Origin of the sequence: Halonotius terrestris, assembly GCF_006861665.1 — an archaeon.
GTDB classification, from domain to species: Archaea; Halobacteriota; Halobacteria; order Halobacteriales; family Haloferacaceae; genus Halonotius; species Halonotius terrestris.
The window spans coordinates 161923-217129 of sequence record NZ_RKLU01000004.1; the positions used below are offsets into that span (position 1 = coordinate 161923).

The 55207-nt window shown below is 63.4% G+C and carries 60 protein-coding genes, 2 tRNA genes and 2 pseudogenes (2 of these 64 running past the window's edge); 35 read left to right on the forward strand and 29 right to left on the reverse strand.

Translation table 11 applies throughout. From position 1 onward, the window contains the following. A pseudogene (gene uvrA, locus EGH24_RS10380) lies at positions 1-1402 on the reverse strand (excinuclease ABC subunit UvrA) (it extends 1547 nt beyond the left edge of the window). Between the two features lie 194 nt (positions 1403-1596). Here uvrA and EGH24_RS10385 point away from each other — a divergent pair. From EGH24_RS10385 to EGH24_RS10410, 6 genes are all read left to right on the forward strand, one after another. Continuing rightward, complete coding sequence (locus EGH24_RS10385) at positions 1597-1890, forward strand: DUF7562 family protein (protein ID WP_142980072.1); 294 nt, start codon at positions 1597-1599, stop codon at positions 1888-1890. An 80-nt stretch (positions 1891-1970) separates the two neighbouring features. Further along, positions 1971-3311, forward strand: coding sequence for a ribonuclease catalytic domain-containing protein (locus EGH24_RS10390; protein WP_142980073.1), 1341 nt, complete (start codon positions 1971-1973; stop codon positions 3309-3311). A 43-nt stretch (positions 3312-3354) separates the two neighbouring features. Further along, on the forward strand, positions 3355-3648 hold the full coding sequence (locus tag EGH24_RS10395) for a hypothetical protein (RefSeq protein ID WP_142980074.1): 294 nt from the start codon (positions 3355-3357) through the stop codon (positions 3646-3648). A 54-nt stretch (positions 3649-3702) separates the two neighbouring features. Further along, on the forward strand, positions 3703-4935 hold the full coding sequence (locus EGH24_RS10400) for an MBL fold metallo-hydrolase (RefSeq protein WP_142980075.1): 1233 nt from the start codon (positions 3703-3705) through the stop codon (positions 4933-4935). A 56-nt stretch (positions 4936-4991) separates the two neighbouring features. Then, positions 4992-5065, forward strand: a tRNA-Pro gene (locus EGH24_RS10405). Between the two features lie 162 nt (positions 5066-5227). Then, complete coding sequence (locus EGH24_RS10410) at positions 5228-6505, forward strand: hypothetical protein (protein WP_142980076.1); 1278 nt, start codon at positions 5228-5230, stop codon at positions 6503-6505. Positions 6506-6572: 67 nt separating this feature from the next. Here the strand turns inward: EGH24_RS10410 and EGH24_RS10415 are convergent, their stop codons facing one another. The 6 genes from EGH24_RS10415 to EGH24_RS10440 all read right to left on the reverse strand — a co-directional run bounded on the left by EGH24_RS10415 (position 6573) and on the right by EGH24_RS10440 (position 11406). Then, on the reverse strand, positions 6573-6791 hold the full coding sequence (locus tag EGH24_RS10415) for a TrmB family transcriptional regulator (RefSeq protein WP_142980077.1): 219 nt from the start codon (positions 6789-6791) through the stop codon (positions 6573-6575). A 199-nt stretch (positions 6792-6990) separates the two neighbouring features. After that, positions 6991-8835, reverse strand: coding sequence for an FAD-binding protein (locus EGH24_RS10420; RefSeq protein ID WP_142980078.1), 1845 nt, complete (start codon positions 8833-8835; stop codon positions 6991-6993). 42 nt (positions 8836-8877) lie between these two features. After that, a complete protein-coding gene (locus tag EGH24_RS10425; RefSeq protein ID WP_142980079.1) occupies positions 8878-9780 on the reverse strand; it encodes a succinate dehydrogenase/fumarate reductase iron-sulfur subunit in 903 nt (300 codons plus the stop codon). Between the two features lies 1 nt (position 9781). Continuing rightward, the gene (locus EGH24_RS10430; protein WP_142980080.1) at positions 9782-10153 is read right to left on the reverse strand and encodes a succinate dehydrogenase; all 372 of its coding nucleotides are present in this window, start codon (positions 10151-10153) and stop codon (positions 9782-9784) included. A gap of 2 nt (positions 10154-10155) precedes the next feature. Continuing rightward, positions 10156-10581 carry a succinate dehydrogenase, cytochrome b556 subunit gene (gene sdhC, locus EGH24_RS10435; protein WP_142980081.1) on the reverse strand — a complete coding sequence of 142 codons (426 nt, stop codon included), beginning with the start codon at positions 10579-10581 and terminating at the stop codon, positions 10156-10158. A gap of 207 nt (positions 10582-10788) precedes the next feature. Next, complete coding sequence (locus tag EGH24_RS10440; protein WP_142980082.1) at positions 10789-11406, reverse strand: histidine phosphatase family protein; 618 nt, start codon at positions 11404-11406, stop codon at positions 10789-10791. A gap of 373 nt (positions 11407-11779) precedes the next feature. Here EGH24_RS10440 and EGH24_RS10445 point away from each other — a divergent pair, with 373 nt between their 5' ends. The 4 genes and pseudogenes from EGH24_RS10445 to EGH24_RS10460 all read left to right on the forward strand — a co-directional run. Then, a complete protein-coding gene (locus EGH24_RS10445; RefSeq protein ID WP_142980083.1) occupies positions 11780-12565 on the forward strand; it encodes a helix-turn-helix transcriptional regulator in 786 nt (261 codons plus the stop codon). Between the two features lie 90 nt (positions 12566-12655). Then, a complete protein-coding gene (gene msrB, locus EGH24_RS10450) occupies positions 12656-13063 on the forward strand; it encodes a peptide-methionine (R)-S-oxide reductase MsrB (protein WP_142980084.1) in 408 nt (135 codons plus the stop codon). Positions 13064-13072: 9 nt separating this feature from the next. After that, positions 13073-13705, forward strand: coding sequence for a peptide-methionine (S)-S-oxide reductase MsrA (gene msrA, locus EGH24_RS10455; RefSeq protein ID WP_142980085.1), 633 nt, complete (start codon positions 13073-13075; stop codon positions 13703-13705). Positions 13706-13768: 63 nt separating this feature from the next. Next, positions 13769-14578, forward strand: a pseudogene (locus EGH24_RS10460) (enoyl-CoA hydratase/isomerase family protein); the annotation flags it as partial. A gap of 5 nt (positions 14579-14583) precedes the next feature. Here the strand turns inward: EGH24_RS10460 and bioB are convergent. The 3 genes from bioB to EGH24_RS10475 all read right to left on the reverse strand — a co-directional run bounded on the left by bioB (position 14584) and on the right by EGH24_RS10475 (position 17513). Next, positions 14584-15681, reverse strand: coding sequence for a biotin synthase BioB (gene bioB, locus EGH24_RS10465; protein ID WP_142980087.1), 1098 nt, complete (start codon positions 15679-15681; stop codon positions 14584-14586). A gap of 69 nt (positions 15682-15750) precedes the next feature. Further along, positions 15751-17016 carry a DHH family phosphoesterase gene (locus tag EGH24_RS10470; protein WP_142980088.1) on the reverse strand — a complete coding sequence of 422 codons (1266 nt, stop codon included), beginning with the start codon at positions 17014-17016 and terminating at the stop codon, positions 15751-15753. 59 nt (positions 17017-17075) lie between these two features. After that, complete coding sequence (locus EGH24_RS10475) at positions 17076-17513, reverse strand: universal stress protein (RefSeq protein WP_142980089.1); 438 nt, start codon at positions 17511-17513, stop codon at positions 17076-17078. 90 nt (positions 17514-17603) lie between these two features. On the opposite strand from EGH24_RS10475, the gene EGH24_RS10480 reads away from it, so the two are divergent. Continuing rightward, positions 17604-18053, forward strand: a complete 450-nt coding sequence (locus EGH24_RS10480; RefSeq protein WP_142980090.1) for a universal stress protein — start codon at positions 17604-17606, stop codon at positions 18051-18053. Between the two features lie 17 nt (positions 18054-18070). On the opposite strand, the gene EGH24_RS10485 is transcribed toward EGH24_RS10480, so the two are convergent. Both EGH24_RS10485 and EGH24_RS10490 read right to left on the reverse strand, forming a co-directional pair. After that, positions 18071-18622 carry a GNAT family N-acetyltransferase gene (locus tag EGH24_RS10485; protein ID WP_142980091.1) on the reverse strand — a complete coding sequence of 184 codons (552 nt, stop codon included), beginning with the start codon at positions 18620-18622 and terminating at the stop codon, positions 18071-18073. Then, positions 18619-18984 carry a universal stress protein gene (locus EGH24_RS10490; RefSeq protein WP_142980092.1) on the reverse strand — a complete coding sequence of 122 codons (366 nt, stop codon included), beginning with the start codon at positions 18982-18984 and terminating at the stop codon, positions 18619-18621. The genes EGH24_RS10485 and EGH24_RS10490 overlap by 4 nt, the downstream gene beginning before the upstream one ends. Positions 18985-19087: 103 nt before the next feature. Between EGH24_RS10490 and EGH24_RS10495 the strand changes: the two genes are divergently transcribed. Continuing rightward, the gene (locus EGH24_RS10495) at positions 19088-19813 is read left to right on the forward strand and encodes a DUF5806 family protein (RefSeq protein WP_142980093.1); all 726 of its coding nucleotides are present in this window, start codon (positions 19088-19090) and stop codon (positions 19811-19813) included. Positions 19814-19894: 81 nt separating this feature from the next. After that, on the forward strand, positions 19895-20251 hold the full coding sequence (locus tag EGH24_RS10500) for a hypothetical protein (RefSeq protein WP_142980094.1): 357 nt from the start codon (positions 19895-19897) through the stop codon (positions 20249-20251). 41 nt (positions 20252-20292) lie between these two features. On the opposite strand, the gene EGH24_RS10505 is transcribed toward EGH24_RS10500, so the two are convergent. Next, positions 20293-21444, reverse strand: a complete 1152-nt coding sequence (locus EGH24_RS10505; protein ID WP_142980095.1) for an aminopeptidase — start codon at positions 21442-21444, stop codon at positions 20293-20295. Between the two features lie 112 nt (positions 21445-21556). Here EGH24_RS10505 and EGH24_RS10510 point away from each other — a divergent pair, with 112 nt between their 5' ends. Continuing rightward, positions 21557-22453 (forward strand): decarboxylating 6-phosphogluconate dehydrogenase, encoded by an 897-nt coding sequence (locus EGH24_RS10510; RefSeq protein ID WP_142980096.1) that lies wholly within the window; start codon positions 21557-21559, stop codon positions 22451-22453. Between the two features lie 40 nt (positions 22454-22493). On the opposite strand, the gene EGH24_RS10515 is transcribed toward EGH24_RS10510, so the two are convergent. Next, complete coding sequence (locus EGH24_RS10515) at positions 22494-23147, reverse strand: helix-turn-helix domain-containing protein (protein ID WP_142980097.1); 654 nt, start codon at positions 23145-23147, stop codon at positions 22494-22496. A gap of 120 nt (positions 23148-23267) precedes the next feature. Here EGH24_RS10515 and EGH24_RS15780 point away from each other — a divergent pair, with 120 nt between their 5' ends. The 3 genes from EGH24_RS15780 to EGH24_RS10520 all read left to right on the forward strand — a co-directional run bounded on the left by EGH24_RS15780 (position 23268) and on the right by EGH24_RS10520 (position 24380). After that, complete coding sequence (locus tag EGH24_RS15780) at positions 23268-23396, forward strand: hypothetical protein (RefSeq protein WP_281284936.1); 129 nt, start codon at positions 23268-23270, stop codon at positions 23394-23396. After that, a complete protein-coding gene (locus EGH24_RS15395) occupies positions 23393-23566 on the forward strand; it encodes a hypothetical protein (protein ID WP_185903302.1) in 174 nt (57 codons plus the stop codon). Before EGH24_RS15780 ends, EGH24_RS15395 begins: the two co-directional genes overlap by 4 nt. 235 nt (positions 23567-23801) lie before the next feature. Beyond that, positions 23802-24380, forward strand: a complete 579-nt coding sequence (locus tag EGH24_RS10520) for a 2Fe-2S iron-sulfur cluster-binding protein (RefSeq protein WP_142980098.1) — start codon at positions 23802-23804, stop codon at positions 24378-24380. Between the two features lie 44 nt (positions 24381-24424). Here the strand turns inward: EGH24_RS10520 and EGH24_RS10525 are convergent, their stop codons facing one another. Continuing rightward, positions 24425-25453, reverse strand: a complete 1029-nt coding sequence (locus EGH24_RS10525; RefSeq protein WP_142980099.1) for a matrixin family metalloprotease — start codon at positions 25451-25453, stop codon at positions 24425-24427. A gap of 117 nt (positions 25454-25570) precedes the next feature. Between EGH24_RS10525 and EGH24_RS10530 the strand changes: the two genes are divergently transcribed. The 10 genes from EGH24_RS10530 (at position 25571) to EGH24_RS10570 (ending at position 33421) form a co-directional block, all read left to right on the forward strand. Beyond that, positions 25571-25852 (forward strand): helix-turn-helix domain-containing protein, encoded by a 282-nt coding sequence (locus tag EGH24_RS10530; RefSeq protein ID WP_142980100.1) that lies wholly within the window; start codon positions 25571-25573, stop codon positions 25850-25852. A 49-nt stretch (positions 25853-25901) separates the two neighbouring features. Continuing rightward, positions 25902-26387 carry a dihydrofolate reductase gene (locus EGH24_RS10535; protein ID WP_142980101.1) on the forward strand — a complete coding sequence of 162 codons (486 nt, stop codon included), beginning with the start codon at positions 25902-25904 and terminating at the stop codon, positions 26385-26387. Positions 26388-26469: 82 nt separating this feature from the next. Continuing rightward, the gene (gene folP / locus EGH24_RS10540; protein WP_142980102.1) at positions 26470-29001 is read left to right on the forward strand and encodes a dihydropteroate synthase; all 2532 of its coding nucleotides are present in this window, start codon (positions 26470-26472) and stop codon (positions 28999-29001) included. Between the two features lie 54 nt (positions 29002-29055). Next, a complete protein-coding gene (locus EGH24_RS10545; protein WP_142980103.1) occupies positions 29056-29745 on the forward strand; it encodes an RNase P subunit p30 family protein in 690 nt (229 codons plus the stop codon). Beyond that, positions 29742-30221: an Rpp14/Pop5 family protein gene (locus EGH24_RS10550; protein ID WP_142980104.1), complete on the forward strand. Its 480-nt coding sequence runs from the start codon at positions 29742-29744 to the stop codon at positions 30219-30221. Before EGH24_RS10545 ends, EGH24_RS10550 begins: the two co-directional genes overlap by 4 nt. Positions 30222-30223: 2 nt before the next feature. After that, positions 30224-30967, forward strand: a complete 744-nt coding sequence (gene psmA, locus EGH24_RS10555) for an archaeal proteasome endopeptidase complex subunit alpha (protein WP_142980105.1) — start codon at positions 30224-30226, stop codon at positions 30965-30967. 125 nt (positions 30968-31092) lie between these two features. Next, complete coding sequence (locus EGH24_RS15400) at positions 31093-31263, forward strand: hypothetical protein (RefSeq protein ID WP_185903303.1); 171 nt, start codon at positions 31093-31095, stop codon at positions 31261-31263. 29 nt (positions 31264-31292) lie between these two features. Further along, the gene (locus tag EGH24_RS10560; protein ID WP_142980106.1) at positions 31293-31517 is read left to right on the forward strand and encodes a DUF7543 family protein; all 225 of its coding nucleotides are present in this window, start codon (positions 31293-31295) and stop codon (positions 31515-31517) included. 40 nt (positions 31518-31557) lie between these two features. After that, a complete protein-coding gene (locus tag EGH24_RS10565; RefSeq protein WP_142980107.1) occupies positions 31558-31953 on the forward strand; it encodes a hypothetical protein in 396 nt (131 codons plus the stop codon). Between the two features lie 97 nt (positions 31954-32050). Then, the gene (locus EGH24_RS10570; protein ID WP_142980108.1) at positions 32051-33421 is read left to right on the forward strand and encodes a geranylgeranyl reductase family protein; all 1371 of its coding nucleotides are present in this window, start codon (positions 32051-32053) and stop codon (positions 33419-33421) included. A gap of 3 nt (positions 33422-33424) precedes the next feature. On the opposite strand, the gene EGH24_RS10575 is transcribed toward EGH24_RS10570, so the two are convergent. Then, a complete protein-coding gene (locus tag EGH24_RS10575) occupies positions 33425-34078 on the reverse strand; it encodes a histidine phosphatase family protein (RefSeq protein WP_142980109.1) in 654 nt (217 codons plus the stop codon). Between the two features lie 59 nt (positions 34079-34137). On the opposite strand from EGH24_RS10575, the gene EGH24_RS10580 reads away from it, so the two are divergent. Then, positions 34138-34395 (forward strand): glutaredoxin family protein, encoded by a 258-nt coding sequence (locus EGH24_RS10580; protein ID WP_142980110.1) that lies wholly within the window; start codon positions 34138-34140, stop codon positions 34393-34395. Here EGH24_RS10580 and tatC (EGH24_RS10585) read toward each other — a convergent pair whose 3' ends face one another. Further along, positions 34396-35439 (reverse strand): twin-arginine translocase subunit TatC, encoded by a 1044-nt coding sequence (gene tatC, locus EGH24_RS10585; RefSeq protein ID WP_142980111.1) that lies wholly within the window; start codon positions 35437-35439, stop codon positions 34396-34398. It lies immediately after the preceding gene. Positions 35440-35570: 131 nt separating this feature from the next. Here tatC (EGH24_RS10585) and tatC (EGH24_RS10590) point away from each other — a divergent pair, with 131 nt between their 5' ends. The 3 genes from tatC (EGH24_RS10590) (at position 35571) to EGH24_RS10600 (ending at position 38745) form a co-directional block, all read left to right on the forward strand. After that, complete coding sequence (tatC, locus tag EGH24_RS10590; RefSeq protein WP_142980112.1) at positions 35571-37763, forward strand: twin-arginine translocase subunit TatC; 2193 nt, start codon at positions 35571-35573, stop codon at positions 37761-37763. Positions 37764-37844: 81 nt separating this feature from the next. After that, entirely contained in the window at positions 37845-38018 is a 174-nt protein-coding gene (locus EGH24_RS10595; protein WP_142980113.1) for a CopG family ribbon-helix-helix protein, read from the forward strand. Beyond that, the gene (locus tag EGH24_RS10600; RefSeq protein WP_142980114.1) at positions 38011-38745 is read left to right on the forward strand and encodes a queuosine precursor transporter; all 735 of its coding nucleotides are present in this window, start codon (positions 38011-38013) and stop codon (positions 38743-38745) included. Before EGH24_RS10595 ends, EGH24_RS10600 begins: the two co-directional genes overlap by 8 nt. 14 nt (positions 38746-38759) lie before the next feature. Here the strand turns inward: EGH24_RS10600 and epsC are convergent, their stop codons facing one another. The 5 genes from epsC to EGH24_RS10625 all read right to left on the reverse strand — a co-directional run bounded on the left by epsC (position 38760) and on the right by EGH24_RS10625 (position 43980). Next, positions 38760-39632, reverse strand: coding sequence for a serine O-acetyltransferase EpsC (epsC, locus tag EGH24_RS10605; RefSeq protein WP_142980115.1), 873 nt, complete (start codon positions 39630-39632; stop codon positions 38760-38762). Positions 39633-39706: 74 nt separating this feature from the next. Next, positions 39707-41326 carry a serine/threonine protein kinase gene (locus EGH24_RS10610; protein WP_142980116.1) on the reverse strand — a complete coding sequence of 540 codons (1620 nt, stop codon included), beginning with the start codon at positions 41324-41326 and terminating at the stop codon, positions 39707-39709. 80 nt (positions 41327-41406) lie between these two features. Then, the gene (locus EGH24_RS10615; protein WP_142980117.1) at positions 41407-42123 is read right to left on the reverse strand and encodes a hypothetical protein; all 717 of its coding nucleotides are present in this window, start codon (positions 42121-42123) and stop codon (positions 41407-41409) included. Then, complete coding sequence (locus EGH24_RS10620; RefSeq protein WP_142980118.1) at positions 42120-43307, reverse strand: ATP-binding protein; 1188 nt, start codon at positions 43305-43307, stop codon at positions 42120-42122. The genes EGH24_RS10615 and EGH24_RS10620 overlap by 4 nt, the downstream gene beginning before the upstream one ends. 1 nt (position 43308) lies before the next feature. Next, a complete protein-coding gene (locus EGH24_RS10625; protein ID WP_142980119.1) occupies positions 43309-43980 on the reverse strand; it encodes a hypothetical protein in 672 nt (223 codons plus the stop codon). 300 nt (positions 43981-44280) lie between these two features. Here EGH24_RS10625 and EGH24_RS10630 point away from each other — a divergent pair, with 300 nt between their 5' ends. Continuing rightward, positions 44281-45846, forward strand: a complete 1566-nt coding sequence (locus EGH24_RS10630; protein ID WP_142980120.1) for a hypothetical protein — start codon at positions 44281-44283, stop codon at positions 45844-45846. A 26-nt stretch (positions 45847-45872) separates the two neighbouring features. Here EGH24_RS10630 and EGH24_RS10635 read toward each other — a convergent pair whose 3' ends face one another. From EGH24_RS10635 to EGH24_RS10660, 6 genes are all read right to left on the reverse strand, one after another. Next, a complete protein-coding gene (locus EGH24_RS10635; protein WP_142980121.1) occupies positions 45873-46274 on the reverse strand; it encodes a hypothetical protein in 402 nt (133 codons plus the stop codon). Positions 46275-46479: 205 nt separating this feature from the next. Beyond that, on the reverse strand, positions 46480-49329 hold the full coding sequence (locus tag EGH24_RS10640) for a tetratricopeptide repeat protein (protein ID WP_142980122.1): 2850 nt from the start codon (positions 49327-49329) through the stop codon (positions 46480-46482). 265 nt (positions 49330-49594) lie between these two features. Continuing rightward, a tRNA-Trp gene (locus EGH24_RS10645) sits at positions 49595-49774 on the reverse strand. Between the two features lie 100 nt (positions 49775-49874). Beyond that, entirely contained in the window at positions 49875-50099 is a 225-nt protein-coding gene (locus EGH24_RS10650) for a DUF5795 family protein (protein ID WP_142980123.1), read from the reverse strand. Positions 50100-50167: 68 nt separating this feature from the next. Next, positions 50168-50947, reverse strand: coding sequence for a sulfite exporter TauE/SafE family protein (locus EGH24_RS10655; protein WP_142980124.1), 780 nt, complete (start codon positions 50945-50947; stop codon positions 50168-50170). Positions 50948-51106: 159 nt separating this feature from the next. After that, complete coding sequence (locus tag EGH24_RS10660) at positions 51107-51763, reverse strand: alpha/beta hydrolase (RefSeq protein ID WP_142980125.1); 657 nt, start codon at positions 51761-51763, stop codon at positions 51107-51109. 119 nt (positions 51764-51882) lie between these two features. Between EGH24_RS10660 and EGH24_RS10665 the strand changes: the two genes are divergently transcribed. After that, positions 51883-52347 carry an Lrp/AsnC family transcriptional regulator gene (locus tag EGH24_RS10665; RefSeq protein ID WP_142980126.1) on the forward strand — a complete coding sequence of 155 codons (465 nt, stop codon included), beginning with the start codon at positions 51883-51885 and terminating at the stop codon, positions 52345-52347. Positions 52348-52384: 37 nt separating this feature from the next. Here EGH24_RS10665 and EGH24_RS10670 read toward each other — a convergent pair whose 3' ends face one another. After that, a complete protein-coding gene (locus tag EGH24_RS10670; protein ID WP_142980127.1) occupies positions 52385-53401 on the reverse strand; it encodes an amidohydrolase family protein in 1017 nt (338 codons plus the stop codon). A 311-nt stretch (positions 53402-53712) separates the two neighbouring features. Here EGH24_RS10670 and EGH24_RS10675 point away from each other — a divergent pair, with 311 nt between their 5' ends. Together EGH24_RS10675 and EGH24_RS10680 are read left to right on the forward strand one after the other, a co-directional pair. Next, on the forward strand, positions 53713-55206 hold the full coding sequence (locus EGH24_RS10675; protein ID WP_142980128.1) for a proton-conducting transporter transmembrane domain-containing protein: 1494 nt from the start codon (positions 53713-53715) through the stop codon (positions 55204-55206). Next, positions 55196-55207, forward strand: the 5' end (the start) of a protein-coding gene (locus EGH24_RS10680) for a DUF2309 domain-containing protein (protein WP_142980129.1). Its footprint extends 2400 nt past the window's final position; 12 of the gene's 2412 nt are visible here — the first part of the coding sequence; the start codon lies at positions 55196-55198; the stop codon falls past the right edge of the window. Before EGH24_RS10675 ends, EGH24_RS10680 begins: the two co-directional genes overlap by 11 nt.

Here is a 55207-nt window from a genome sequence, read left to right on the forward strand (position 1 = left end):
CCTCCANNCCCTCGAAGTGNNNCNNCGCCTCGCCGATCGACATTTGGTTGACCTCGGTGATCGACGTACCGTCGACGAGAACGTGGCGGGACTGCTCTTTGAGTCGTGTACCGTCGCACTCAGGGCATTCGGTGACGGCCATGTACTCCTCGATGTGCTCCCGGGTGCCGTCCGAGTCGGTTTCGACGTGCCGGCGACTCAAGTTCGGGATCACGCCCTCGAACCGCTTTTCCTTCCGGCGGGTGCCGTTGCGGGTCGACCGCTCGAAGACGACCTGTCGATCCGTCCCGTAGAGGAACTGCTGTTGGATGTCATCATCGAGTTCGTTCCACGGCGTATCGACGCTGACGCCGAAGTGGGCGGCGACCGCGTCGATCCGCGTGCGGTAATACGAGCGGTTGTAGCTCCACGCCTCGAAGACGTGCTTGAGGGGTTTACTCGGATCCTGAATGACGAGGCCCTCATCGACTTCCTTCGCTTGGCCGATGCCCTCACACTCCGGGCAGGCTCCATAGGGGCTGTTGAACGAGAACGACCGCGTTTCGATCTCGGAGAACTGGAAATCACTGTTCGGGTTACCGAGCGTTTCGGAAAACTCGACGGTCAGTCGGTCGTCGCCGTCGCCAGCGAGATCACCCGTCGAGCGTGTGTTCGACCCGATTGGCGGTTCCTCAGGGGGATCAGGAATAATCACCTTGAGGACGCCGTCGGCCTCCTCAAGTGCGGTTTCGACGCTGTCGGTGATCCGCGAGCGAGCATCCTCGGTGAGCTTCACGCGGTCAACGATCACGTCGATCGTGTGATCGTAGTTCTTGTCGAGGTCCGGCGTCTCCATTGTCAGATCGTACTGCTCGCCGTCGACTTCGACACGCGAGTAGCCCTTGCTGACGAGGTCCTCGAACAGGTCCTCGAAGGCACCCTTCTGGTCGCGGACAATCGGTGCGGCGATCATCGCTCGCGTTCCCTCGGGGAATTCGAGGAGTTGTCGCACCATCTCCTGTGCACTCTGCTCGCCGACTTCCTCGCCAGTGACTGGGTCGTACTGGGTGCCAGNNCGGGCGTANAGCAGNCGCAGNTAGTCGTGGAGTTCGGTGACCGTNCCGACCGTCGACCGCGGGTTGTTGGCGGCGTTCTTCTGATCGATNGAGATGGCCGGCGACAGCCCCTCGACGNNNTCNACNTNCGGNTTGTCCATCTGNCCGAGNAAGTTGCGGGCGTAGGCCGACAACGACTCGATGTAGCGTCGCTGTCCCTCGGCGTAGACCGTGTCGAACGCCAGCGAGGATTTGCCGGAGCCTGACAGGCCAGTGACGACAGTCAGTTCCTCGCGGGGAATCTCGACATCGAGTTCCTTCAGGTTGTGTTCCTCCGCGCCGCGGACCTCGATGACATCGCGGCTCATCGTGTGCGAATCACCCGGACGCGTCGAGAAATGATCGGTGTAGCGACGGAACAGTTCATACCACAGGCAGGGGTTCGACCGACTTAACGCGCCCGTTCCGTGGGGCTGGATGTCGTGGTCGAAGCGTCTCGGCTGCCGATATTTTCCGCAAACTGAAACAAACGCTAAGTGGGTCGCAGTTGTACCGATGTGGTATGCTGGGCTCCGGCGGTGATGAGTCGACGGTCGTCTGCATCGCCTGCGGTGAGTCGGTGCCGCGTACGGAGGCCCGCGAGTACGACAAGACCGGCAACCGCTGGGAGCGACACGACAAAGACTTCGAACATTTCTGCAAGGACTGTTTTCGAGAATTATCCCACCAACCGCGGTCGGGGCTAGAATCCATGCTGGCCGACATCGAGGACGACGGCCTCTCGGAAACGGAGTTCATTCGCCGCTATCTCGACCGCGTCGACGACGATAACGCGGTCGAAGAGCCCGATTCCTGAGTGACTGTCGCCGCGGCGAGTGACCCCCCTCGTCGCGGCCGCCCGACACGTCTTTCTACCGGCCACCCGTTGGCTTGGCCATGTCAGATGCTCAAGCCGACGCCGGCACTGCCGAGGGGCAGGGTCCGGTGCGGATCACCGAGGCCGTCGCCGACCGCCTCGCGGAGAAACGCGCCGATCTCTTCGAGGAGTTCGAGATCAACGACGAGTTCCCCAGCGACGTACTTGTCGAAGCGCGCAAGCGCACCGAGGACGTCTATGCGGAGATCGAAGCCGAACTCGACGAGCGACGCGACCTCCGCGAGCTGACGGCGTGGACAACCGACCCGGCCGATGCCCAAGACTTCGACGACGCGATCAGCATCGAGGAGGGCAAGGAGACCTACACGCTGTGGGTCCACATCGCCGACGTAAGCCACTACGTCCATCCCGGCTCCGAAATGTGGGCCGAGGCGGTCGAGCGCTGCAACACCGTCTATCTCCCTGCCTACACGGTGCACATGTTGCCACCGGTGTTGGCCGAGACCGTCTGCTCACTCGTCCCCGAGGAAGATCGCCTCGCTCACACTGTCGAGATGACCATCGACCGCGAGACGCTCTCCTTCGAGGAGGTCGACATCTACAAATCCGTCATCCACAGTGACGAGCGACTCACCTACACCGAGGCCGAAAACCGAATCGAGGAGGAGGGCGCGCCGCTCCACGAAGAGTGCAACCTCGTCTACGAGCTGGCCGACCAACTCCACGAACAACGGAAGGAAGACGGCTCGCTCGTGCTCAACCCCTCACGAGATCGCGCCCACACCATCGTCGAGGAGTGCATGCTCAAAGCGAACAAAGCCGTCACGCACGAACTGATGTGGGATCGCGGCGTCGAAGCGATGTACCGCGTCCACCCACAGCCGACGCCCGACCAGTGGAACGAGGCTCTCAAAGAGATTCAGGATCTCGACGGTGTCTCGATCCCCGGCGGCTCATGGGACGAACCGCGAAAAGCCGTCAACGCCGCGCTCGAAGAATCGCCGGGTCGGCAACTCAACAAGATCCAACGCGCCGTCCTCAAAGTGATGCCGCGCGCCAAGTACATGAACGACCCCTTCGGCGGGCATCACGCGCTGAACTTCGATATCTACGGCCACTTCACCAGCCCGATCCGCCGATTGTCGGACCTCATCAACCACTGGATCGTTGCCGAAAACGACGTACCCGAGGATCTGATCGAACTCTGTGATCGCGCCTCAGATAAGCAAAAAGACGGCGAAACGGTCGAACGGCTCTACAAGCAGTACATGGAGGAACTCCACCTCGAAGGCCACGCGATCAACGACCGCGGGCTGGAAGTCGTCGAGGACGCTGAACTTGCCGAGATGGACGACGAGGAACGCGAGAAAATCCACGAACTGCCGGAAACTCAGCGGTAGCGACTGCCGCGAGACTCAAATAGCGGGAGCCCAAAGAACAACCGTGGACGCTACCCGTCTCAACGACGCCCTCCAAGCCGAATTCGATAGCTCCGCCGCTGACCGCCGCGTCGTCGTCCGCCAAGCAACCGATCTCGCCGACGCAGGGAAACCCGAAGCCGACCGCGGCGTCGCCCTCACTGTCGACGACGTCGTCGATCACCTGCAGGACGCCCCCGACGGCGCGGACCTCGTCGACCGCTGGAACTGGTGGCTCGGCGCGCTCGATCTCGCCTACGGCGGCTACCAACAGTTCACCGTCCAAGCGCGAGCCGACGACCCGGAACTGGATACGTAGCCGCCCAGCCCCGGATCGACGGATGAAAACGTCGCCAGCGACGACTCAGGCGTAATGGACGTGCAGTTTCTCGGCGGAGCCGACGAAGTCGGCCGGAGTGCGATCCTCGTTAACGACCGCCTCCTGCTCGATTACGGAGTGCAGACAGCAACGCCGCCGCAGTACCCCGTCGGCGATATCGAGCCCAACGCCGTCGTCGTCTCGCATGGCCATCTCGATCACGCCGGCGCGGTGCCGACGCTGCTGTCCGGCGACCGCCGACCCGAGGTTCACTGGACACCGCCGACTGCCGATCTGACTCGGATTCTCGCCCGCGATACGCTCAAACTCCACGGCGGCACCATGCAGTGTCCCTTCACCGAGACCCACGTCGCCCGCCTCGGTGAGGTCGAGTACCGACACGGCTACCGGGAGTCCTTCGAGGCGGCAGGCCACGAAATCACGTTCTACGACGCCGGCCACATTCCCGGCAGCGCGCACGTCCTCGTCGATGACGGCGAGACGCGGCTGCTCTATACTGCGGATTTTCACACCGACGACACCCGCCTGCTATCGGGATCGACTGCCCGGCCCGACGCGGATGTCGTCATCTGTGAATCGACGTACGCGAACGTCAGCCACGAGGACCGCGAGGCAGTCGAAGCGCGATTCGCGGAGACGACGCGGACGACGCTCTGGGAGGGCGGCACGGTCGTCGTCCCGGTGTTCGCCATCGGCCGGACACAGGAGTTGCTCATGGTCTGTGCCGCCCACGACATCGAGTGCTACGTCGATGGGATGGGCGTCGAGGTGCTCTCCATGCTGCGGCAGCATCCCGACTTTCTGCGGGACGCCGACGCGCTCGACCAGGCGGCCCGCCACGCCCGCGAGGTCACTGGCCGCGACGGGCAGCGAAAGCGGATCGCCGCCCAGAACACCGTCATCGTCACGACAAGCGGGATGCTCTCCGGCGGGCCAGCGATGACCTACATCCCGGAAATCAGAACCGACCCAGTGAACCGGATCTCGCTGACCGGCTACCAGGTCGAAGGAACGCCCGGACGGCAACTGCTGGAGACGGGACGGTGTGAGCTCGACGGCGGGATCTATCCGGTCGCCGCCCAGACGGAGCTGTTCGATTTCTCCGCCCACGCCGACCACGACGGGCTCCGGTCGTTGCTCGATGCCTACGACGACGCGACGGTGCTCGTCAATCACGGCGACGACTGCGAGGGGTTCGCCGCCGAGTTACGCGAGGACGGCGTTGACGCCAGCGCGCCAACGCTCGGCGAGCAAGTGACGGTCTGACCCGGCGGGACGGGTAACGAAACGCTTTACACCACGACACCGGTAGCGTAGGCTGCGGGCTCGTGGGTTAGCTTGGCCATACTTCGGGCCTTGGGTGCCCGTGACCCCGGTTCGAATCCGGGCGAGCCCATTCAAACCGACGAGCGAAGCGAGTCGTGTTTGAGTTTCTGCGAGCGCGGATTCGAAGCAGGGAGAGACGCGAACAGCGTGAGCGGAGCGACTGAGGTTCGAATCCGGGCGAGCCCAGTATCTATCGCGCGGCTTTTTCCGGCTACTGCTCCAACAACGGACAATGTCGTGGTCACGACGCCGAGTAGTAGCCGGGCTGAGCGCGGCGACGATAGCCACAGCCGGCTGTCTCGACAGCGATGACACCGCCACGTCGGGACCAACCGGGTCGCCACCGACGCTACCAGCGACGGCGACGTACGTCTACACCCACCTGCGAGCCAGCGGCAACCGTGTCCTGCAGGGCAGCGGCAGCATCGCTGACGCATCCCCCGTCGAAATCGATATCAGCGGCCGCCCGGCATGGCTGCTCGCCAGCGGCGCGACCGACAGCTACTGGACGGTCGTGACGACCGAGGGCGTCGCCACCACCTACCGCGTCAGCGACGGCCACAGCGAACAGGTTGTCGACCACGGCACCGTCCCGATACCGCCAGTAGGCTACCGTGCGGGCGGGACACCCGAACTCGTAGGCCGCCCTGCAGACTGCGCCGAACACACCCATCCAGTCCCTATCGACGGCGGCTTGTGCTACGTCGCCAGCAACGGCGATGTCGTGGTCTGGCGCGACGCGTCGCCAACGCGGCTGGATGTGTCCGCGCCGGTCGACGCCCGCCTCGTCGCCGTCGACGACAGCCGGCTTGCGGTCTACGGCGCGAAAACGCCCCGCTACCGTCACGGCGCGCTCGGCGATACGATCGAAGGTGGCAGTATGGCGATTATCGACACCGACACCGAGCGCGTCGTGACGACGATCGAACTCGACGCGCCCGCTGTGTTTGAGGACCTGTCACCGCTGGTGGCCGACCTCGACGGCGACGGTGAACGAGAACTGGTCACGACGGTCGCAGATTCGGCCGACGGGGCTCGAATCCGCGTGTATGATGCTGACGGCGAGGAACTAGCGACGGGACCGATCTACGGCTCCGGCTGGCGACACCAACACTGTGTCGCGCCGTTCGGCCCGGCCGGTGGACGGGAACTTGCAGTTGTCAGAAAACCCCATGTCGATCGAACAGTCGAGTTCTACCGCCTCGCTGACGGCGAGCTATCGGTCGTGGCGACGCGCGAGGGGTATTCGAGCCACACCTACGGCTCCCGAAACCTCGACGGCGGCTTGGCTGGCGACCTCAACGGCGACGGCCAGCCGGAACTGCTCGTACCGACGACAGACCGCTGGACGCTCGACGCGCTCCACCGAACCGGCAGCAGTATCAACGTGGTGCGGTCGTTCGAACTCGATGGCCCGCTGACGACGAACCTGACCGGCGTCGCACTCAACGACGACCGCGTTGCTGTCGGGGCTGGAACCGCTGATCACGTGCGGATCTGGCAGGGATAAACGCGGCCGGCGGAGTCGTAGCTGCGGAGAAAATCGGTGCCCGGAGGAGGTTAGCTTGACTGGCAGCTCAGGCCAGCGCGTAGCTGTCGCCGTTTTTCGTGATCAGGTCCTCTTTTTCGAGGCATTTGAGGACGCTGTACAGGGAAATTTTCTTCATGTCGAGGCCGTTTTGAAGCTCACTGATGGTCACAGTGCCGTTCATCGAAAGGAAGAGATACACAAGCTTTGCGCGGGGGGACTGGAGTTCGCCCGGAAGCGAGATCTGTGCAGCGGTCTCAGCGATCATATCTACCCCTTGGCTTCGACAATAATAAATGTGGGCTACGTCGTTCGTCGAACCCGCCGCGGCGGCCGAAACGCCCGTTTTCTGGGGTTTCATCGCGTCTCCCGGATTCCGCGTTGACAATCATGATCGACAGCGAGGGCTACTGAGCGGTCGTCTTTCGACTGGTGACGTATGGAAAAGGTTCACACGGTAAGCGGCGTCAGTAGCTGCGGACTTTCGGCTCGTATTTCTTGTTCTCGCCTTCGAGGATGACCGGGCGGTACCAGAGTTCCGGATTCCCGTCGTTCCACGACAGCATCGTGTGTTTCAGCCACTCGTCGTCCTTCCGTTCCTGGGCTTCGGCGCGCCAGTGCGCGCCGCGGAACTCCTTGCGGGCGAGCGCGCCGACCGTGATCGACTCGGCGAGATCCAGCAGGTTCCGCGTCTCGATNGTNTGNAGNAGGTCGGTGTTGAACGTCTGTGAGGGGTCCTTGACCGACACGTTCTGGTAGCGGTCGCGTGCGGCCCGAATTTCTCGTAGGGCTTCCTTGAGCCCCTCCTCCTCGCGGAAGACGTTGACTTTCGAGGTCATGGTTTCCTGTACGTCCGCCCTGACCTCGGAGTGGTGAACCCCGTCGTCTTTGCCCATGAGTTCGTCAATGCGCTGGCGTTCGGTTTCGACCGCATCTTCGAGCAGCGTGTCAGGATCGGCCGCACCGCCCGCAGCGACCGCACCGCCGTCGGCGACGGCATCGCCAGGCGAGCCAGGCTCGCCGAGTTCGACCGGGCTGTCGACAGTGGCGCGCTCGAACTCGCCGCGCTGGCCCGTTTCGATCTCGGCAGGTTCCATCTCCTTGCCGGCGGCGTGGTAGCCGGCGCGCTTGCCGAAGACGATGAGTTCNGGCAGCGCGTTNCCNCCGAGNCGNTTNGNGCCGTGGACCGANNCACAGGCACACTCGCCGGCGGCGTANAGNCCGNNGANGCANGTNTCGCCGTNCTCGTNNGTCTCGATGCCGCCCATNNNGTANTGCTGNCCGGGNTTGACCGGCATCGGCTCNTCNANNCCGTCCACGCCTTCGAAGTCCTCCGCGAGGTGGAGGATGTTCTCGAGACGGTCGACGATGCGCTCCTCGCCAAGGTGGCGCATGTCGAGGTAGACGTACTCGTCTTCGACGCCGCGCCCCTCGTTCACCTCCGTCAGTTCGGCGCGAGAGACGACGTCACGGGAGGCGAGTTCGCCGTCGTTGTTGGCGTACCCCTGCTCGAACATGAACCGCTCGCCGTCGGCGTTGTAGAGGATGCCCCCCTCGCCGCGGACGCCCTCGGAGATGAGGACGCCCGTACTCGGGAGCGTCGTCGGGTGGAACTGCACGAACTCCATGTCNTCNANCGGGACGCCNGCNCGGTANGCCATNGCCNGGCCNTCNCCGGTACAGGAGACGGCGTTGGTCGTGTGGTCGAAGGCCTGTCCGGGGCCGCCGGTGGCGAGGATGACGCCGTCGCGGGCCTTGAAGCCCGAAACTTCGCCGGTCGCCACGTCGTAGCCGACGACGCCGTGGCAGTGGCGGTCCTCGGGTCGCTCTTCGTCGGTGACCGCGAGGTTCATCACGTGCCACTCGTCGTAGACCTCAATCCCTCGCTTAACGACCTGCTCGTAGAGGGTGTGCAGCAGGTGGTGGCCGGTTTCGGCACCGGCGTAGGTNGTNCGCGGGAACGANAGCCCGCCNAANGGCCGCTGNGAGACGCGNCCGTCGTCCTCCCGCGAGAACGGCATCCCCCAGTGTTCGAGCTGGATGGTCTCGCCCGGGCTGTCCTGACAGAGGGTCTCGATAGCCGGCGCGTCGCCGAGGTAGTCGGACCCCTTCATCGTNTCGTANGCGTGGTCNNNCCAGNNGTCGCCNTCNCGNAGNGCGGCGTTGATGCCGCCTTCGGCCGCGCCCGTGTGGCTCCGCACCGGGTGGAGTTTCGAGACGATCGCTACGTCCGCGCCCACCTCGTCGGCGGCGACCGCTGCGCGGAGGCCCGCACCGCCCGCACCGACGACGATGACATCGTGTTCGTACATAATTTTTTGTTGGATTGTGTTGGGTCTGGAGTGCCTTGAGGGTTACCAGAATTTCAGGTTCTTCTTGACTGCTTCGCGTTTCAACTCTTGGATGTGTTCCGTCAGTGGGATGTCTTTCGGACAGACGTTGGTACAGGAGAACTGGGTCTGACACCGCCAGACGCCGTGTTCCTGCTCGATGGTTTCGAGTCGCTGGCGGGTACGCTCGTCGCCCTCGCGGTCGTCCATCGCAAACCGGTAAGCCTTGTTGAGCGCGGCCGGCCCGAGGTACTCGTTGTCGCCGGCGGCGATGTTACACGAGGAGAAACACGCCCCACACCAGATACACCGCGTCGACATCTTGACCTTCTCGCGGTTTTCGCGTGACTGTCGCTGCTCTTCGAGGTCGCCGTCAGGCGTCTCGTCGGGATCGAAGTACGGATCGACCGCTTCCATCTCCTCGTAGAAATGGTCCATGTCGACGACGAGGTCCTTGACGACATCTTGATGCGGCAACGGCTCGATCCGGATCGGCTCTTCGAGGTCGGAAATCTGGGTCTTGCAGCCGAGTCGCTGCTGACCGTTGACGAAGAACGCGTCGGAGCCACAGACCGCCTGCCGNCAGGAGTGNCGGAAGGTNAGCGAGGNGTCGNAGNNNTCCCGCGCNNACATCANNGCNTCGAGNACNGTCATCCCCTTCGTGAACGGNACGNGGAACGTGTCGAACCGCGGTTCCTGTTTGCCTTCGACTTCGGGATCGTAGCGGAAGACCCTGATCTCGCGTGTGTCTTCGTTGGCCTCCGCCTCGTCGGCGGCTTTTTCGGCCTGTCGCTTGTCCCGATCGACGCGGTCGGCCGCTTTTTTGTCCTCGCGTCGCTGTTGGGCCGCCGGGGTCGACTCCGCCTCGTCGGCGGGTCCCTCGGCGGCCGGTTCCTCGGATTCCTGTTGTGGTGGTTGCGTGCTCATGTTAAAGTACCCCGATGCCTGCCCATGCGTTTGCGGTTCGGACGCCCTGGACGAGGAGGACGACGCTGGCGGCGACGAGTGTCCACTTCACTACTTGGCGTTTCGTCCCTGTCAACCCTTGGTTGATCAGCGCGTTGTAGACGCCGTTGACGCCGTGGAACGTCGCCGTGAAGAGGAAAAGGATCATCAGCGAGTAGTAGGTCCACATCTCCATCCGCGACTGGCTCAGCGCGAAGGTCACCTCATCGGCGTGATAGACGAAGTGCAAGAGGAAGAAGTGGAAGGCGAGCACGATCACGAGGAACGCCGCCGTGATGCGCTGCCACAGCCAGAGCCGCCCGCCTTTCGTGAACGAGGAGTAGTGTTCAGCCATCGTTAGAATGCCCCCGCGACGAACGTCGGCACGGAGGCGACCGTGATCGCTCCCGTGAGGATGACCGACGCGTAGAAGCTCTTGTCCTGCGATTCGAGTCCGATACCGAGATCCACGAGCAACAGCCGGAGCCCGTTGAGGATGTGGAACACCGCCACCGCCAGCAAGCCCACCTCAAGGATGCGCACCAACAGCAGGCTTTCGAGCGTGACGATCGTGTTCGTGTAGATGTCCCCGCCGGCCGCGAGCGTCGATGGGTCCGCACTCGCCGCCGGGATGGCGGTGCTGAGCACGGCGATGTGGGTGAACAGATACCCNANNAGNACCCAGCCGGTGAACTTGTGGAAGATCCACGCCCACATNCCNGCGGAGAACTCCNNCCACCGNCCGAAGCTCTCGATCGTGCCCCGATTGTACGACTGACTCATATCGTGTGTGGGTGCGTCCCGCGCTGGTATAGAAGTTACGTCGTCGACCGCGACGACCGCCAGTGAGCGCGCGGTTCCGCCCCGCCGACTGGACGTGTGTTCGGTTCTCGTCACTGTGGCGCGGCAGTGTCAATATATCGCTGACACTACCCGGAATCAACACGCCGCTGGCAACGTGCCGCTCGCACCACGTCACTATCGACGCGACTAATCGAGGTGATCGGTCTTGCCCGAAAAGCCGAGTTCCCACGCGTCGCCAACGCGGTCCATTCGCGTGAGCCCACACAGCGGCGCGTCAACGCCCTCGGTCGAGCCGACGAGGCCGCGAACGACGCCGCCGATCGTCAGCCCGTGGCCGACCATCAGCACGCGGCCGTCGTGGGCATCGGCGATCCGGCGAGCGGTTTCGCCGGCGCGTGTTTCGGCCTCGTCGTGCGTCTCGGGAAATTTCGGGATGACGAACGGCTCGTGGTCGTCGCGGATCGGCTCGAAGTAGTCGGCCAGCGTCTCATGGGAGAGCGTTTCGGGCTCGCTGTCGAACCACTCCGCGTTGCGGTGTTCGCCGAGACCCGGTTCGAGCCCCGCCTCGCCGCCGATTTCGCCACAGATTTCGGCGGTCGTTTGGACGGCACGCAGGAACGGCGAGCAGTAGATCGCCTCGAAGTCGATGCCGTTGTCAGCGAAGAAGTGACCGCACCGCCACGCCTGCCAGCGACCCAGCTCCGTCAGTCCGGGATCGTGAACGCGGGCAGCGGTCAGCTCCCAGTCGGGGTCGACCGTGTCCTGTCGTTGGCCGTGGCGGACGGCCCAGACGGTCTCCGTCATGGCCGGCACTGCGAACTGGTGACCTATAGCTGTAGTGGCTGGCTACGCTCGTCGCCGATCAGGAGGTGGATTCGAAAACGGCCAACCGAGCCACCGGCGGGACTGGAACACGATTGAGTTTCCACCACGCGACCCGCTCGGCGGGACGACCGGTGGCCGGCGACCGGCAGTGGAGGGCCGACGTGTGGACAAAGCGGGGGAAGCGATCGGTGGAGAGGGCCGAGGGGTCAGTGGTGGACAGACGGGCGTTGAACCCCCGTCCATATTATGCCACTTACGGGTCTCAGACCGAGTTTTCTCTAGGCGGTTCGAAGGCGTGTACCCCTACCGAAATTATATACCCCCACACGAATACTGTTCAATACGATAACAGATGGCGGAGCAGAGTCCTCACGAGCTACTCTACACCGTCAACCGGCGGTGGGACTGCCTGCAGGCGATCGTCGAGGAGCCACAGGAGAAACGCGAGCTCGTGGAGACGCTGTCGATGCCGCGCTCAACGCTGGACACCGTCGTCCGCGAGCTCGAAGGGGCCGATCTGGTGACCTACCACAACGGTGTCTGGCAGCCGACCGTCGCCGGCGAGGCCACCGCCGAAGTGTATGCCGACTGCACGGCGTCGATCCGCTCGATCAACGCCGCGGGGGACGTGCTGTCGCCGCTGTCGAGCGATCACGACCTGCCGAAGGCCGTCCTCGACGGCGCGGAGAGCTATCCGGCCGAGGACCCAGTGCCCGACGCAGTACTCACGGAGTTCCTCGATCGGATCGCCGCAGCCGACCGGATCAACGGCGTCGCGCCGCGCGCGCTGTCGGGATACACCGACCGCGTCTTCCGAGCGGCCGCCGACAACGACACGACGCTGGAGATGATTCTCGCGGACTCCGTCTTTTCGCAGTTGTCGTCGATGGATCCTGAGACCGTCGTCGACCGCCTCAAGGGCGACGTGTTCTCGGGGTACCGCGCCACGATCGACGCCGAGTTCGGCTTCTGGCTCGGCGAGAACCCGGATCACGTCGGCCTCATCATCTACGCCGACCGCGGCGTCCACGGCCTCGTTATCAACGACTCGCCAGCGGCTGTCGACTGGGCGACCGATTGCTATGAGTCGATCCACGCCGATGCCGAGGAGATCACACCGGCCGACGTGACGCCGTGAAACCGTGGGACAGTACGGCCGAAACAGCGTTCGTCCGTGCGACGGGCACAGCGGCGCGAGACCTTTACCGCTGTGGCCACTTCCATGTGTATGAGCAACCAACCCGACAGCCAGCAGCCCGAAACCGACGAGGAGTGGAAAGAAGTGCTCTCGCCGGAGGAGTACAAGATCCTCCGCGAGGAAGGGACGGAACCCCGTGGCTCCTCGCCGCTGTTGGAGATCAGCGACGACGGCGTCTTCCGCTGTGCCGGCTGCGGGCAGCAGCTGTTTACGACCGATGAAAAATTCGAGTCCGGCACCGGCTGGCCGAGTTTCTACGATCCGGCCGACAGCGACGCCGTCGAGACGCGGCCGGATCACAGCCTCGGCCGCACCCGCACGGAAGTCGTCTGTAGCAACTGCGAGGGCCACCTCGGCCACGTCTTCGACGACGGGCCCGAGCCGACCGGGAAACGCTACTGCATCAACGGCCTCGCACTCGATTTCGACGAGGAGTAGATCGCGTCGATGTCGCCGACACCGAACCAGATCGAAGTTTTCGATCGCGACGCTCCCGGCAGCGACGCAACCGAGACGGCGACGTTCGCGCTGGGCTGTTTCTGGGGCCCGGACGCCCAATTCGGCGCGCTCGACGGCGTCGTCCGCACCCGCGTCGGCTACGCTGGCGGGACAGCGGTCGATCCGACGTATCACGACCTCGGTGATCACACCGAGGCGTTCCAAGTCGACTACGACCCGGACGTGCAATCGTTCGGCGACCTGCTCGATCTCGTCTTTCGGAGTCACGACCCGAACCAACAGACACGAAAAACACAGTACCAGAACATCGTTTTCGTCGCAACGGCCGACCAGCGCGGGGCCCTCACCGACTACCTCGAATCGAACGGCTACACAGCCGACGGGATCGCAACCCGGATCGAACAGCTCTCACGGTTCTATCCGGCCGAGGACTACCACCAGAAGTACAGCCTCCGAAACGAGCAGCCGCTCTTTCGGACGTTCGAACAGGCCGGCTACGACGACGAGGAGCTACGGGAGTCGCCAGCGGCCGCGAAGCTGAACGCCTACGCTGCGGGCCACGAAATCGGCGACGACCACGACCTCGGCACCGCGGACAATCGTACCGTCCACAGCACGTAAGCACAGCCGAGGCGGAACGTTGAATCGCCGCCCGCCAGTATGTCGATTATGGCCCTGAACACCGACGATAGCGACGCGACTCCCGACGCCGAGTTCGAGACGCTGCGGATCGACCGAACCGACAGCGTCGCCCGCGTCGTCCTCGATCGGCCAGATGATCTGAACACGATCACGCCGACGCTGTTGGACGAACTGTCGGCCGCCATCGACGACCTCGACGCCGACAACGACGTTCGCTGTCTCCTCCTGACTGGCGCGGGCGACCGCGCGTTCTCAGCGGGTGCGGACCTCTCGGCGTTGGCGGCCGACGGGATGACCGGCCCTGACGGCGTCGAACTCGCCCGCCACGGCCAGCAGACCTTCGGCAAACTGGAGGCTTGCGACACGCCCGTCGTCGCCGCCATCGATGGCTTCTGTCTCGGCGGCGGGATGGAGTTGGCGACGGCCGCGGATCTCCGCATCGCCACCGACGGCTCGATGTTCGGCCAGCCGGAACACGATCTCGGGTTGCTGCCGGGGTGGGGCGGTACCCAACGGCTCCCGAATCTGATCGGTGAAAGCCGCGCCAAGGAGATCATCTTCACTGGTGGTCGCTACGCCGCCAGCGAGATGGCCGACTACGGCTTTCTGGCCCGCGTCGTCGAGGGCGACGAGTTCGAGACGGTCGCCATGGAGCACGCCGAGCAGTTGGCCGCGGGACCACCGCTCGCCCAGAAATACACCAAACGCGCGATGCGCGCCGGGCGCGACGACACCGACGCCGGCCTCGAAATCGAGGCCCACGCATTCGGCCAACTGCTCGATACGGAGGACTTCAGTGAGGGCGTCAACGCCTTCAGCAACGACGAGGAACCGGAGTTTACTGGCGAATAACAGCGTCAGTCGTCGGCACTCGATTCGACTGCGGCGTCCTCCGCATCCGCGTCGGCACTGGCTGCCGCTTTGACGCGCTCGGGGTCGAACTCGTTGACGGCGGTATTGGGTTCGAGCCCGGCGTCTTCGATCACCTCGATATCGGTTGCGGCTGACTGGCCACCCGTCGTCAAATAGTCGCCGGTCAGCAGGCCGTCCGCGCCGGCTTCGAATGGCCAGTGCTGTTCGTCCTCGGCGAGGTTGACCTCGCGGCCGCCGGTGAGTCGGACGCGAGCGGTCGGATGGAGGAGTCGATAAACGGCGATGGTTTTGATCAGGTCGGTTTTCGAGATCGCAGCCGAGTCGCGGTCGCCGAGCGGCGTTCCCTCGATCGGATTGAGGATGTTGACCGGCAGCGATGAGACGCCGATCTTCCGGAGTTCAAGCGCGGCATCGACGCGGTCGGCCGGCGTCTCGCCCATCCCGAGAATGACGCCCGCACAGAGGTCCATGCCGGCGTTCTTCGCTCGGCGGAGCGTCTTGAGGCGGTCCTCGAAATCGTGCGTCGAGACGATCTCGTCGAAATACCGCGGCGAGGTCTCGATGTTATGGTTGTAGTGGTTGAGCCCCTCGTCGGCGAGGATGTCGGCTTCTTCCTGCGTGAGTAGCCCGAGGCTGGCGTCGATTTCGACAGCCGTCTCATCGCGGACGAGCCGGACGGCACGGAGGACGTCTTCCCACTCCTCGGGGCGTTTTTCCTTGCTGACGCCCTTCTCGGCGACGACAATGCCGAACCGCTGAGCCCCGTCGGCCTCGGCGCGTTTCGCGGCCGCCAGAATTTCCTCGGGATCGAGGAAGCCGTGGGTTTCGATGCCGGTATCGAAATGCGCGGATTGGGCGCAGAAGCCGCAGTCCTCGGCGCAGTTGCCGGCCTTGGCGTTGACGATGCTGCAGGCATCGACAGTGCCGTCGCCGAGCGTCGCTCGCACCGTGTCGGCCGCGGCGGCGAGTTCGTCGACCGGCTGGGCCAACAGCGCGATGGCGTCCGTGCGGTCGATAGCCTCGCCGTCGAGAACGCGGGCAACCGCGTCGTCGATGGTCCGGTTTCCTGTCTCGTAAACCACGTCCGACTGTGTCGTTTACCGGATAATAAGTCTCAGGGATTCATCACAAGGGAGCTACCCCGATCGTCACTACTGGTCGGCCTCGTCGTCCGCGTCGGCGTCCGCGTCGTCGCCCTCGCTTTCGTCGTCTGCGGCCATCTCCTCGGCGACGCGCTCGAAGGCCTGTAGGATCACGCGTTTCGTCGTCTCACCCTTCGTCGTCCAGTGGTAGGCGTAATCCATCATGTCGTCGTAGATGTCGGGTTTACAGCCCGCCGCTTTCGGGTGGCCGCCGCCGTTGACCTGCCGGGCGACCAGATGGGCCTGCTCGAAGTTCTCGCCGCCGCGGATGCTCGCGCTGCCGGAGGGTTTGACGATGACCGCGGCGTCCGCGCCCGCGGCCTGCAATTCGTCGGCGACCTCGTTCTGGGAGCAGCGGCCGTAGGTGACGCCGACCGTCCACGGGCCGACCGATTTGTAGGCCGCGCGGTCGACTGCCTTTTCGATGAGCTGGTTCTTTCTGACGCGGCGGTGGCTGATGTAGTCGGTGACTGGCTGCGGGAGCGACGCGCCATACGCCCCGACGACGGCGGCGTACTCCTCGGCATCAGTCCAGAAGGCGTAGTCGGCCAAATCCTTGCTGCGGGGATCGTCGTTGATCCAGAGGTCGTGATCCCGCGTGACTGCGGCCAACTCGGTGAAGCGATCCTGGAACTCGTAGTCCAGCGAGCGGAGCGTCACGTCCGTGCTGCACTCCTCGTCGGAGTCGCCGACGACGAGATCAACGCCGGCATCGCGGACGCCATCGGCGGCCTCCTCGGGCCACTGGTGGTGATCATACCACGCGACGCGGTCGCTCAGATCGAGGACGGCTTCCAGCGGCTCGGCGATTGAGGCGTACTCATCGGGCGCGATATCGCAGACGTAAACGTCGAGTCCCGGCTCGGCGTAGGCGGCGACGTACTCCAGCGATTCGGTCAGCGAGTGCGGCCCGGCGGCGATGAGGCCGACCGCGGAGTCCGGCGTGTCGGCGGCCTCAGCATCCGCATCGTCCGTGTCGTCCATCGTACTGTCGACCGCGCCACCGTCATCGTCAGCGAGCCGTGCCTCGATATCGTCGAGAAACGGCTCGACATCGAGCGCGGCGTCGTACAGCTCCCGAATGAGCGCGACACAGCCGAGGCCGTCGGCGTCGGAGTCGGTAACGACAACCGCGTCCGCGCCGTCGATGGCCGCTTTGGCTCGCTCCTCGCTGCGGTCTTCGTCGAGAGAGTCAGGATAGAAGAAGCCGGTGCCAGGGAGTACTGACCGGCGTTCGAGCGGGAGTTCGCTGCTGTCGATGAGATCGTCGTCCATGGAGGCGACTCCGTCGGCGACGGTGAAAACTCTCCGGTGTTCGCCGCGAGGCTGAGGGATCAGGCCGCTTCGGCGTCCGAGAGTTGCCGAACCGTCAACACCGGGACCGGACAGGTGCGGACGACGCGCTCGGCGACACTACCGAGCAAAAACCGGTTTTCGCCGTGGCGGCCGCGCGTCCCGGTGGCGACCATGTCGGCGTCGACCGCGGCAGCGTACTCGGTGATCTCGTCGGCTGGTCGCCCTTCCCGCACCGCCGTCGTCACCGGCTGATCGGTGTCGGCTGTGACGACCGCAAGGGCCTCGTCTGCCTGCGTGGTGAGGGCCTCACGGAGGTCAGTGCGGACGGACTCCGGCGAGGAATCGACCTCAGTGGTGTCGATCACGGACAGCGCGTGGACGCTGGCGTCGAACCGCGCGGCGAGATCGAGGGCGACCGAGACCGCCCGGCTGACGCTCTCGGAGCCGTCGGTTGCGACCACAATCGTCTCGAACATAGCTGCGGGTTCGGGGGCCGAAAGTAAAAACCCGCTCCTCCGGCGGCGACGGAAGGGAGTGTTTTTGTGGCCGCCGGGGGTTGGTCCGGTATGGCGGAACTCGAAGTCGACCTCGTGATCGTCCCCGTCGACGGGAGCGACGAGTCCCGGACGGCCGTCGAGTACGCGGTCGGGGTCGCCGACCGATACGACGCGACCGTCCACGCGGTCTACGTCCTCGGCGAGCCGACCGTCCGCGGGATGGACAGCGGCGCGGTCGCCGCCGACGAGGTCGCTGACGACACCGAAGCCTTCGGCGATATCGTCCGCGAAATCGCCGGCGAGGCCGACGTGTCGCTGTCGACCTCAGTCGTCCAAGGGTTCTCGAAGGAAATCAAGACGCTCCACCCCGGCAGCGTCGTTCTCGATACGGCCGAGGAACTGGATGCTGATTTCGTCGTCATCCCGCGAGAGCCCGCAGCCGACGCCGACAGCGACGTGTTGGAAAAAACAGCCGAGTACGTCCTCCAGTACGCCAGCCAGCCCGTGCTGTCGGTGTAATTCTCGCAGGGTTCGGGCTATTCCTCGTCGTCGCCGATCCGGATCGCCATTTCGAGTTCGAAGTTCTCCGCGCCGGTCGTCTCGAAGCCGACCTTCTTGTACAGCGAGACGGCCGGATGGTTCCACCGCTCGACGGTGAGCCAGACTTTCGTGATGCCGACGCTTTTCCCGTAGCCAAGCAGCGATTTGATGAGGTTGGTGCCGATACCGGCCTGCTGGTAGTCCTGCAGGACGAAGATAGCCAACTCGAAGTGGTCGCCGTCGGTGTCAGGGACGAGCGTCGCGTGACCGGCAGCCGTGTCGCCGTCCCACGCGATGATGTTGTAACAGTCGTCGGCGAGGATGCCGTCGAGCCACGTCCGGATGCGGGACTCCTTGCCCGGCGGGATCCCCTGTGCGCGATCCTCGGGATCGAATTCGACGTACATCTCGGAGAGGGATTCGTACTCTGCGTCGGAGCCGTCGTACGGACGGATCTCGATCTCGCGGTCCTCGCCGTCGGTGAACTCCCGCGGCGGCGTCGGGAACGGCCCGGAGATCTCGTCCGGATAGCGTCGCTCGGAAGTCATCGAACCAAAGTCACCGTCGTATGTGCGTTCAGCAGCACGAACTCAGCTGTCGACCCGATCGTGATCTTCCCCATCGGACTCTCGGAGCCACCGCCGATGACTAACTCCTCGAACCCTTCGGCCTCAGCGATATCGACCAACTGACTCCCCGGGTCGCCCTCGACGTGGCGGATCGACACGTCGATGCCGGCGTCGTCAGCGACCGCGCGAGCGTCGGCTTCGAGTGCCTCGCGGGCCGCGTCGGCGTGGTCGCCGACGATAGCGACGGTCACATCGTCGCCGGTCGCCGCCGCCCGTGTGGCCGTCCGTTCGAGGGCGGCGACCGACTCGTCGGGGCTCCCGATCCCTACCAGTACATCCATTACGCCAGTTCTCACCGCGCGCCGGCAAAAGCGTTGCCTGTCAGGGACGTCTCCGTCCGCCTGCCCACGCAATGTTTTTCCGCCGGCCGTCCGGAGGGCCGCTATGGACGACGAGCCCACAGCCGGCGAGGCAACCGACCCGGCGGCCGGTGGTGCCGACGACGAGGAGACAGGTGACGCTGTCGAGGAACCCGCAGTTGGTGGTGTCGATGACGAACCGCCAGCCGCTGACGAGCCGAACGTTGACGACGAACCGGAAGCGGACGCTGATGACGAGCCAGCGGCGGACGACGAGGTTCCGGCCGACGTTCGCAAATACGAGCGGTTTACGAAGATNGACGGCGCGNNNTACGACCGNGNNAACGAGTTCCTCCGCGACCGGACGTACATCACGGCTCGCGAGTGGGCGATCGCGCGGCTCTGTGCGGATTTCCGCACCGAGACGGGCGTCGAGATGACGAAGATCGGAGAGAACCTCCCCGAACTCGTCCCGTTCATGACGGACACCTACNNNCCNCAGGCGGTCAATCAGGCGCGNGCCTCCTTCGAGGGGAAGGTTCGGAAGGCCGGTGCGACGTTCCTCTACGGGGCAATGTGCGACTTCTTCACCGCCGAGGAGCTCGACGACCTGATGTACGAGGTGACGGAGATCGCGAAGTTCCTCCTCGAGGTCGAGGGGGTCGANCTCTCNGTCGNNGAGGANCTCGACGCCGAGGAGCGGATTTCGTCGGTGATGCGGGACGTTCGCCAGCAGAGCGCGGAGCTCCGCAGCGAGGAAGTCGAGTGTCCGAACTGCGGACACACGCACACGCCCGAATCGTCCGAATAGGTCGGTCGATCCGGTTGCTCGCGGTGCTGACCTATTAGCTAATTCCAATGATTTAATTACGACATTTGTATTGGGCTAGCCATGGCTGACGAAGCGACGCTCGGCAAACCGACCGACGACCAGCAAACCGACCAGACGGAGATCGTCCTCCTCGACGACGACACCGAACAGGAGATCGGGGCCGTCTCCGCGGAGTCGCCGCCGATTCCCGGTGTCGGCGACCTCGTGAGCCTCCAGAACTTCCAGTTTGGCGACAGTGCCGGCGACGAAACCGAACACCCACGCGGCGAGGAGGACGGAAGTTTCCGCGTCGTCGACCGCGCGATCCACTACTCGATAGCTGACCAAGAGGACGTAGAAACCGAACTGACGACGGAAGTGCTGCTGTACGTCGTCTCGAAAGAGGAGTGGGCGGTTCGTCGCCAGCGCGGGACGTAATTCGAGGCGTCGGTTCCACCAGCGCGAACGGAGCGTCGGTCTCAGGTCGAGTCAGTCGCAAACCCTTCTTCCCAGCGGAAGCGGCCGTTCCGCTGGATCGTTTCATCGTCGACCGCCAGCCGGCTGTTTTCGCTCATATCCGTTAGGAGGTCGGTGTGGACGGCCGACTCGTTGCCGGTTTCGCCGTCGGGCAGGCAGGCGTCGTAGGCGCGGCCGACCGCGAGGTGGACGGTTTCGGCCATTTTTTCGTCGAAGAGAATCCGATCGGTCACGCGGTCGATTCCGCGATTCATCCCGATCCCGAGTTCGCCCAGCCGGCGGGCTCCCGCGTCAGTATCGAGGATTTCCGCGATTACCGCCTCGCCCTGTTCGGCCGCGAAATCGACGACATCGCCGTCCTCGAAGGTGAATCGCACATCTTGGAGGCGAGTGCCGTCGACGGTCATCGGGATATCGAACAGGACAGTTCCCTCGGCGTCGGCCGGCGCGGTGAACACCTCGCCCGAGGGGAGGTTATGGGAGTCGTAGGCGACGGAGGCCGCGCTGTTGACTGCCGTGCGGCCCTCGATCGACAGCCAGAGGTCGGTCTCGCCGGTCTCGATGTGAACTTCGCTGCCCGCATCGAGGATCGTTTTCAGTTGGGCCATTTCGTCAGCCAGGCTCTCCCAGTCGCGGAGGACGGCGTCGTAGACGAAATCCTGGTAGGCCTCGAAGGCCATCCCGGCCTGCTGGGCGAGCGACCGGGTCGGGTGGACCGTCGAAACCCAGTCGGTGTCCATCCGCGCTTCGCGGATCGCGGTGCGTGAGCGGCGGTAGGCCTGCCGGGTCGGGCCCGGCACGTCGGCGGTCGCGGCCGTGTTGTGGCCGGCGTCGAGTCGGAGGTAGACATCCGCCTTTTCGAGTAACGCGAGTTCGTAGGCTGGGTCGGCGTCGAACGCAGGAGGAGTGCTGTCGGCATCGCTGTCGTCGCTGTCATTGCTGTCGTCGCTGCGGGCACGGAGATAGGCGCGGGTCAGTTCGGCTGCGTCGTAGGTCGCCACGAGGTTCGCGTCGCGCTCACCGAGGACTTCGGCGACGGCGACCGCGAGATCGTGAGCACCGTCAGCAACGCTGACGACGACGTTGTCGCCGGGGTCGACGCGGGCACTCCAGTCAACGAGGATCGCGGCATGCTCGCGGATTCGGTCGTCCATACGCCGTGTCGATGGCGGAGGCCTATAGCTTCGGTCCTCACAGCGGGCCGACAGCGCGCTGCGCCGGGCTACAATCAAAACCCCTACCTCACCCCGTCGTATTCGACTCGGTATGCAACTCGGCGTAATCGGTCTCGGACGGATGGGGCGGATCGTTGTCGACCGGACGCTGGCGGCCGGCCACGACGTTGTCGCGTTCGATCTCGACGACGAAGCGGTCGCGGGCGCGGCCGACGCGGGGGCAACGGCGGCCGACTCGATCGGCGATCTCGCCGACACACTCGGCGACGAGAAACGGATCTGGCTCATGGTTCCGGCGGGCAAAGCGGTCGATGCGACGCTCGACGATATCGATCCATACCTCGACGGCGAGGACGTCATTGTCGACGGCGGCAACTCCAAGTTCCAGCGATCGGTCGAGCGCGCGGAGGCCTGCTCGGCCGCCTATCTCGACTGCGGGACCAGCGGCGGCCCNGCNNGCGCGGAGNNCGGCTTCTCGCTGATGGTCGGNGGNCCNNAGNNNGCCTACGANGANCTCNNGCCNGTCTTCGACGCCGTCGCNACCGGNNCGGACGGNCACGACCGGATGGGNCCNNCNGGCGCGGGTCACTACGTCAAAATGGTTCATAACGGCGTCGAGTACGCGCTCATGCAGGCCTACGGCGAAGGGTTCGAGCTACTGGCCGACGGCCGCTACGATCTCGATCTGGAATCCGTCGCCCGCACGTGGAACAACGGCGCGGTGATCCGCTCGTGGTTGTTGGAGCTATGTGAAGAGGCCTTCATCGAGGAGGGCAGCGATCTCGGCGACGTGGCGGATCACGTCGCCGGCGGCTCAACCGGGACGTGGACTGTCGAGGAAGCACTCGAACAGGAGGTGCCGGTGCCACTGATCTACCAGGCACTGGCCGAGCGGTTCGACAGTCGGAACGAAGGCCGGTTCTCTCGGCGACTCGCCAACCGGCTCCGCTATGGGTTCGGACGGCATCACATCGCGCGGAACGGATGACAGGATCGGTGTGAGTGCCACCACCCGACCACAACGCGTTTTACTCCTCGGCTTCGGGCAGCAGCGTGGTCAGCACCAGCGTCTCGATCGCGCGTCTGAGTCGCTCTGAGACCGCTTGATCGGAGATTCCGAACTCGTCGGCGATCTCCTGCGTTGAAATCTCCCGGGGCAGCGAGTAGTAGCCATTTTCGACGGCGTATCTGAGCGTCTCGTGTTGCGGCTTCGTCAGCCCGTGCCACGGGCCTGCGTCGGGGGTGGTTGGGTTGTAAATGCGCCGGACATCAATCGGGTGGTCCGCCTTAGAACAGGCCTCCTGAAACGACGAGAACGCGTCGTGGGAGCGAAACCGGAGCTTGAACACCCACGTGTCCAGTCCGCCTGTCGCCTCAAGCACGTGACCGTCCAGCGACAGCACGCTATCGAGGAAGGTATGATCGTCGGGCGTCCAGTCCAACCGATACAGCGTCCTGTCGTCGTGAACACTGACGACGGTAAGTTCGGCTACCGACGGCTGTGTCCGGACGTATGCTTCGAACGACTCGCGGGTGGGAGCGGAGGTGTGAAACAACAGTACTGAGCGATCACCGAAGGGGAGCAGCGTCTCGAGAGTCACCTGTATATCACCCACCCGGGATAGCATCCGGCCGAGCTGAAACGCCCCCGTGGGAAGTGCCAGTTCGGTGATCACGCTCATGTGAGTGTGTAGATAGGTATCGGGTTAAACCCTCGCTGTGTGACTACCAGCGTTCACAGCCACACCATGATACACCATGGTTATCGGTATACATATCCCACTGGCGACCTGTTACAATATATGATGATCAAGACGGGCGGGCGCGGAATCCGTTGTTCGGTCGCCGGGCAGCACGCTGTCGGCGGGCAGCACGCTGTCGGCGGGACACAGCGGTCCACGCTCCGGCAGCGGTTCGGTGTGAGGGAATGAGCGACACCCCATGGACGGAATCAGTTACAACCCCGCCCGAGTTCGAAACGGCTCTCGGTGAGCTGCTTGCCACAGCCGCCGCAAACGACATCGACGTCCGAGGGAGCTGGGTCTACGACGACAGTGAGTCACACGACAGTTGGGAAGTCCTCGTCTTCGAACTGGAGTGACAACTACTACGCGGACATTCCCGTATGACGTAAAGACGGGCAGACAGCGGGGCGTGGAAGCTACTCCTATCGACCACCCCACCCAGCCGGCCGCTCGTAACTGGACCGGTTACAAGAGGATGGACAGGGACCGACACGGCGACGGATCTACCCCGCTGAGCGCGCCGATTCCGTCTGCCGGCGGCCGAAGCGGAACCTCGTAACTTAATTAACCCCCGATTCCCAACCTCCGTGTATGGTTGACCTTGTGGCGTTCGGCATCGCTGCGGGCTTGGTGTCGGTCTTCGTCGTCCTGCACGTTGCCAAGGGGACTGAGTGGGAGTCCAACCCCGACATTTCCCAAGACATCTTGGAAACGCGGGCAGCGACAGTGCCCGAAACCTCGTTCCCCGAGCCGATGAACCGGTCCATCGGCGGCGGTGGCGGTGCGGTCGCTATCGAAGGCGGCGAGGGTGGCGAGGGCGGCGAGCTCGAAGAGGCCGAACCCGAAGAACAGAGCCCGGCGGATATGCCGGAAGACGAGGTTGAGTACCACGAAATCGAACTCGCCAAACAGGGCGAAACCATCGAGATCGCCAGCAACGAGACGATCCTCGATAAGGCCGAAGACGAAGGGTTCGATCTCCCGTATGCCTGCCGACAGGGCCAGTGTGTCTCCTGTTCGGGCTTCATTCCGGACGGCCCCGCCGAGGACCACGTCGTCCACTACGAGCAGGAAACGTTCACCGACGAGGAAATGGAGGAAGGCTACACGCTGACCTGTGTGGCCTACCCGATTGCGGACTTCACGCTCGAAACCGGCGAAGCACCGTAGCGACGTCGCTCGATTCTCCGTTTGCAACGACGACCCGTTTCGATTCAGATTGTCTCTTCCTCGCCAGCGACAGTCTCGTCGCGGTCGAAGCCACGCACTAAGCCAAGTGCGACCGCGATATCGCGGAGTTCGGTTGGTTCGAGATCGTTGTACGCGCGGATGCTGTCGTTCGCGTCGCTGCGGCGCGCGTTGGCCGTCGCCGCGTCGCCATCGACCGCCGCGTCGGCCGCCTCGGCCATCAGGCCCGCGAAATCGACACCGAGAGCCATCCGCTCGATCAGGCGGTCGAGCGTCGCCTGAAGCGTTTCCAGATCGATCGTCTCGGGTTGCGGGAACTCGACGAAAACGGCGGTCTCCTCGCGGGCAGTGGCGAACGACTCACGGGCCGAGCGGTAGGCGTCGGCCGCGTCGCCGAAGGTGTCGCCAGCGTCGGCGTAGGCTTCGCTGTTCCACTCGTCGATGCCGACGTTGAACCGGTCGGTCGCCGTGCCGGCCGAATCGTTGGCCGCGCGGCTCCGCTCCCAGATCGAGAGCCGTTCGGCGTACAGCGGGATGCGGTCCTCGGGGCGGTTGGACATGATTTCCGCGGGCGCATCGTCGTGATTGAGCCCGAGGATGTGGCCGATCTCGTGTTTCGTCGTCGTGAGGATCTGACCGTAGGGCCGGCTGCCGGCGACGACGACGGCGGTGGCGGTGCCGCTGTATCGCTGCCCCGGCTCGATCAGCGGCGCGCAGCCCAGCACGTCCTCGCTGTAGTTTTCGACGTTGCTGCAGCGTTCGGGTGAATCGACGTACTCAATTGCCATCCGGGCGTCGCTCTCGACGACCTCGAAATCGATCTCGAAGCCGGTGTACTGTGTGCTCTCGGCGGTCCAGAAATCGAGGGCCTCCCGGGCGTTGGTTTCGACATCGTGGTCAGTCGTTCCTTGATCGGCGATCCGGACCGGTACGGTGTCGCCGGCGAACAGATGGCGGGTGCCGTCGGGTAGGAGGGAGCCGTCGAGGCCGCTGCAGCCAGCGAGGCCGGCCAGCAGGTTGCCCCCGCCGGCGGCCAGCAGTTGGCGACGGTGCATTACCGGATTCAGGAGCGCGGTCGTGAAATCCCTTCCCCCAGCAACGCAGCGGCGCGGTCGGCCGCGACCGATGCACAACCCCGAACCGTTTAACCGCTGAGCCACCTGTCCCAACACATGGACGACGAGACGCGAACGACCCTTCAGGAGATGCCACCGAGCGCGAAGCTGGTCTACAAAACGCTCGAATACGAAGGGCCGCTGACACAGGGCGACCTCGCTACCGAGTCGCTGCTGCCGTCCCGGACAGTTCGGTACGCACTGACGACGCTCACCGACGAGGGCCTCATCGAGGAACGCCTGCACATTCAGGACGCCCGCAAGCGGCTCTACTCGCTGCCGAACGAGGAGTCGGCGGCGACCACCAACGGCGACATCGCGGTCAACGAGCCGAGCTAAGCGAGCCGCCACGACAAACCGTTTTCCCGACACCGTCACTACCCCGCTCATGGACCTCGTGTCAGTCGCCGCCATCGCCGACAACCGCGTGATCGGTGATAACGGAGAGCTCCCGTGGCCGTCGATTCCGGCCGACAAACAGCAGTACCGCGAGCTGATCGCCGACGATCCCGTTATTCTGGGCCGCGTCACCTACGAGTCGATGCTTGACGATCTGCCAGGAGCAGCACAGATCGTTCTCAGTCGGAGCGAACAGGAGTTCGACGTTTCGACTGCTCACCACGCCAGCGGCGTTGACGACGCCGTCGCCGTCGCCGAGAATCTCGGTGCCGACACCGCTTACGTCATCGGTGGCGCGGTGATCTACGAGCTGTTTCAACCCCACATCGACCGGATGGTCCTGAGCCGCGTCCACAGCGAGTACGAGGGCGACGCGTTCTATCCCGAGTGGGACGGCGAGCAGTGGGCACTCGACTCGACGACGGAGTACGACCGCTTCCGGCTCGAAGAATGGGTTCGCATTGACGACGAGTAAGAGCCGACGATACACACGGGTCGCCAGCCGCGGTGCCGACCCCCTTCGTTACCCATAAGCGGCGGCGACGGAATATGCGGGTATGGAGTACCACGAGGCGGTGGACTTCCTCTTCGACCTCCGCCGGTTTCAGGTGCGGCCGGGCATCGAGTCGGCGGCCGCGCTGCGGGGTGAGCTCGACGACCCCGGCAGCGACATCCGGTTCGTACAGGTCGCCGGCTCCAACGGGAAGGGCAGCACGGCGAAGCTGGCCGAGTCCGTGCTGCGGGAAGCCGGCTACTCGGTCGGCCTCTACACCTCGCCCCATCTCGAAACGCTGAACGAACGGATTCAGGTCGATGGCCGCCCGATCACAGACCGCGCGATCACCGAGTTCGTCGAGCGGGTGAAACCGTGGCTGATCGACCGCGCGGCCGACGGCGAGCCGCTGACCTTTTTCGAGGTTGTCACCCTGCTGGGGATCTGGTATTTCGACCGGCAGGACGTCGATATCGCCGTCCTCGAAGTCGGCCTCGGCGGCGAGTTCGACGCCACCAGCGTCGTCGATCCCGTCGCCAGCTGTGTGACGACCGTCTCGCTGGAGCATACGAGCGTCTTGGGCGATACGATCGAGGAGATCGCCACGACGAAAGCGAAAGTCGCCCCTGACGGCGAGACACCGCTGGTGACCGGCGCGACCGGTGACGCACTCGCCGCGCTCCGGGCCGACGCCGGCGACGTGCTGACGGTCGGGACGGACGGGACAACCGACGTGACAGTCGGCTACGACGGTCGCGTGACGACGACCGAATCACAGATTTCGGTGACGATGCCGGGAGCCGATGCCAACGACAGTGGCGTCAACTACCCCGCAGCGTTCGCCGACGGGCTCGATCTCTCGGCGCGGCTCGCGCTGCTCGGCGAACACCAAGCCCTCAACGCCGGCATCGCAACGACGCTGGCCGGGCAAGCAATCGAATCGATCGAGTCCGAGCCCACCCTCGACACCGACACCCTGCGCCGGGGACTGCGCAACTCCCACTGGCCGGGACGGTTCGAGGTGCTCGACACCGCGCCGCTGACCGTCTTCGACGGCGCGCACAACGCCGACGCCATCGCGCGGGTGGCTGAGACGCTGTCGACCTTCGAGTACGACGACCTCCACGTCGTCTTCGGTGCGATGCACGACAAACCGCACGCGGAGATGGTCGCCGCGTTGCCGACGCCGACATCCGTCATCACCTGCCGTCCGAACCTCGACCGCGCCGAAGACCCGGCCGTCCTCGCCCGCTGTTTCGAGAACGAGGGCATCGAGTCGGTGACCGCGGGCGAAGCGGTCGCCGACGCCATCAGCAAGGCTGAAACGCGGGTCGGTCCAAACGACTGCCTACTCGTCACCGGATCACTGTTCGCCGTCGGCGAAGCACGGTCGGCGGTGACGCGGCTCGATATTCCGAAACGGGTCGACGACACCGAAACAGCGACCGAGGTGTTGGACGGGATTCACGCGACAGCCGCGGACATCGAAGCCACCCGCGAGGACACAGTCCACCGGACGATTGCGACGCGGGTCGATGACAGACAGGCGGCCGTCCTGCGCGAGCGGTTCCCGGCTCTCGGCGGCGACTGTGTGTCCTCGGGCGTTACGACGCCGGGCGAACGCCACGAGATCGTCCTCTCGGGCACCCTCGCCGAGTTCCGGGCGTTGACGACGGAGCTTGCGGAGTGTGGCGTCGGCCTCCCCGCGATCGCCGCCGACCTCCGTGAGCAGTTGGGCCTGTCCGAGGTCGGCGATGCAAACTCGGAGTCAGCCGAGCCGAGCAGGCCGTGGGACGACGGAACGGCAGTCATGGGCATCCTCAACGTTACGCCCGACAGCTTCTACGACGGCGGCGACTTCTTCGATCGGGAGGCCGCTATCGAACAGGCCGAATCCCTCGTCGAGAGCGGCGCGGATATCATCGATATCGGCGGCGAGAGCACCCGCCCCGGTGCGGAGCCGGTGAGCGTCGAGGCGGAGATCGACCGCGTCGTGCCCGTCATCGACGCCGTCGCGGAGTTGGATGTCGCCATCTCCATCGACACCCGGAAAGCCGAAGTCGCCGAGGCTGCCCTCGACGCCGGTGCCGACATCGTCAACGACGTGACCGGCCTCGATGACTCGGCGATGCGGGAGTTGGTCGCCGACCGCGAGGTGCCGGTGATCCTCATGCACTCCATCGACGCGCCGGTCGTCCCCGGCAAGGAAATCGACTACGACGACGTGGTCGAGGACATCCTCGGCGTGCTCAACGAGCGGCTGATCCTCGCCGAGAAAGCCGGCATTCCCCGCGAGCGGATCATCGTCGACCCCGGCCTCGGCTTCGGCAAAACGAGTGCCGAAAGCTTCGAACTGCTGGATCGCCTTGGCGAGTTCGACGCCCTCGGCTGTCCGGTGCTCGTCGGCCATTCTCGGAAATCCATGTTCAGCGAGATCGACAGCCAGCCGGACGACCGCCTCGAAGCAACGGTTGCGGCGACGGCACTGGCCGCCGAGCGCGGGGCCGATATCGTCCGGGTTCACGACGTGGCCGCCAACCGCGACGCGGTCGATGTCGTTGCTGCGGTCAACGATCCTGATTCTATCGGCGAGTAGCTACCCACCACTTCGACCGCAACGACCAAACGGGACACTCGCAAACAGCGACCCATGTACGAGGCGGTCACAGCGTATCCCGCGGGCGACAGCACCGTCAGCCGGCAGGCTGCCACGGCCGCCGACTACGGCTACAGCGGCCTCGTCGTCCGCACCCGCGAAGCCGACTTCGACGCCGACGCGATCAACGATCCCTACGGAGTTGACGCCGTCCGCGGGATCGAGATCGACGCCGCCGATCCCGAATCCGCGGCGGGTTCGGTCGGTAACCATCGCCGTGACTGCACCGTCCTCCTCGTTCGTGGCGGCACCGACGCACTGAATCGGTACGCTGTCGAGACCGACCGGATCGACGTACTCAGCCGTCCGATGACCGGCGACGGCGATTTCAACCACGTTCTCGCCAAGGCAGCCAAAACCCACAACGTCCACGTCGAATTCGACTTCGGCCCCGTACTGCGGTCAAGCGGCGGCCGCCGCGTGCAGGCGATCCAGCGGCTCCGCAAACTGCGGGAACTGGTCGAGCAGTACGACACGCCGTTCGTCGTCAGCGTCGGTGCCGACTCCCACCGCCAGCTACGGGCCCCCCGCGAACTCCGCGCGGTCGGCGAACAGATCGGCTTCGAGGCAAGCCAGATCACCGCCGGTCTTGAAGCGTGGGGGGAAATCGTCGCCCGCAACCGGGAGCGACAGGGCGAGGACTTCATCGAACCCGGGGTTCGACGGGGGCGATACGAGCCATGAAACACCTCCCGAAACACATCAGACCGCGGTGGCGGTATCTCGCCGTCGGCATCGAATCGGCACCGGACGCCGAGATCGATCGCGGCGCGTTCCAGCGCGCGCTCTGGTACGCTGCCGGCAACCTCCTTGGCGACGCCGGGAGTGCCGACGCCGACCTGACGGTCTTCGGCTTCGAGTACGCCGACGGCGTCGGCGAGGCGATCGTCCGAACCCGGCGCGGAGAGACCGACGCCGCCCGGGCCGCGCTGGCCTGTATCGACAGCGTCGACGACGACCCGATCGGGCTCGTCGTTCGCGGGATCTCGGGCACCGTGCGTGCCTGTGAAGAAAGCTATTTACGCGGCCGGAGCCCAGATTCGGTAGAGGAAACCGTCGCCTTCGCGGACGACCAACGGCCGGCGATTCGCCGTGACGACATCGTCGAGATTTCGATGCCCGAGGGGTTCGTCGCGGCGACGGAACTCGATCTACACTAGCTATGCAGGGACAACAACAGCAGCAGGCCTACGACCGCGGCACGACGATCTTCTCGCCCGACGGGCGGCTCTACCAGGTCGAATACGCCCGCGAGGCGGTCAAACGCGGCTCGGCCTCCATCGGCGTCCGCACCCCCGAGGGAGTCGTACTGCTCGCCGACAAACAGAACCACTCGCCGCTGATGGAGCCNGCNNNCNTCGAGAAGCTCCACAAGGCCGACGACCACGTCGGCATCGCGNGCGCGGGCCACGTCGCGGACGCGCGTCAGCTCATCGACTTCGCCCGCAGACAGGCGCAGGTGAACCGACTCCGATACGGCGAGCCGGTCGGCGTCGAGACGCTGACGAAGAACATCACCGACCACATCCAGCAGTACACGCAGGTCGGCGGCGCGCGACCGTTCGGCGTCGCGCTCATCGTCGGCGGCATCGAGGACGGNGAGCCGCGGCTNTTCGAGACNGANCCCTCNGGNACNCCCTACGAGTGGCAGGCNCTCGCCATCGGTGAGAACCGCTCGGACATCCGAGAGTACCTCGAAGAACACTACGAGGATGATCTCACCCTCGACGAGGGGATCGAACTCGCACTCCGCGCGCTCTCGGAGGCGACCGACGAACTACTGGAGGCTGATGGCCTCGGACTGGCGACGATCGACGTCGACACCGAACAATACCACCAGTACACCCTCGACGAACTCGACGAGATCCTTACCGAACACGACCTGCTGGCCGACGACGACGAGTAACTGAGCGGCGTTTTTTAATTCGGGCGTCGGCTTCCAAGCCAGCACCGATTTTAGTTTCCGTCTAATCCGGCGGTAGCGACCGTTAGGCGGCGAGTACTTACCACCGATCCCACGGATGTCGGGGTATGGACTTCGAGTGGGTGTACCCCGTCGCCTGCCCGGCCTGTACCGTTTGCCCCCAGCGCGTTACCGACTACGACGAGTTGGGCTATCCGATCTGCCCCCAGTGTGGGACGACGATCCGCTCGGCCGCGGGCGGCACCGGCGAGCGCGTCGCCGCGGCACGAACCGAGTGACGCAAGTGCCGGCCAGCCCTCCGGCCGGTATGGAGTACGAGCGGACGACAGACGACGAGGAGCTAACCGAGTGGGAGCGCGCCGACGGCAATGCGACGATCCGGCTCCGCGAGCGCGCCGACGGCCAGTTCGCGGTACGGTACGACCAGTTGCATCAGGCCGAGGGCGGCCGCGCCTACGCCTACGAAACAGTCGAGAGCCGTGAGGCCGCCGAGGAACTGGTCGCCGCGTGGCAAGCCGACGCCCCAGCCTGACTCCCGAATCGTTTTCGTCGTCGCTGTCGTCGATGCGGATATGACCCGATTCGACGCGAGCGAGGCCGACGCCCGGCGTGAGCTGTTCACCGCGACCGTCACGGCCCACCGCGAGCGTGGCAGCGAGTTCTGCACGCTCGAACCCGACGAGACGGCACCCGACGCCGACGACGAACTGGTCCCGTGGATTCAGTTCGGCAGCAACACGGTCGCGCTTGATTGCACGGACAGCGAACTCGACCGCCTGAAAGAGCTACTCGGCGAGTACCCCGATTTCCGGATCGACGATCTCGAAAGCCCCGAGGAGGCCGAGGGAACGCATGTCCGAATTACGACCCATTCCGACGAAGACCGGTTGGCCGAGTTCTTCGAGAGCGTTTTTCAGCAGGCATTCGGCTATCCTGCGGACTACCGCGTGTGGGCAGTGTCGGTCTGATCGACAGCTGATCGATAGCCAATCGACGGCAGGGCGTTTCACGTGGCGGCAGCCATCGAGATAAAGAGTTTTCGCCCTCGGGTGTTCAGTCGTCACAATGACTACTCACGAGTACGACGTTGCCATCGTCGGCGCGGGTACCTCCGGCTGCTATGCGGCGGCGACGATCGCTAACGCGGGCCTCGANGCCGTNNTCATCGANCGCAAGGACGAGGAGGAGGCNGGNCACATCGCCTGNGGNGACGCGCTNAAAGGNGCGNACAANTTCCCGNGNGCGATCCCGAAATCGAAGATCGAACCCGCCTTCACGAACACGGGCGTCGATCACGGCCGCTTCGAGATTCCGAGCCACGACACTGTGCTGGAAATCCCGGTCCCCGGCGAACTCGCCGTTATCGACCGCCTCAAATACGGCAAGCTACTGATCGAAGGCGCAACGGAAGCCGGTGCGGATCTCCACTACGACACCGTCGTCAACGACGTAACACAGACCGACGACGGCCAGGTCACTGGCGTCGTCGGCAAGCGGAAGGGCGATCCCGTCGAGTACGACGCAGAAGTCGTAATCGACGGCGCGGGCGCGCTCTCGCTATTGCAGGACAAGGCCGACTTCGAGGACGCGACCTTCGACACCAATGTCCGGTACTCGCAGTTCTGTTCGGCCTACCGCGAGATCGTCGAAGTAGATGAAGAGGTCGAGTGGGACGATGCCCTCGTCTTCAAACCGACCGAACGCGCCGCGGGCTACCTCTGGTACTTCCCGCGTACGTCCACGGAAATCAATGCCGGCCTCGGTTTCCAGATGAACGAGGAGCCGATGCAGATGATCGACGACCTCAAGCGGGACCTGCGGGACCGCGAGGAGTTCGAAAACGCAGAAGTGACCGACAAACTCGGCGCGGCATTACCGACGCGGCGGATCTACGATTCGGCGGTCGCCCCCGGTTACATGGCCGTCGGCGACGCCGCAGCCCACGTCAATCCGACGACCGGCGGCGGGATCGCGGGCGCGGCCTACGCAGGCCAGTACGCCGCCGAGCAGGCCATCGAGGCCATCGAGGACGGCGACGTAAGCGAGGACGCGCTGTGGCACTACAACGAGCGCGTGATGGAGCACTTCGGCGCGCGCTACGCCGGCCTCGACGTGTACAACATCCTCTCGACGGCCGTCGACGTCGACGACCTGATGGGGCTGCTGGCCGCGCTGCCGGGCAAGAAACTGGCCGAAGCGCTCTACGACGGCAAGACCTCGATGGGCCCGCTGCTGGCAGCCCGAACCGCGATCAACAGCTTCGGCTACTGGCGACAGATCCTCGATTTCTACAAGGTCAAACAGGTCGCTGAGCAGGTAATCGACCACTACGAGCGATACCCATCCAGCCCCGACGGGTTGGCGGCGTGGCAGCGACAGCGTGATGAACTGATGGAGACGGTCTATGACGTGACGGGCGCGGAACCGAAGTACTGAATTCTATTCGTTGCTATCGGCGTCTTCCTCGGTGTCGCTATCGACGTGCTGGGTGTCGTTTTCGCGCTCGACAGTGAACGTTCCGTCGCTGTCGACCCTGATTTCGTTGATCGCGCAGTTGCCCTGCTCTTGGTCCATGATCGTCGCTACGATGTCGATTTCCTTGATCCAGCCAAGGACGAGATAGAGCGGCCCGCCGTGGGTGACAACGACAACAGTTTCGTCAGCGTCCATGTCGGCAACGAGGTCCGTCACCGCGTCGATGACACGCTCGCGCTGATCGATGAGACTCTCGCCGCCCTCGGGACGAGCGGTGGCGGCCGTGTAACCGACTTCGGTGAGCGTGAACTCCGGATAGCCTAAGAATAGCTCGCCGTAGTCGAGGCCCTGCAACACGCCGAAATTCCGTTCGCGCCAGCGACGATCCGGCGTCGGTTCGCAGCCGACCGCGCGACCGATGGGCCGGGCGGTTTCCAGCGTCCGCCGGAGGTCCGAGCTAATGAGGCGGTCGACCGAGTACCGGTCGTCGATCGCCGCGGCGAGCGCGTCGGCTTGGCGGTGGCCCTCGGCAGTCAGGCTGACGGGAGCCCATCCCTGCACCCGCTTCTCGCGGTTCCACATCGTCTCGCCGTGTCGCACCAACACCAGTGTCGCCATACCGGTCCCACTGCCGGGCGAGTCGTAACGCTTGCCCACTCGCGTCGCCAACGCTCGCTATGGCCGAGCCAGTCGAGATCACGGTTTACAGCCGGGAGAACTGTCACCTCTGTGGCGTCGCTCTCCAACGAATCGAGACGGTCAGCGAAGAGACGGACGTGCCGGTCGATGTCACCGAGATCGAGATCGACGATGATCCCGAACTGGAGACCGACTACGGCGAGCGCGTGCCAGTCGTCCTCATCGAAGGCGAGGAGGCGTTCACCTACACCGTCGATACCGAGGAGTTGGCAGCGCGGCTGAAAACAGCTGGCTGATCAGTTGCCGGTCCACCGGAGCAGCGCGAGCGTTCCCTCGAAGAGGGCGACCATCGTCAGCGTGACGATGATCGGGGCCATCCCGGTCGGGTCGGGGCTGAAGATGAACGCGATTCCGAGGAACGCACCCCAGAACAGCAGGCGTTTCGACTCCAGCCAGAGCCGCGTGACGAGGTTCATCATGATCGCCAGCATGATGAACAGCGGAATCTGGAAGATGATCGCCATCCAGCCCATCATGATGAGGATGAGGTTGAACGTTTCCTGCAGCCCGAAGGCGATGACCGCCGCCTCGGCGGTGTAGGTCGTGAAGTACGCGAAGACGAACGGCAACACGAGGAAATGCGCGAACAGGACGCCGATGATCCCCAAGATGAGGCTCGTCGGCACGGCCGCGAGGTAGTAGCGTCGCTCCTTCGGGTACAGCCCCGGCTTCATGAACCGGTAGGTCTGGTAGACGAACATCGGCAGTCCGACGACCAGCCCCGAGAGGCCGGCCACCTTCAGCTTCGTCAGGATGAACTCAAGCGGACCGTAGAGCCGCGGCCGGTTGGCCATCGGCTCGGGGATGTGCGTCGCCCAGAGGTAGTTGATGAGTTCGGGTGAAAACGGGTACGTGATCGCCAGCGCGATTCCGGCGATGAGAAACACCGCCGCGAGCCGCCGCATCATCTCCTCGATGTGATCGGCCAGCGGCATCTCCTCGTCGGATTCCGGCCCCTCCCGATCGAGGCCGTCGTCGATGACCTGCGGATCGCTGTCCTCCGGGATCGTCGGCGCGTTGGTCCCGACCGAACTCCCGGTGCCGCCGTCGGCGGCCGCCGAGGGGTCGCCGTCGTTGGCGGCGGCTGCGTCGCTGGCGACATCGTCCGCATCGCTGGCAGCGGAATCAGCGTCGCTTGCGTGGGTTTCCGCGTCGCTAGGGGTGGATTCCGCATCGCTGGCGGCGGTTTCAGCGTCAGCGTCGGCGTCCACAGCCGACGGCTCCCCATCGGCTGGCTCGGGCGTGTCGTCGCCGCCGTCGGGGTCCGGTTGCTCGGCCATTCAGTTAAAGTAGGTTCCCCTGTTCGTAAATGCCTTTTCTGATTCGGTTGGCGGTCGACCCCATGTGGTCGCTATCCGGCCACAGGGACCGAGAGAAAACGTTGATAACGCCAAGCCGACTCGGTAAGAGTATGGCAAGCGCGCTCGACGACGATACGCAGCGAGCGCTCGGCGAAACGACCGCAACCGCCCGGGCGATGTTGCGGTCGGCCCAGAAGGATCTCCAGAAAGTCTTTATCGTCTTCCTTCTCGGCTTCCTCGGCACGTTCTACGCCCTCCGGCTCTACATCTGGGATTTCCTCCGCAACGTCACCGAATCCCGCATGCGGGCGGAGGTCGGCGAGAGCTTCGAGATCATCGCCCAGACGCCGTTCGACGTGATCCTGTTGCAGGCGAAGATCGGCCTTGTCGCCGGCCTCATCCTCGCATTACCGGTGTTTCTCTATTTCTCGCGTGACGCGCTTAAACGCCGCGGGTACTGGCCACAGCTCCCCGCAGCACGGTGGAAACTCACGGTCATCGGCCTCTTTTCGGCCGCGCTGTTCGTCGGCGGGGCGGCCTACGGCTACGCCGTCTTCTTCCCCGTCATGTTCGGCTTCCTCGCGGAGTTCGGGTTTGACGCTGGGTTCGCGCCGCGATACTCGATCGTGTTGTGGACGGAGTTCATCGTCCTGCTGACGCTGTCGTTCGGCCTTGCGGCACAGATGCCGCTGGCGATCACCGGCCTCTCGTATGCCGAAATCGTCCCGTATGAGACGTTCCGGGACAAGTGGCGACACGCCGTCGTCGGCATCTTCGTCTTCGGTGCGGTCTTCTCGCCGCCGGACCCCTTCACCCAGATCATGTGGGCGATCCCGCTGGTCGTCCTCTACGGGCTGAGCCTCTATCTGGCGAAAGTCGTCGTCACCACGAAACGCGGCAGCGAGCAGATCGAGATCCGGCCGACGATCCGCCGCCACTGGAACGTCCTGCTTGGGATCGCCGGCGTCGGCGCGATCCTCCCGTATGCCTTCTACGAGTACGGCGGGCGAACCGCCGTCAACAGCGTGTTAGCATACCCGCTGATCGATAGCCGCTACCGTATCCTCCCGCCCGGCGAAGGCCTCGGAACCGATCCGATGACGGCAATGGCGATCTACGGCGGCATCGTTGCGGCGATCCTCGCACTCGTCGGCCTCGCGTACCTGATCTACGCCGGACTCGATGTCGACCCCCACGGCGAGTTCGGGGATCCGACCGCGATCGACCTCTCGACGCTTGACGCCGCCGGAATCAAGGCGGCACCGCCGGAGGCGTTCATCGAACTCACCGAGGACGAAGCAATGCAGTATGCCAGCGCGGCGATCGATGAGGGCGACCAAGCGAAGGCCCAAGCGATCCTCGACCGCTTCGACGAAACTGAAGAGGCACGACAGGCAGCACAGGAGGCCGATGGCGAGGGTGACGGCGAGGCGGCCGAGGAGCCGGGACTCGGCGACCGCGCCAGTCGGGCCGGCGACTCCTTCCTCGACGAACTCACGGATGGCGAGCAAGACACCGACGACATCGGCGGCTACTACAAGGACATCGCCTTCGTCGCCGGCAGCCTGCGGTCGAAATCCTTCCGGCTGGTGGCGACGTTCATGGTCGTGCTGGCGGGGACGTTCACGTGGTTCTACGTCGGCGGTCTCGGCGCGGCCCGCGAGAACTTCCTGAGCCGACTGCCGCCGGAACTCGTCGGCGAGAACACCTTGGAGATCATTACGCTACACCCCGTCGAGGCCCTGCTGTTCATGGTCAAGTTCTCGGTGATCGCGGGCGCGCTGGCCGTGTTGCCGATGGTCGCCTACTACGCCTGGCCCGCGCTGCGGGAACTCGGCGTCGTCCGCGGGAAACAGCACATGATCTTCGTCTGGACTGCCTCGTTAGTCGGCGGCCTGTTCGGCGGTTTCCTGCTGGGGTATCTCTACGTCGCCCCGGAGATCATCTCGTATCTCGTCGCCGACGCCCAAGCCGCGAACATGCGGATCACCTACCGCATTAACGACTTCTTCTGGCTCATCATCTTCACGACCGCGGGCATCGGCCTGCTGGCGGACATCCCGATCCTGATGCTGTTGCTCAACCGCGCCGGATTGCCCTATCAGGCCATGCGAAACCGCTGGCGAGAAGTCACGATCGCTCTGCTCTCCGTCGGCGCGCTGCTCACGCCGGCCGACATCATCACGATGTTCCTCGTGACGGTCCCGCTGATGGCGGCCTACGGGATCGGGCTGGCGATCCTGTTCCTCATCACGGCCGGCGGCCGGCGGAACCTCGCGCCACCCGCGGAGTTCGTGACGTAACTACACTGGGCTGCGGTCACGTCGGGGTTCGGTCGGTCGGAGTAGACAGCTTCAAATGTATTCTCCAGAGATGACTCAGCGATGACTAAGATAAGCGTGGAGGTGCCCGACGAACTCCTCGCGGACCTCGACGACCACGTCGGCGAGGGTAGGAAGTTCGTCAACCGCAGCGAAGCGGTGCGCGCATCGATCCGGAAAACGCTGGATCTCCTCGACGAGATCGACTCCAGACAGGGGCGGATCGACGATGAGTAGCCAACTCGCTCCCGGCCGTGGCAACGACCGGCAGGCAGTCGGACAGGTCGCCTTGCTGGGGCTGTTCGTCGCCGCGCTGGTGACCGCCCAACTGACCGCCGCGAAGGTGTTGGCTCTGCCGTTGCCGACCGAGCTGCCGGTCGTCGGCGCGTCGATTATGCTCCCCGGTGCGGCACTCGCCTACGCGCTGACGTTTTTCGCCTCCGACTGTTATTCGGAACTCTATGGCCGACGCGCCGCCCAGATCATGGTCAACGTCGGCTTCGCGCTCAACTTCGTCGTCCTGTTGTTGGTGTTCTCAACGCTCCGCGCGCCGGGCGCGAACCCCGAGTTCGCCCAAACGTTCGAGGCCGCGCTCGCGCCCAGCGTCAACATCGTGCTGGGGAGCCTGCTGGCGTATCTCGTCAGCCAGAACTGGGACGTGATCGTCTTCCACAAAATCCGGGAGTTCACCGGTCGGAGCCAACTCTGGCTGCGGAACCTCGCCTCGACGGCGAGTAGCCAAGCGATTGATACGGTGATCTTCATCGGGATCGCGTTCTACGTCGCGCCGACGCTGCTCGGCGTGGGCTCGGCGTTGCCGAGGAACGTGCTCATCGGCCTCATAGCTGGCCAGTATCTGCTAAAACTGCTGATCGCCGTGCTTGATACCCCAGTCGTCTATCTGGTGGTCCGGCTGATCGGCCGCGTCAGCACGAAGCCCGACCCCGGCGCGTTCAATACCTAACGACGACAACACTCCTACCGCTGTTCGGGTTCGTGGGTTTTCCGTTCCTGCTCAGGATGTTTGATGAAGACAGTCGTGTGACTTGGTACGTCGTCAGTGACCCACGAGTTGGCCTCGATGCTGACGTGATCGCCGATCGTGATCGGGCCTAAAATCTTACACCCTGCGCCGAGGACGACGTTGTCACCGATGGTCGGGTGTCGCTTGTAGCCTTTCTTGAGCGTTCGCTCGTCGTCTTCGTCCTCCTCGAAGTGGAGCGCGCCGAGGGTGACTTCCTGATAGATACGCGCCCAGTCGCCGATCTCGGCGGTCTCGCCGATGACGACGCCGCTGCCGTGATCAATGAAAAAGTAGTCGCCGATCTCCGCGCCGGGATGGATGTCGATCCCGCTGACGGATTTGGCGGCCTCCGAGAGTTCGCGCGCATAGACGCCCTCGCCTTCCTCGTAGATCGCGTGGGCGACGCGGTGGACCATGGTGGCGACGAAGCCCGGATACGCCCGGATGATCTCGACGTAGCTCTGGGCCGCCGGATCGCCCTTGTAGGCGGCCTCGACGTCCTGTTTCAGCCGTTCGCGGATCTCGGGGAGTTGGTCGATGACCGTGGTCACGGTCCCGGAGAGACAAGCCGGGCCGTAGGGTTGAATCCCCTGACAGAAGAGCCGGCCGAGGCGGTTGACCGCGTCACGGGTCGCGTCCTCATCGCCAACGAGGTGGGAGGCGTTCCAACAGCCGGGGAACAACAGTTCCCGCAGCACGTCGATCTCCTCGATGATCGCCTCGCGGTCGGGGAAATCTGCCCGCTCCTTCGTGTGGAACCGCTCGTCGTCGGCCTCGTAGGCGGCCACTAACTCCCGGTGTGCTGAGCCAGTGTAGGTGAACTCCATCTATCGACCATTGGGCACGCAGTGATTTAGTTGCTCACGTCTCGCGCGTCGCAGGCTCCTCATCCGCAGGCCGCTCAGTCCTCGCGGTTGAACTTCACGCCCGATTTCGTCAGCGAGTGACGGATGAACCGGTGTTCGACCACCTTCTCGACCTTCCCGCGCGGCGAGCAGACCTTGAGCTCTTGAAAGTCGTACTCCTGTTGGATCCGCTTGCCGTACTTGTAGGCGCGTTTCACGTTCGGCGCGGAGGCGAAGGCGAACTGATCGGCCCGCGGAACGACGAGCCACGCCTCAAGGAAGGGACTGTACTCGACGCGGAGCTCCTCGAAATGCTCGTTCCAGTAGATCTCCCCGACGCTGTTGTGGGTATCCCACCGCAGCGTACAGGGGTGATGCTCCTCGGTCAACATGTTCGAGGCCGCCCGCATTGCGGTCATCCGTCGGTCGTGGGTCGAGAAGACGGCCGCCTCGCTGGGGTTTCGCTTGAACTCCCGGACGAAGTAGCGGTTATCGCCCTCGATCACTTCGATCGGCGGGTTACACGGCGGGAGGCCGACGGTCCCCAGCGGATCGGGGATCGGCGAGTCGTCGCGGACGACCTCGGCGTCGGTCCCCATCCCAGCGGAGGCTGCTTCCACCGAGCCATCGGGACCACTGGGGCCGCTGGGACCGCTCGGGCCGGTGGGCCCAGCCGGCTCACCGGCGGAGCCGACCGGGGTCGCTCCCGAGCCGGTCGGCGAGTCAGCCGCCGTGTTGCGGGTGGTCGCACTGCCGCCATCGGCCGTGCTGCGCGGGTCAGGCACGTCGGCGATAGCGGCGGCGAGATCACGGATCGTCCGATAGCGATCCTGTTTATCGGGGGCCATCGCCCGCTCGATCACCTTGTCGAACTCGGCCGGGAGGTCACGGCGTTCCTCGCTGGGTGGTGTCGGCCCCTTGGCGACCGCTTGGGAGATCTCGATCCGGCTGCCGGAGTACGGCGGCTCGCCGACGGCGGCGGCATACAGGATCGCGCCGACCTGATACACGTCGGTCATCGAGTCGGGTTCGCCGAACTGCTCGGGATCGAACTGCTCGGGCGCGCCGAACGGGACCGACAGCCCGCTGTCGTCGTTGGCTTCGAGCGGTCGGCTTGAGGTCCCCCAGTCAGCGATCTTCGCCACGTCCCACGTGCCGGATTTCGTCTTCCGGAACAGGACGTTCTTCGGCTTCAAATCGAGATGGGAGATCCCTTCGTAGTGGGCGAGTTCGACGCCGCGGCAGATGCAGTCAGCGATCCAGCGGAGTTGTGGGATCTCGATGTCGCGTTCACCCTTGATCCGCTCGGCGAGCGTCCCGCCGTCCATGAACTCCATGGCGATCCACGGCAGTTCGTCGCCGGTGTCGACGATGCCGACGAGGTGTTCGTACTCCGTCCAGAGCTGTTTGGTTCGCTCGCGGGAGTCGAGTTGTTCCCACGTCTCGGCCTCCCGAATGAACTCCTTGGCCGCCGACGCCGGCAGCGTCCGCTCCTCGTTGGCCGGCTCCTTGACCGCGACGTACTCGGGAACGTCGTGGCCCTTGACGCGCGCTTTGTAAACCGTCGCATGCCCGCCGCCGCCGAGTCGCTCGATGATCCGTAGATCATCGTACGTCAGCGACCGGCGTGGCGGACTCGCCACGGACGAGACGTCCGGTCGGCGCGACGGTGGCATACGGTCCCCTACGAACGGGAGATGTATAGAACTTAGCAAAGCGAGGAGTTCATCGAGGTGACTAAACCGTTACCCACGGCTCACGGCCGGACGTAGAGCCGTTCGATCCGGTCACTCAGCAGGTCGATGTCCTGCTGCCACTCCGCATCAAGCGTGTCGGTGTTGTGGAGCCCGCGAGCCTTGCTCTCAAGCCGGGTGGTGATTTGCTCGATATCCGAGCGGACCTGGGCGTACTCGTCGTCATTGACGGGGTGTTCGGCCACGAACGTCCCCAACTCGCCGATCACCTTCCGGACCTCGGTGACGGACGACTGACTCGCGTTACGGAGGTTGTTGGCGAGGATCCGAGCGTGGGCTGCTGGCGAGACACCACTCTCGTCGAGTTTAGCCTCTAACTCCGAGACCGACACGCTGTCGGTACCCGCCTCGACGGTCGCTTGGAGTTCGACGCTGATCCCGACTTGGATAAAACAGTCGTCGGTGACGGTGGCCGACTCGCCGATCCTGAGTTGCTGTTCCTTGATGTTGGTTCGCAGCGTGAGTGGGTTCGTGCTCCCGTGGTTCCGCACGCTGATGCCCCGCGAGGTCGGCGCGAGTTCGACCGGCGGCTGGCCGGCGGTTTTCCGGGAGACGGTGGCGTCTTTGACACCGAGGTCAAGGATCTCATCGGCGGTTTCGGCGACGACGGTGTAGGTGCCGTTGCCGATCCGGTAGATCCCCACCGCGTTCTCGATGGGGACGCGCGGCGCGTCGGAACTCTCGCTCGTGTCGCCGGTCGGGAGCAAGTAGCGGTTCATGCCGCATCCCACGCGTCGAGACTCGATTCCGTCTCCTCGATCGCGGTCTCCAGATGCGTCTGTGAGATCGGGACGACTTCGTCGGCGTCGCGGGCTTCTTTCAGTGCGCGCCGGGCGGCTTTCGAGGCGATAATTTCGAGGTCGCTGGCGGCGTAGCCGTCGGTGAGGTCCTTGATTTCATCCCACTCGATCGCGTCGGTTACGACCGGGCGATCTCGGAGGTGCACTCGCAGAACTGCCGCCCGCGCCGTCGCGTCCGGCGGCGGGACTTCGATCCGCTCGTCGAACCGCCGCCACGCCGCGCCATCGATCTCGTCGGGCAGGTTCGTCGCGCCGACGACCACCACGTCCTCGCCTTTCGTCTCCGACATCTCGGTGAGGAACTGGGTGATCATCTGGCTCTCACTCATCGTCTTGTTGGTGTCGCCGCTGCGCTCGGCGGCGATGGCGTCGATCTCATCGAGGAAGAGCAGACAGGGCTGATTGTTGCGGGCGATGGCGAACAATTCTGCCATGTTGTCGGCGGCCTCGCCGACGAGCGAACTCGTGATATCGGAAGCCTGGGCGATGACGACGTTGTAGCCGAGTTCGCCAGCGAGTGCTTCCGTGATGTAGGTTTTGCCGGTGCCCGGTGGGCCGTAGAGCAGGACGCCGTTGACGACGCCGAGGTCGTACTCCTCGTAGAGTTCGGGCCGTTGCAGCGGGTCGATGACCTGATCCTTCAGTGTCTCCTTCAGGTCGGTCATCCCGCCGACATCGGTGAAATCTCGCTCTGGTGGGTCTTCGAGGAACTGCGTTGGGTCGAGACCGTCGTCGGCGTCGCCAGTTGCCCCGGGGGTTCCGCTGGTGGCGTCGCCGTCTCCGCTGCCAGTCGTGGTGGTCGTCTGACTCCCGCCGCCGGAGCTGCCGCCGCCACCAGCACCGCCGCTCTCGTCGACGAGCGGTTGGTCGCTTTCGAGGCGTTCGGCCGCGGTTGCGAGGTTGGCCGCGAGTTCCTTGCGCTCGGTAGCGAGTCGGCTGTTGGTCTCCAGTTCGGCGAGATCTTCGAGGACACCGACACACTGGCGGTAGTAGCGGGCGGCCTTCGTCGGGTCGCCCTCCTCGCGGGCGGCCTCCGCGTGCTTGCGGTACCGCTTGTACTCGGATTCGAGGTGACTCTTCTGGGCACTCCGCTTGAGAGACATATCAGAGGCTTGGCCCCGACTCCTCGATATCGAGATCGAGGTCGTCGAGATCGTCGTCGAGCTCGTCGTCCTCGACGGCACTGTTGATATCTATCTGTTCTTGGGACACTTCGCCGGCTTCCATCTCCCGCATGAGTTCGAGCTCCTCGTCGGCCCCGGTTTCGAGGTCCTGATCGAGGATCTCCACGTCGAGGGCCTCCTGCACTTGTTTCATGTCCTCGATTTCGAGGCCGAACTCGGCCATCTGGTCCATCACCTGCTGTTGGAGTTCTTGGGCGTTGAGCTCGTCGTCGAGCAGGCGGTCGAGCTCGTAGGACTCGTCGCTGCCGTTCTGCATCGCCAGCACCTCACGCATTCCCTCGATGGAGATGATGGTGCCGAGTTTGATGCTGTCGGTCTTGTGTTTCTTCTTTTTGACCTCGTATTTCTTCTTCTCGAATTTGGCCTTCTGGGCGTACTGTTTCCGGCGGAACTCCTCGGCTCCGGCCCCCTTCTGGAGGAGCTTCTGGTACCGCTCGGCGTGTTTGTCCATCTCGCTTTCGATCTGTCTGAGGTTCTGTTCGAGCTTCGTCTTGTCCTTCCGGAGTTCCTTGCGGCTGTAGACGCTCTCGTCGAGCAGCGTCGCCGTGTCAGCCGTCCCGAACCGGTCCCGGACCCACGCACGAATATCCATTATCAATCGTTTGTAACTCCAACTATAATGTCTTTCTGTCCATTTGCTGTCACGTCGCGGTGGAAATATCCCATAGCGGCATCAACTAGGACGCACTACGTCGCAGTACGTAGGTCCGATGCCCATGTTCACCACCCGACAGCCCGACGGCAATAGCGTCCATGCTGCGAGTACAGCGTCTCTCCGCGGAGATTTCGGTAGCGAGACGGCTGTCAGGTCGGCGAGTCACCCTCCACTCTCGCGCGCGCGCCGCCGGTTCGATCCGGGCGGCCCCGCAGCGACACTGACTTCGCCTGTGATATGACGACCTGCCAAGACTGGCTAACAGACCTGACACACACCGCCGATCAGATCCTCAACGAGGATCTCGCCGCGCTAAAACGGATGGGCGAAAGTGCCCGTATCGAGCGGTACGAACAGCTGCAAGCGGACGAACAGGAGCTCCGCTGGGAGTTCACCAAGGAGTGCGACGGCTTCCTAACCGGGGCCGAGGAGGACCGCCTCCGCGGCGAACTCCGGCTCGCACGGCTGTTGGTCGCCGCCAGCTTCTACGCCGACGGCGACGTGCCCGAGCCGATCGACGGCGATTTTATCGATGCTGAGCTACAAGCCGTCGTCGAGTTCGACCGCTTCAAACAGTTCGATGCACTCGACGACGACCAGATCGAAGAGCGCATCCGACGGATGGATGGCGAGGTCGCCGCCCTGATCGAGGAGTACGCCTCGACACAGATCGCCAACATCGACGACCTGCTGGATAACCCCGACGTCCAACAGGACGTGGTGGAACGCCTCCTCGAACGGTACGAAAACCGACGCGAACGCATCAGACAGGGCGTCTTCCACTACGCCGAAACGCACGGGCTCGATGGCGTGGCCGCGGGCTTCGAGGGTGACGCTGGCGACCTCGTTGGCGACGTTGGCAACGCTGGCGACGGCGCGAATCCGTCCGGCCAGCACGGCAGCCAGCCCGCGCGAGGCACGCCGGCACAGCGCGGCGGGGCCATACCGAACCATCCCGGCGAGGAACGCGACGGAACCGATGTCGTCACCGCGGCGACCGCCCGGCTCTTCGAGTTGGACTATCTGGGTCGTTTCGAGACAACGATGTACGAGACCGATCAGATCGCCCTGCCGGATGAAACCTTCTCGGTGCCGTCGGACTACTGGGACGGCCGCCACGGCCGCCGCGACAAAGCTGACCGAATGGAAACCCTGCTTGACGACCACGCCGGCGGCGACCTCGACGCCCACCCAATCAACCCGACCGCGCGGTACGAGATCACCGCGCCGAAGTACTTCGGGCTCACCACCCAGACCCGGATGGTCATCGAAGCGACCGTCTACTCACACCTCGAAACCCACGCGAAACACGGCTACGACGCGACACCGGCCGGCGTTGACGATCTCGTGAGCACGGTGGGCAACTCGGTTCGGGAAGCCTCAGACGGCGGTACGCCCTATCTGCTGGGGATCGCCTCGCCGACCGGGTGGACCGAGGACGTGATCGACCACGTCGAAAACGACGATCTGAGCCGGACGCGCTACGGCCGGCAAGTGAGCGTCTGTCTGATCGACCTCCGGCGCGGGGAGTTGATCTACGACGACGCCGACCCGGTCGTCGACGACAACACCGACCTGTTCAAGCGGGCGGTCCACGCCGAAGCGGTCGCTGACTGTATCTCGCTGCTCCGCGAGGAATACCTGAACGCGCTGGGCCGGGACTCCGTGTTGCTCACGGCGATCGTTGACGACACCGAGTTCGACCGGCACGTCGTCAAGCAAGCCTTCGCCCGGATCGAAGCCGACGGCGGTGCCGACCAGTTCTACCTCGATGAACACGGCCTCGCACTCGATTTCGCCTGACGCCACCCGGCGGGAAGATAGGAGGCTTAGAGTGGGCCGTTCGCGCCCAACTGTTGGCGCGTTTGGAGGCCCGATTTGAAGGTCTCGATAACGTCCTTCGCGTGGGTCTCACAGGCCAGCACGCCAACCGCACCGGCTTCGACGAAGACGAGCGGCATCCCCCCGGCTTGGTCATGATTGCGACAGGCGGGACACTGGATGCCACCGGCCGGGAGATGGTTCAAAAGCTGTGCGGCGTCCTCAGTCGTCAGTTCACAGATCGCCCGAAACTCTTCGAGATGACCGTCGCAGCCGACGACCGGCACCGTGAGCGTATCGACAAGCAGAAACGAGATCGCCTGTCGGCCGCCGGACTGGAGGGCGTCCTGACAGTCCGGACACTGCGGCTCGGCCTCGGCCGGTGGTGCCGGGTCGTCATCCGGGTCCATAGCGTACTCATGTAGTGGGCTGGCAGGTAGGTAAGTGGTTGGGTAGCGGCCTCGACGATTACACTCGACATATCCCGCAACCTTGTGAACACACTCAGCCGGTCGAGCACACATTCGACTACAATTGATTATTGCAACTCAAAGAGTTCTTCGCCGCGATTTTCGTTAATACAATAGCTGCTCAGAAATATCAAACATTGAGTTGTTACGCTGCCCCCTCAATATCATCTTCCCCTTTTCCATCGTTATTAGCGAGTTCCGAATCCAAGTCAGCGGCTCGATTATAGTGTTCTTCGGCGAGATCGTCTTCACCGATTTCTTCAAGAAATTCGGCATAGTCATAATGCCCATCTGCATATTCAGGGTCAATCTCTAACGACTTCTCAAAGTGGTTTCTTGCCTCCTCGTTCTCACTATATTCTTGGTACAATAGTTTAGCCAGATGATTATGTGGATTTGCGAAATTTGAATCAATCTCAATAGATTGTTCAAAATATTCGCGTGCTTGATCCAGCTCATTAAATTCGTTCCACAGGATGTGAGCTAGATTATTATTTACAGTAGCATTTTCAGGAATGATGTTAACGGTACGTTCGTAGTGTTTGCGGGCTTTATTCATTTCCTCAAACTCATGATGAAGAAGGTACCCTAAACTATGATGAGTGGTAGTGGACTCAGGATCAATCTCGATAGCACGTTCATAGTGTGTACGCGCCTGCTCAAATTCCTCAAACTCATGATGAAGAAGGTACCCTAAACTATGATGAGTGGTAGCGGATTCAGGATCAATCTCGATAGCATGTTCATAGTGTGTACGCGCCTGCTCAAATTCCTCAAATTCGTGATGAAGAAGGTCCGCTAAATTGTGGTACGCAGAAGCGAATTCAGGATTAATCTCAACAGCATGTTCATAGTGTGTACGCGCCTGCTCAAATTCCTCAAACTCTGTTCTAAGAAGGTCCGCTAAATTGTAATGGGCAGTAGCGGCTTCAGGATCAATCTCGATAGCACGTTCATAGTGTGTACGCGCCTGCTCAAATTCCTCAAACTCTGTTTCAAGAAGGTGTGCTAAATGATGGTGTGCAGAAACGAATTCAGGTTCAATCTCAACAGCACGTTCATAGTGTGTACGCGCCTGCTCGAATTCCTCAAACTCTGTTTCAAGAAGGTCCGCTAAATTGTAATGGGCAGTAGCGGCTTCAGGATCAATCTCGATAGCACGTTCATAGTGTGTACGCGCCTGCTCGAATTCCTCAAACTCTGTTTCAAGAAGGTGTGCTAAATGATGGTGTGCAGAAGCGAATTCAGGATCAATCTCAACAGCACGCTCGCAATGTGTACGCGCCTGCTCAAATTCCTCAAACTCTGTTTTAACAAGGTCCGCTAAATTGTAATGGGCAGTGGCGTTTTGTGGATCAATCTCAACAGCACGTTCATAGTGTGTACGCGCCTGCTCAAATTCCTCAAACTCTTGATCAAGAAGGTGTGCTAAATGATGGTGTGCAGAAGCGAATTCAGGTTCAATCTCAACAGCACGTTCATAGTGTGTACGCGCCTGCTCAAATTCCTCGAGCTCTTGATCAAGAAGGTGTGCTAAATTGTGGTGTGCAGAAGCGAATTCAGGTTCAATCTCAACAGCGCGTTCATAGTGTGTACGCGCCTGCTCAAATTCCTCAAATTCTTGATCAAGAAGGTGTGCCAAATTGTGGTGTGCAGGAGCGAATTCAGGTTCAATCTCAACAGCGCGTTCACAGTGTGCACGCGCCTGCTCGTACTCTTCAAGCTCTGTTTTAAGAATATGCGCTAAATTGTGGTGCGCAGGAACGTTTTCAGGATCAATCTCAACAGCGCGCTGATGATGAGGTATCGCTTCTTCACCCCGATTAAATTGCTCTTTTAATAGATGGCCAAGGGAATTGTGTGCACGTGCGAAATGATATGAAATATCATCCTCATCTGGTTCTTGTTCGATTATTTCTTCCAGCTTTTCTTTTGCCTGCTCAAATTTACCTTCCTCCCTGTATTCGATGAATTCGTCGTAGGCTTCCTCAAGTGCAAACTCTGCTTGATCCTCTCCAGTGGCGTGTTTTTTAGCTTGCTTACGTTTGTTGCTCAACTCATCTGCTCGCTCATCAGCACGGTCTGTAAGGTCGTCTCCAGTTGGTGTCTGCAAACCATCAATACGAGCAAATAGTTTCGAAAACAGTGGTTCCGAACCGCCGATTTCAACTTTGAATGTATTTGGTTCCTGTAATAGTTTTTCAGCGTACTCACTCAACTCATCTTCCTCGCGAACGCACCAGAACACCCCTTCACCTGATCGGTTTGCCTCTATTAACGGCTCCATGATCGAATCATCGCGCCCTGCGTAGCCGACCACTACTAACCCAAATTCACCGATTGCTTGGATAATCCGATCTTCAATGTCTTGCTCAAGACTTCGCGTTTCATCACCCAGATTTTTGACATTCTGATAGAGATAATCACCGTGTACTTTGACGATTGTCGGCGTGTCTTCAGTAAGAGAGAACTCCGAGGCGAGCGCGCTGTGATTAACCAGCTTAGGGCGTTCTTCGATGAAATAATAGAATGCATCGTAGAGCAGATCATCGAAATTCGGTGTCAATGTGAATGAAACGTACCGCTCTCCGGGATTCTCAGACATCATCGATGCCAGAACAATATGTCCAAACTGTGGGTCTGATTCCTCTATTACTTCGTTTTCGATATGGTTTCGCCGTTGTTCCTTGGTGGTGTGAACCTGTTCAAACCAGAACCCATACTCGTTCTGATCAGGCCCCATTTCTTGTTCTTCGTACTCGTCGATCCACTGCTCCTTGTCCTGATTGGGTGACCGGAGGTCGTAAGCCTTCGACTGCCATTGATCAATAAGTTCTCCTGAAGTCGGAATCCCCGCCGGTCGAGAAGTTCCAGCACCAATTAAGAACCCATAATCACCCTTGCAGTCGGTGATTGCTTTAATGAGTTCGTTTACTGATTTCTCTTTGATCTTATTACCGGGCGGCCGCTCTTCTTTGGAATCCTCATCTGTCATTACTGTTCGCCACGGACAGGGTACGTATAAAATGTCAGTCCATCAGCCAGTATCAATGATAAATATACCAACAAGTCACGAGCGAAATGCAGGCGTCGGTTTTGAGACTCACTATTCGTATTCCCACTGAAAATGCAAAACAGGGGTGCAAATAAGAGATTCTGAATCACAGTCGCTCCGGGTGTTTCACTCGCCCGCTCCCTGATTCAAATCCTCCTTTGACCACTCTACAGCCGGTTCTCAACAAGTGAGCACCGGTAGAATATGGGGACGGAGGGATTTGAACCCCCGATCGACTGATATCTCCGGTNCGCGCCTCGGNNCTCCAGAGGGTCGTCAACGCGNNCCGATGATCAGTCGGCCGCTCGGTATATCAGTCTGGAGTCTCGTCACCGGGCGCGTGGCCTCTGGAGTCAGTCGCCATGCCTGGCTTGGCCACNNCCCCTCGCCCGCAGTTTGTTCGATCCACACTAAAGGGGTTTCGGTCGGCCACGCGCCGGGGGTCGATCACAGCCCCAGTCGGCGCAGTCACCGCCCGCTGGTCGCTAGTCCTCTTCGGTCTCGCTCCACTCGCAGTCCTGGCACTTGTAGCCGGTGACGAAGGCGGTTACGCTCGGCATGTAACCGACGCTGATCACGTTGCCGCCGCAGTCCGGGCACTCGCGGTCGGCGTCCTCGATCTCGGTCGCTTCCATCGGTGACTCGCCCTCGATCAACTCCGCCAGCGATTCCGCCGTTACCATCCGCCCCTCGACGACGCGATTGCTCATACAGCCCGCTTGTCGTGGCGACACCAAAGGGTTTCCTCCCTCGCCCGGGCGCGACGGGCGATCGAGCGTTAGGCGATCCCCAACCCACCAAGCACGAGACGAATCCCGATGACTGTGAGCATCCCGAGCACGGCGATTTCACGATGCCGACTGCTCACTCGACGACGGAGTTTCCGGCCGGTCGCAACACCGAGTACCGAGGGGACAACTGCCGCCACGGAGAGACCAAAGATCGCTGCCGACGGGTACAGTCCCAACGCGCCGGCCGCGCCGACACGGATCGCGTTGATCCCGAGGAAGACCATCGCCACGACGCTGACGAACAAGCCATGCGAGAGATCGAAGCTCCGGAGGTAGGCGACGAGTTGGACGCCGACGTTCGTCGCGCCGAACAGCAGCCCCGAAACCCCGCCGATGACGAGCATGACGACGGTTCCCTCGCGGTCGATGTCGTTGCCGCCGAACGACGGGACCGGCACCACCGACTGCCGGCTGAGCACGAACGCCAGCGTGATGAGCCCGAGGCCGACCCGGACGGGCGCGCCCGGCAGGCTGTCGATGATGACCATGCCGAGGATCGTTCCCACGAGGGCCGCCAGCACCAGCGGCCAGAACCGCCGGCCACAGCTCTGTAGCTCCGCGACAGACAGCTCGCTGACGAGCGTGACGTTCGCCGAAAGAATAGGAATAATCATCAACACGACCGCGGTCGAGGGCTCGATCACCGTCGCCAACGCCATCGTGCCGACGAGCGCGAACCCGAAGCCGGCCAGCCCGTTGACCGCGCCGGCGATGAGCAACACGGCTGCGATGATCACGAGAAACGTAGGCGAAAAGCCCCCGATCATCGATTATCCCTCGTCGTCGGTGCCGCCGCAGTGCTGGAGATCGCTGTCGATCTCGACGCCAGCGCGTTGTCCGTCGCCACAGCCAGCTATTGTGGCGGGGTGAAATATGTCTCTCCCGGTTGTGTACAGCGCGTTCGACGCCGACCGGATGCGGCCGCGTTACGCTATCTGCCGCTCGACGAAGTCGATCAGTGCCTCGTGTTCGGCAGGGCCGATCCCGTGGCCGCCGTCGAAAACGGTGTACTCGACAGCCGCACCGAGGGTTTCGAATCTGTCGGCAGCAGCCTCGGTGCGGGCCGCAGGAATGATCTCGTCGGCCCCGCCCGCGGCGATGAACACCGGTTTGTCGGCGATTCCGTCGGGGGCAACCTCCCTGTGGGAGTCAGGGAGATAGCCATGCAGCGCGACGACCCAGCTGTAGCGGTCGGGATCGTCGAGCAGTAGCGAGAGGCTGGTGATCGCACCCTGACTGAAACCGAGGAGGCCGACGCGGTCGGCATCGATCCCGTAGGCGTCAACGGCGGCGTCGATGCTCTCTCTCACGAGCCCGCGGCTGCGCTCGAAGTCGGCCGCGGCTGGCTGGCTCTGGTGGAGGCCGCCGCCCGAGAGGTCGAGCTCATACCACGTGAACCCACCCTGCAGGCGGTCGGGAGCCCGCAGGCTCACGACGTGGAGATCGTCCGGGAGCGACCGGGCGACCGGCAGGAGGTCCTTCTCGTTGGCGCCGCGGCCATGGAGGACGACGACCGCGGGGGCGGGCTCGTCGCTCGGGTCGTCGGGGGCGATATGCACGTGGTCAAGGGGAAGCTCGCTCATGGTCGCCATAGCGGGGCGACCTACATTAATACGGGAGTAACATCGATGCCACCGATTGACCGCACCGATCCCACCCGCCTCGGGCGAAGTTCTTTGAGGATAATCGTTCAAGACAGCCTATGAAGAACGGACACATCGACGAGGTCGACCAAGCGATCCTGCATGCACTCCAGGAGGACGCCCGCAACCTCTCGTCGGCCGATATCGCCGAGCGAACCGACACCTCCGACAGCACGGTTCGCAAGCGGATCCAACGGCTCGAAGCCGACGGCGTCATCAAGGGCTACAGCGCGGATGTCGACTACCAGCAGTCGGGCTATCCCCTGCGGATGTTACTCTACTGTACGGCGTCGATCCCGGAGCGAGGCGGCCTGATCGCCGATATCCTCGAGATCGATGGGGTCGTCTCGGTCCAAGAGTTAGTCACCGGCGAGAAGAACCTCCTTGTGACCGCGGTCGGCGAGTCGGATAGCGATATCACACCGGTCGCACAGGAACTGCTCGATATGGGGTTGACCGTCGCCGACGAAGTACTCGTTCGGAGCCACGAGACAACGCCGTTCTCCGAGTTCGATCACGAATAGCCGGGCCAAACGGTTGCTACCACAGAGTACAGCCGGCTCAGAGCACGACCTGTTTGACATCCATACCGGTCGCCCGCCGAACGACAGCCGACACCGGCGTGACCGTCCCCGAGAGGTTGTCCGAGTCGCCGTCGAGAACGAGCAGTGCCGCCCGTCGATCCGATTCGATGACGCCGCAGTCGAGATCAGCGATTTCGGCACCGGCTGCCGTCGCCATCCACAACACCTCGCGGTCGGTCACATCAAAATTCTTCGCCGTATAGGCCATTTCGCGGAACATCGACGGCGGATTGAGCATCACGTTGTCCGTCCCGAGGGCGACCGTCGTGTGGTCGAGTTGGTCGCGGATCGGCGGCCGACCGACGCCGAGCACGGTGTTGGCGCGCGGACAGACCGCGATCGGCACCTCTTGCTCAGCGACGCGCTCCAAGTGCTCGGTTTCCGCGTGGACCATGTGGATCAGCAGTTCAGGATCGTAGTCCAAGGCGGGATGGATGTCGGTCGTGTCGGGTTCGCCGGCGTGGATGGCGAACGGTTTGTTCGCCTCGCGGGCGGCCGCGCGTTGGTCCGTGAACTCGTCGTCGTTCGCGCCGCTGGCCCCGTAGCCGTCGGCGATCTCCAGTACTGACGCGGGACCGCTCCCGAAGATGAACGCGTCGGTCGCCGTCTCGCTGGCTGCCGTTCGGAGAGCCTCCGCACCGGCTTCACCCGATTCCCGAAAATCGAGATGGGCTGCCGTGCCCGTTTGCTCCATGAACCGGAGCGTGCGGCGCATCGCGGCGACGAGGTCCTCGCGGCTCGCCGCGGCGAGTCGACGGTGTTTCTCGCTGTCCGGCGGCGCGACCGCCTCGTCCAACGAGAGGCCGACGCCGGCCTCCTTCGCCACCGAGTCGCCGATGTGGGTGTGGGCGTTGATGAACGCGGGCAGGACGATATCGGTCGAGTCCGTGGCCGCTTCCTCGACGGCCTCGATCCGCCCGTCGTCGACGACGACCCGGCCGCGAATCGGGTCGAAGGAGTCCCCGGCGAGGATCGTCCCCTCGAATTGGTGCATATTGGCTGCCACCAGTTCTGTCCCGATATGTGTTTCCACCCCGGCGTCGCGGACGGTTGTGCGAGCCGAAGACGGCCAGCAATCGGTCGATCGGCTGTGGGCAACGGCGGCGAGCCGTGAGATCGGCGGTGTCGGCGGCCGAGTCCAGTGATTAATCGACCTTATAGACCATAATGTTCTATAATCCGATTTGAGAGAACAAACTGGTAAAATAAACAGCTTTATTGCACAGTCTGTTCTACGACGGCGTGAACACGACGGATTCGCGTCAGTCACGGTCCACACGGCGGATCGGTCGGTCGAACCAACACATGACAGATAGAACCCAGCGCAGATCGGTCGGATCGCTCCCAGCGATGGAGAACCATACCGCCCGCGTTCCCGCCGCCCTCACTCGGCTCGTGTGGGCATTGTGGCTCGGAACGCTCGCCCTCGTCGTCGCCTTCGTCCGGAACGGTCCCGAGTGGGCGATCGACGGCCTCGTCGCCATCGACGGGCTGACGGTCGTCATGTGGACGGTCGTCACCTTCTTCAGCGGAATCGTCCACAGCTACGCCCGCCGGTATCTGGCCGGCAATCCAGACAAGACCCAGTTCTTCACGCGCGTCTTCGCGTTCACACTGGCGGTGATGGTTGTCGTCGCCGCCGACCACGCCGCACTGTTCGCAGCGGCGTGGCTGGCGATGGGCCTGCTCATGGCCGAGTTGATCGGCCACGTCGACGGCTGGCCGCAGGCACAGGCGGCCGCCCGCACCGCCCGCCGGTACTTCGTCGCCAGTAGCGCGCTGATCGCCGCCAGCCTCGCGGTGCTGTGGTCGACGACTGGCGCGACCACGATTACCGGGATGCTTGCGGCCGTCGGCGACCTCTCGACGACGACCGCTGTGCTCGCCGCTGCCGGCCTCGTCGTCGCGGCGATGATCCAGTCGGCGTTGATCCCGTTCCACACCTGGATTCTCTCGTCGATGACCGCACCGACGCCCGCCTCCGCGCTGATGCACGCCGGCTTCGTCAACGCCGGCGGCGTCCTGCTGGCGCGGTTCGCGCCGGTCGTCACCGTCGAGCCGACGGTCATGCTCGCTATCGTCGGCGTGGGCGCGGCCAGCGCGCTCGGCGGGAAGCTCCTGAAATCCGTCCAGGCGGATATCAAAGGTCAGCTCGGCTGCTCAACGGTCGGCCAGATGGGCTTTATGATCATGCAGGCCGGACTCGGTTTCTTCGGCGCGGCCATCACCCACCTCATCCTGCACGGATTCTACAAGGCCTACCAGTTCCTCTCGGCCGGCGGCGAGGTCGAACACACCAGCCCGTCGGCGACGAGCCACCACACGGTCGGCTTCAACGGTCCCGTCAACCTCGTCGTGACCCTCGCCACCGGGATTCTCGGCGGCGTACTCTTCGCGGTCCTGACGGGGAAAGGAACGATCATCAACGGCGGACTACTCCTAACGTTCTTCGTCACCTTCGCCACGCTGCACGCCGCTCGCAGCACGGTCCAGCACACGAACCTGTCGGCGACGCTTCGCTACGGGGCCGTGCCGCTGGTCTTCTTCCCCGCGATCATCGTCTACGCTGTCGTCTACGAGGCCATCTCGTTCATGCTCGCTGATCTCCCGGTGGTCACGGCCTCGACCGAGTTGACGCTGTTGCACGGCGTCATCGCCGTCGTCTTCGTCGGGACCTATCTCGCCATCGAGACGGGGATCCACGAGGGCAGCGGCCGTCTCTACGTGGCCCTGCTGAACCTGACACAGCCCGTCTCCGACTCGCTGCTGACGACAACGGAGGACTACAATGAGTACTGAA

Excerpts from the sequence above, each read along its gene's own strand:
- EGH24_RS10415 (WP_142980077.1), bottom strand. The coding sequence starts at position 6,791 with ATGATCGCTGAGACCGCTGCACAGATCTCGCTTCCGGGCGAACTCCAG.
- EGH24_RS10655 (WP_142980124.1), bottom strand. The coding sequence starts at position 50,947 with ATGATCGGGGGCTTTTCGCCTACGTTTCTCGTGATCATCGCAGCCGTG.
- tatC (WP_142980111.1), bottom strand. The coding sequence starts at position 35,439 with ATGGCCGAGCAACCGGACCCCGACGGCGGCGACGACACGCCCGAGCCA.
- EGH24_RS10410 (WP_142980076.1), top strand. The coding sequence starts at position 5,228 with ATGTCGTGGTCACGACGCCGAGTAGTAGCCGGGCTGAGCGCGGCGACG.
- EGH24_RS10635 (WP_142980121.1), bottom strand. The coding sequence starts at position 46,274 with ATGGACCCGGATGACGACCCGGCACCACCGGCCGAGGCCGAGCCGCAG.
- EGH24_RS10485 (WP_142980091.1), bottom strand. The coding sequence starts at position 18,622 with ATGACTTCCGAGCGACGCTATCCGGACGAGATCTCCGGGCCGTTCCCG.
- EGH24_RS10610 (WP_142980116.1), bottom strand. The coding sequence starts at position 41,326 with ATGCCACCGTCGCGCCGACCGGACGTCTCGTCCGTGGCGAGTCCGCCA.
- EGH24_RS10530 (WP_142980100.1), top strand. The coding sequence starts at position 25,571 with ATGGACGACGAGACGCGAACGACCCTTCAGGAGATGCCACCGAGCGCG.
- folP (WP_142980102.1), top strand. The coding sequence starts at position 26,470 with ATGGAGTACCACGAGGCGGTGGACTTCCTCTTCGACCTCCGCCGGTTT.
- EGH24_RS10535 (WP_142980101.1), top strand. The coding sequence starts at position 25,902 with ATGGACCTCGTGTCAGTCGCCGCCATCGCCGACAACCGCGTGATCGGT.
- EGH24_RS10560 (WP_142980106.1), top strand. The coding sequence starts at position 31,293 with ATGGAGTACGAGCGGACGACAGACGACGAGGAGCTAACCGAGTGGGAG.
- EGH24_RS10595 (WP_142980113.1), top strand. The coding sequence starts at position 37,845 with ATGACTAAGATAAGCGTGGAGGTGCCCGACGAACTCCTCGCGGACCTC.
- EGH24_RS10545 (WP_142980103.1), top strand. The coding sequence starts at position 29,056 with ATGTACGAGGCGGTCACAGCGTATCCCGCGGGCGACAGCACCGTCAGC.
- EGH24_RS10580 (WP_142980110.1), top strand. The coding sequence starts at position 34,138 with ATGGCCGAGCCAGTCGAGATCACGGTTTACAGCCGGGAGAACTGTCAC.
- msrB (WP_142980084.1), top strand. The coding sequence starts at position 12,656 with ATGAGCAACCAACCCGACAGCCAGCAGCCCGAAACCGACGAGGAGTGG.
- EGH24_RS10520 (WP_142980098.1), top strand. The coding sequence starts at position 23,802 with ATGGTTGACCTTGTGGCGTTCGGCATCGCTGCGGGCTTGGTGTCGGTC.
- EGH24_RS10620 (WP_142980118.1), bottom strand. The coding sequence starts at position 43,307 with ATGTCTCTCAAGCGGAGTGCCCAGAAGAGTCACCTCGAATCCGAGTAC.
- EGH24_RS10650 (WP_142980123.1), bottom strand. The coding sequence starts at position 50,099 with ATGAGCAATCGCGTCGTCGAGGGGCGGATGGTAACGGCGGAATCGCTG.
- EGH24_RS10675 (WP_142980128.1), top strand. The coding sequence starts at position 53,713 with ATGACAGATAGAACCCAGCGCAGATCGGTCGGATCGCTCCCAGCGATG.
- EGH24_RS10470 (WP_142980088.1), bottom strand. The coding sequence starts at position 17,016 with ATGGACGACGATCTCATCGACAGCAGCGAACTCCCGCTCGAACGCCGG.
- EGH24_RS10665 (WP_142980126.1), top strand. The coding sequence starts at position 51,883 with ATGAAGAACGGACACATCGACGAGGTCGACCAAGCGATCCTGCATGCA.
- EGH24_RS15780 (WP_281284936.1), top strand. The coding sequence starts at position 23,268 with ATGATGATCAAGACGGGCGGGCGCGGAATCCGTTGTTCGGTCGCCGGG.
- EGH24_RS10475 (WP_142980089.1), bottom strand. The coding sequence starts at position 17,513 with ATGTTCGAGACGATTGTGGTCGCAACCGACGGCTCCGAGAGCGTCAGC.
- EGH24_RS10445 (WP_142980083.1), top strand. The coding sequence starts at position 11,780 with ATGGCGGAGCAGAGTCCTCACGAGCTACTCTACACCGTCAACCGGCGG.
- EGH24_RS15400 (WP_185903303.1), top strand. The coding sequence starts at position 31,093 with ATGGACTTCGAGTGGGTGTACCCCGTCGCCTGCCCGGCCTGTACCGTT.
- EGH24_RS10660 (WP_142980125.1), bottom strand. The coding sequence starts at position 51,763 with ATGAGCGAGCTTCCCCTTGACCACGTGCATATCGCCCCCGACGACCCG.
- EGH24_RS10625 (WP_142980119.1), bottom strand. The coding sequence starts at position 43,980 with ATGGATATTCGTGCGTGGGTCCGGGACCGGTTCGGGACGGCTGACACG.
- EGH24_RS10615 (WP_142980117.1), bottom strand. The coding sequence starts at position 42,123 with ATGAACCGCTACTTGCTCCCGACCGGCGACACGAGCGAGAGTTCCGAC.
- EGH24_RS10390 (WP_142980073.1), top strand. The coding sequence starts at position 1,971 with ATGTCAGATGCTCAAGCCGACGCCGGCACTGCCGAGGGGCAGGGTCCG.
- EGH24_RS10385 (WP_142980072.1), top strand. The coding sequence starts at position 1,597 with ATGCTGGGCTCCGGCGGTGATGAGTCGACGGTCGTCTGCATCGCCTGC.
- EGH24_RS10480 (WP_142980090.1), top strand. The coding sequence starts at position 17,604 with ATGGCGGAACTCGAAGTCGACCTCGTGATCGTCCCCGTCGACGGGAGC.
- EGH24_RS10575 (WP_142980109.1), bottom strand. The coding sequence starts at position 34,078 with ATGGCGACACTGGTGTTGGTGCGACACGGCGAGACGATGTGGAACCGC.
- EGH24_RS10400 (WP_142980075.1), top strand. The coding sequence starts at position 3,703 with ATGGACGTGCAGTTTCTCGGCGGAGCCGACGAAGTCGGCCGGAGTGCG.
- EGH24_RS10505 (WP_142980095.1), bottom strand. The coding sequence starts at position 21,444 with ATGGACGACCGAATCCGCGAGCATGCCGCGATCCTCGTTGACTGGAGT.
- EGH24_RS10550 (WP_142980104.1), top strand. The coding sequence starts at position 29,742 with ATGAAACACCTCCCGAAACACATCAGACCGCGGTGGCGGTATCTCGCC.
- EGH24_RS10430 (WP_142980080.1), bottom strand. The coding sequence starts at position 10,153 with ATGGCTGAACACTACTCCTCGTTCACGAAAGGCGGGCGGCTCTGGCTG.
- epsC (WP_142980115.1), bottom strand. The coding sequence starts at position 39,632 with ATGGAGTTCACCTACACTGGCTCAGCACACCGGGAGTTAGTGGCCGCC.
- EGH24_RS15395 (WP_185903302.1), top strand. The coding sequence starts at position 23,393 with ATGAGCGACACCCCATGGACGGAATCAGTTACAACCCCGCCCGAGTTC.
- EGH24_RS10500 (WP_142980094.1), top strand. The coding sequence starts at position 19,895 with ATGGCTGACGAAGCGACGCTCGGCAAACCGACCGACGACCAGCAAACC.
- EGH24_RS10440 (WP_142980082.1), bottom strand. The coding sequence starts at position 11,406 with ATGACGGAGACCGTCTGGGCCGTCCGCCACGGCCAACGACAGGACACG.
- msrA (WP_142980085.1), top strand. The coding sequence starts at position 13,073 with ATGTCGCCGACACCGAACCAGATCGAAGTTTTCGATCGCGACGCTCCC.
- EGH24_RS10515 (WP_142980097.1), bottom strand. The coding sequence starts at position 23,147 with ATGAGCGTGATCACCGAACTGGCACTTCCCACGGGGGCGTTTCAGCTC.
- EGH24_RS10670 (WP_142980127.1), bottom strand. The coding sequence starts at position 53,401 with ATGCACCAATTCGAGGGGACGATCCTCGCCGGGGACTCCTTCGACCCG.
- tatC (WP_142980112.1), top strand. The coding sequence starts at position 35,571 with ATGGCAAGCGCGCTCGACGACGATACGCAGCGAGCGCTCGGCGAAACG.
- EGH24_RS10630 (WP_142980120.1), top strand. The coding sequence starts at position 44,281 with ATGACGACCTGCCAAGACTGGCTAACAGACCTGACACACACCGCCGAT.
- EGH24_RS10640 (WP_142980122.1), bottom strand. The coding sequence starts at position 49,329 with ATGACAGATGAGGATTCCAAAGAAGAGCGGCCGCCCGGTAATAAGATC.
- EGH24_RS10490 (WP_142980092.1), bottom strand. The coding sequence starts at position 18,984 with ATGGATGTACTGGTAGGGATCGGGAGCCCCGACGAGTCGGTCGCCGCC.
- EGH24_RS10565 (WP_142980107.1), top strand. The coding sequence starts at position 31,558 with ATGACCCGATTCGACGCGAGCGAGGCCGACGCCCGGCGTGAGCTGTTC.
- EGH24_RS10525 (WP_142980099.1), bottom strand. The coding sequence starts at position 25,453 with ATGCACCGTCGCCAACTGCTGGCCGCCGGCGGGGGCAACCTGCTGGCC.
- EGH24_RS10600 (WP_142980114.1), top strand. The coding sequence starts at position 38,011 with ATGAGTAGCCAACTCGCTCCCGGCCGTGGCAACGACCGGCAGGCAGTC.